Consider the following 57,671-nt stretch of genomic DNA (forward strand, 5'->3'; position numbering starts at 1 on the left):
CAATTAAGAGGAGTAAGAAATACCGAGTTCTTCCTATTTAGACTCGAAAAATTATTTGCTTAAAAAAGCAAAAACCCAGAAAATGGTCTTGATCCTTAAAGAAACTGTATGTGCAAATTATGTGCAAATGAAAAAAGGCTTCACAGGTAAAACCTCGTGAAGCCTTTGTTTAACAGTGGTCCCACCTGGGCTCGAACCAGGGACCCCTTGATTATGAGTCAAGTGCTCTAACCAGCTGAGCTATAGGACCAATTCAAGTATTTCAACAATACCCGAATTTTAGGAGTGCAATATTAGTATATATTTTCAATCCCTGCAAGACTAAATCCAATTTTCCTTCATCAGTTTTTATTCCGGAGTCCCACTTTTAGAAATTCGTTTACTTTTCCTGGCATAATTCTACCAAAACCCCGTGACTGCTTTTAGGATGCATAAAAGCCACCAACTTATTATCGGCGCCCGCTTTGGGTTCGGTATTTATCAGCTTAAAACCTTCTTTTTCCAATCGGGCGATTTCGGCTTTAATATCATCTACCGCAAAGGCCATATGGTGAATTCCTTCGCCACGCTTTTCAATAAACTTTGCAATAGGGCTTTCAGGATTTGTAGCCGCCAGTAATTCAATTTTACTCTCACCAATTTTAAAAAAAGAGGTACTCACTCCCTCACTTTCCACGGTTTCGGTTTTATAATGCTCACTCCCAAAAACCGCTTTATAAGTGGCATTTGCCGCTTCCAGATCTTTTACGGCAATCCCAATATGCTCAATTTTCTTCATTTTTCTATTTTTAAGTAGATGCAGCAAGTTAAACTTCTAATTTTATATATTCAAAAAGCATTAGAACACGCATCAACCTAAGATCTTATGCGCATACCAATTTATTGTAGTATTTTTGCCGTATGGAAGAGACAAACAGACAAAAGAAAATAGGAGGGGTTTTGCAGCGCGATCTAGCCGATATCCTGCAAAAAAACCTAAAAGATGCCGGGAGAACAGGAGTAATTATTTCGGTCTCTAAAGTAAAAGTGACCACAGACCTTTCTATAGCAAAGGCTTATGTTAGCATTTTTCCGCAGAAACATGCGCAGGAAGTTATTGAAGAAATCAATCTTGGAAAGTCTAAGATAAAGCACGAGTTGGCACAGCGCACCAAACATCAACTTAGAAAAATGCCTGAAATTAATTACTACCTGGACGATTCGCTGGAATATATAGAAAACATAGAAAAGTCTATTAAAGGCGAGGAAGACCCTATCTCTAATCCAGATTTATTGGAGCGTCGCAAAAAATCTTAATTTGAAGTTCCCCTTTTACATCGCCAGGCGCTATTTGTTTAGCAAAAGCAGCAATAATGCTATTAATATTATTACCATTATTGCCGCTGTGGGTGTATTTGCAGGGGCTTTTTCGCTATTTATTGTGCTCTCGGGCTTCGCCGGTCTCAAAGACTTTAGCCTTTCTTTTTCCAATAAATTTGATCCCGATTTAAAAATATTACCGTCAAGCGGAAAAACATTTCAGTTCCCTGAAAATAAAGCAGCAGAATTAATTGAAATTGAAGGAGTTTCAAGCTTTAGTAAAATTATTGAAGAACGCATTTTCCTTGACTATCGCAATAAAAACCATACAGCATTTATAAAAGGGGTAGATAAAAATTACCGGCAGGTAACCCAAATAGACAGTGCAGTTTCCGGTTCGTGGTTAACCAATAGCGAGGCACAGGTGGTAGTTGGCAATACTATTTCCCGAAAACTGGGGCTTAGCATTTTTAATTACCAGCACCTATTAAATATTATGGTGCCGCGCCCGGGAAAAGGGCAAATTACCGGCTTAAACCCAGGCCAGGCTTTTAACCAGGAAAAAGTTATAGTTAGCGGGATTTACAGCGTAAATGAAGAATTAGATGACAAATATGTGTTTTCTAACCTTAGTTTTGCCCGAAACCTTTTAGAATTAGACGAAAATACTTTTTCGGCTGTAGAAATTAAAATAGCTCCAAATGCAGACGCTGAACTGGTAACCCAGCAGATTAAAGCCCTGTTTGGCGATGAAATAATTATAAAAAACCGTGCGCAACTCAACGAGATGCTCTATAAAATGCTCAATACCGAAAATCTTGCGGTCTATCTTATTTTTACCCTGGTTTTAATTATTGCGCTTTTTAATGTTGTAGGCTCAATAATTATGGTAATTCTGGATAAACGGGAGAATATTAAAACCCTGTTTAACCTGGGAGCTTCTGAACGTCAAATAAAAAAGATTTTCTTTACCCAGGGAATACTCATGACGCTTATTGGCGGCGCCGTAGGCTTATCGGCTGCAATCCTCTTAGTATTTCTCCAATTGCAATTCAATTTGGTTATGATTACACCCAGCCTTCCTTATCCCGTAGCTATCACGCTTGAAAATATTTTAATCGTGATTTTTACCATAGGAATCCTGGGGCTGCTCGCGTCTTTTATTGCGGCTGGAAGTAGTAAAAAAGCTTTAAAGGCGGTGTAAAACCCCTCTGGTATATTAGCTGGCCATGAATACACGAATCTTATAACTTTAAACGCTCCCCTCCTTCCCAAGGAGGGGAATGAATTCAGCGTAGCTGAAGAAAGGGGTGGTTAAACACTCACAAAATAAAAACACAAAAATTCTGCAACATAAAACCCCTCAAACCTGGCGACCACCTCCCCTTGAAAATAAAGGGAGGAGCTTTATTGTTTCTAAAAATGTATAAATAAAATCAGAATTCATACTTGTAAATAATTAGACCCTGAAATAAATTCACGATGACGGAGATAACAGCTCCCCACCTTCCCAAGGAGGGGAATGAATTCAGCGTAGCTGAAGAAAGGGGTGGTTAAATACTCAACAAGTTAAGAACGCAAAAATTCTGCAACCTGAAATCCCTTAGACCTGGCGACCACCTCCCCTTGAAAATAAAGGGAGGAGCTTTATTGTTTCTAAAAACGTATAAATAAAAACAGAATTCCTACTTGTAAATAATTAGGTCCTGAAATAAATTCAGGATGACGGAGATAACAGCTCCCCTCCTTCTCAAGGAGGGGAATGAATTCAGCGTAGCTGAAGAAAGGGGGTGGTTAAACATCCACAAAATAAAAACACAAAAGCACTATAAAAAGAAACCACTCCAACTACCCTTAAAATAAAGAGAAGGGTTCTTTTTATTTTTTAAAAAATAAGTAAACTTCCGAAATACTATTTCTAAGGTATTAGATCCTGAAACAAGTTCAGGATGACTAAATTATGTTTAAGCAAACTGAAAATCAGAAAAGTCGCGTTCTACCTCATCAAAAGCCGCAAAAACATCTACAGCATCATCGCTGGTCACCATTTTCATTCGGTATTCTTTAAAATGTGGTATTCCTTTAAAGTAATTCGTATAATGTCTTCGGGTTTCAAAAACACCCAACTTTTCCCCTTTCCAGTCAATGGACATTTGTAAATGACGCCTTGCAGCATCTAAACGTTCTATCATTGTTGGTGGCGCTAAGTGCTCTCCGGTTTCAAAATAATGTTTTACCTCTCTAAAAAACCAGGGATAACCAATAGCCGCACGACCAATCATGGCTCCGTCCAGACCAAATTTATCCCTCATTTCCACTGCTCTTTCGGGCGTATCTACATCGCCATTTCCAAAAACCGGAATATGCATTCGCGGGTTATTCTTCACTTCGGAAATTGGTGCCCAATCAGCTTCGCCCTTATACATTTGTACACGGGTTCTTCCGTGAATAGAAATGGCTTTACAGCCTACATCCTGTAACCTTTCGGCAACCTCAACAATTTTTATAGAGTCATTATCCCAACCCAATCGGGTTTTTACGGTTATCGGCAGGTTAGTATGTTTCACCATGGCTTCTGTAAGGGAAACCATAAGATCTATATCTTTTAAAATACCGGCCCCGGCACCTTTGGAAACTACTTTTTTAACAGGGCAACCAAAATTGATATCAATAATATCGGGATTGGATTTCTCTACAATTTCTACCGATTGCAGCATAGATTCCAGGTTGGCTCCAAAAATTTGAATACCTACCGGGCGTTCTTTTTCATAAATATCAAGTTTCATGGTACTTTTCGCGGCGTCGCGAATAAGCCCTTCTGAAGAAATAAACTCGGTATAAACCACATCTGCTCCCTGCTCTTTGCAAAGCGCCCGAAATGGCGGGTCACTCACATCTTCCATCGGTGCCAACAGCAACGGGAAGTCTCCTACATCTATATTTCCTATTTTAGCCACTTTAATTTATTTTGGAGTGCAAAAGTACAAAAAAAGTAAGCCCACCCCAAGCCTCCCAAAAGCAGGGAGTTAAATCGGATTTTCCCTATAAACCCTCATCCTGAATTTATTTTAAAGCCTGCCTCGATTTTTTTTCGGGGATCTAACAAGATATAATTTCAGTATAGGTTTAGAAGCTGAAATAAGTTCAGCTTGACGGAATAAAGCATATTCGGTCCTTTACAACCTATCCCTTTCAGCCGCTTCTATGCTACGTTGATTATCTTTTAGCCTAAAGTTTCCGAAGTTATACTTAAACCCAAGCCTAACATAACGCATTTCCTCACGGGCAAAAAATGAATTATCCTGGTTTAGATACCGGGAAGTAAGCCTGGTATTAGTATCATTAAAAATATCGTGGATATTTAGGCTTAATTCTGCACGATTGTTCCAAAGTGTTTTTCTAAAACCAATATTTAAGGTTGAAAAAGGATCAAAATTATAAGATCCTGAAATAAAATCTGAAACATAGGTAAAGCTTAAGTTACCCGAAAAAGTACCATCTTTTGATAGTGTAAAAGAATTGTATAACTGGGTATAAACCGCATCAATCTCATTGGTTACTTTGGCATTATCACTCTCTACAGCAAGAAATTTATTCTCTTCGTGAAATAAAGAGGCATATAATTGTGTATACCACCAACCAAAAACAGAACGCCCGTGCAGCACATCCAGGCCGTAACTTTTACTCTCCAAAAGATTTGCCTGCATTCTTCTTATAGTTAAATTTTGATTGTCCTGAAAGGCCAAACTAGCCGGAGACCTGCCATTATCCCTATAATAAATATCAAAAAAATACTTCTGCATTAAGGTATAATTTAGGTTGAAATTATTACTAATTGCAGCACGTAAATTCGGGTTTCCCGCATTAAAATCGTTTTCATTTAGAAAATAGCGGAATGGATTTAAACTTTCATAACGCGGGCGTTCAATTCTTCTGCTGTAATCCAGGGTAAAGCTATGCTTATCTGAAGCCCGGTATTGTAGGTAAGCGGTAGGAAATAATTCAAAATATTCCTGACTGTTTAATTCATCGGTTGAAAAAGACATTCCTAAAAGATCGGTATATTCTCCTCTTAGCCCCAACTTTGCGCTCCACTGTTCCCAGTCGCGGGTGGCACTGGCATACAATGCATACACATTTTCATCGTAATGAAATTCGTCTGAAAGATTATCGTACAATTCTTCCAGGCTTTCGGCATTAAAGAAATCGATCCCACTTTCTGAATCTATACTCGATAATTTAAGTCCGCTTTTAAATGCGGTTGCCCCAAGACTCGTACTTAAATCTATTTGGGCGGTAAAAATGTTGATATCCTGAATTGCTTCGGTATTAAAGGTAATATTATTCACCATTTCACCATTTCCTGAAAAATAATTGGTTTCCACCATTTGATCTCTCTCCTGGTTAAATTTGGTATAGTGAGCCCCGGCCGAAATAGTTCCCCCATTTTCAAAACTGTGAATATAACTTAAATCTAATGCAACATTACTATCATCGGTAGTTACACCACTATTGGTTAGAAAAGAATAGGTGGGAATATAGTACATAGTCACATTATTGGTTTCCAGCGAATTATCAAAAGTTTTATCGGGTGAAAACAAGAGATTAGAAGAAAAGCTCAACTTATTATATGCATCTAAATCGTAGTCGAAGATAATATTGGCGTTATGCGCCTGCGAATTCGTTATGCGCTCAAAATCTGTATCCCAAATATTTACAGTGTTAAAGTTGATATAACTATCATCCCGTTTTATTTCCTTTCGGGGGCTAAAAGTATAATTAGCAAACACATTTAATTTTTCGCCTTTCCAATAATGACTGGTTCCCAAAAGGTACTTCGGAACGATGCCCTGTGTGTATGCTCCTTCTATACTTCCTTTATAACCGGGAGATATAGCTGAAGTGGTATTAATATTTAGAATAGCACCGCCTTCAGCTTCATAACGTGCCGGCGGATTGGTAATTACCTCAACCGAACTAATATTTTCGGCCGAATAACTTTGTAAAAGGTTTTGTAGTTCATTGGCAGTTAATTGTACTTTCCTATCGTTTATATAAACACTTACCCCGGCATTCCTAACCTGCAATTGCCCCTGGTTTATAATTACTCCCGGGGTTTGTCGCAAAATATCCCAGCTGTTTCCGCTGGAAAGTGTTGAGTTTTCAACATCAAAGGTAATACGGTCTATGCTTCGTCTAATATTTGGTTTACGGGTTTTAATAGTTACCTCATCTAAATTTGAGGCAGCTTCTTTTAAGATTATTTTCTTTAATTTTTTATCAGAATTTACTGAAATCTCACGTAGATATTCTTCGTAACCTACAAAACTCACTTTTAAGAGGTATTTATCAGATGGAACTTCCTTAAAAGAAAACTCCCCATTATCTTCTGAAATAACCCCTTTATAGACAGAAGTAGAATCTTGTGAATTTAATAAAATAACATTGGCAAATGCCACCGGTTCACTGGCTTCATTTACCAGTTTTCCTTTTAAGCTGTTTTGTGCAAAAAAAGGGTTAGAAGATAGAAGTAGTAGGGTAATTAGGATGGGGGGGCATTTACGGTTCATATACTTCGAATGGTTTGCGAAAAATTCAAACAAATATATACTTTATTAGATAATATGTAAAGTGTTTAAGGAATCTATTCTTTAATTCAGAATATTTATTAATAAATCAACTTGGAAAAAGTCCACGAGGCATTCGTTGAAAACAAATTATTAATTTCGAGGCAAGTCCAGGGGTATTACATCCTTTGGCGGTGCCAATAAACCAATCTTAAAACACTATTCCTCTATAGCATCATATAAAACCTGCTGTATATTAGTTCTGGTATTTAATTGGTATAGTCTTGTATTTTCCCTTGTAGGTAAAACCCGGTTAGAAAGAAACAGGTAAAGCAAATCTTCGGCAGGGTCTACCCAGGCATAAATTCCCGTAAAGCCTGTATGGCCAAAACTGGCTTTGCTGGCATCTTTTGCCGTATTGCTGCTTTCGCCTTTATATTCTAAATAAGGTTTATCAAAACCTATCCCCCGGTGATTGTTATTTTCGGGAAACTGGGCTGTACTCCATTCCTTTAAGGTTTCTTCTTCAATATAACGCTCCCCTCCATATTCGCCCATATTAAGGTACATCTGCATCAGTTTTGCAAGATCGTTGGCGTTAGAGAAAAGTCCGGCGTTGGCAGAAATACCACCCATCATTATTGCACCTTCATCGTGCACCATTCCATGAATTGGTTTTTTTCGGAATAAATAATCGTGTTCGGTAGGGACTATTCGGCTTTTTTCAAAGCGCTCCAGCGGGTTATAACCTAAGCTTGTAGCACCCAGTTTATTATAAAAATTTTCATTGATATATTTTCTGAAATCTTCCCCGGAAATCTCTTCAACTATTGAGGGCAATAAATAAAAAACCAGACCCGAATATTTATATTTCGCCTCGTCTTCCAAGTCTGACTTTTTAATAGCTTTAAATATCTTCTTCTGGTAATTGCGATGTAACCATAAATCTTCACTCACTTTTACAGGAAAGCGCCTGGAAGAATCTTTTTTAAAGGTAAACCATTTGTGACTTCCGTTTTCACGAAGCGTATTTCTCCAATAGGGAATCCAGGGCTTAAACCTGGCCTGGTGAGCAAGGATTTGCCTAAAAGGAACCTCTGCTTTATTTGAATTCTTAAAATACGGTAAATAATCTTCTATACCGGCATCAAGTTCAAATTTCCCTTCATCGTGCAACTTCATTAAAGCCGGTAAAGCCGAAGAAATTTTGGTTACCGAAGCCAGGTCGTAGATATCGTTTTTTTTTACTCTTACGGTATCACTATATTTATGGAAACCATAGGCTTTATGCAATACTACCTTTCCATCTTTAGCGACTAAAATTTGCCCTCCCGGCGTCGCTTTTTTTTTTATGGCTTCGTGCATTAAAGAATCTACACCTCCATACAGCACATTAGAATTCATCCCGGCATCTTCAGGTAGTGTATATTTTAACCTTATTTTCCCCTTAACATCCAATCCGTCTCCAGATTTAAACTTCTCACCAACGCTCACAGGAAGTCTTCCATTGGCTCCTACCCCACCAAAAATAAGCTGGGCGGCAAGGTCTTGTGTGGTTTTGGTATCCTGGTAGGTTAAAACCAAACCGGCAGCATTTTCAATCCCATCAAGCTTATTTAAGGAATACGGATTTTTAAAATAGCTAAAAACCGTATGCTCTTCCCCGGCAAGTTCTGCAATAAAATCTTTTACCGGTTTAGAGAATTTCATCGTATTGCGGGGAAAACGGCTATCGTCGTGAATTCCACCAATAACCAGGTTATATGCTGAAAGTTTTTCTTTGATTTTTGCTACTTCAGAAGCACTTGCACCGGCCTTTAACTGGAAGTTTTTTACTTCGGTATAAAGATTTAGGCTTTTCTGAAATTCAGTTTGCCCGGAAGCTCCAAAAGATATTGAAGCAATCTTTAAAGTATCCAGTTTTCTTAAAGGTAAAATGCTGTTTTTATTCCTTAATACGGTAAGTGAGGCTTCTACCAGTTTTCTGTTTAAAAATTTTGCTTTAGGAGTGTTTATCTCCTTCAAAATATTTTTAGGGCTTTGCGCTTTAAACTCATTTAAGCCAACCCATTGTTTAACCGCCAAAATTTTTCTCACTCTTTCATCTAATGCTGCCTGGGTAATTAGGCCTTGCTGCACAGCTTTAGTAACCTCCTCAATAGCTCTTGGAACATCTTCGGTAAACTCTAAAAGATCATTTCCGGCCAAAATAGCGTCTTTATCTACAACACCGGGTTCGTTTCCGGCGGTTACCCCTTTCATATTCATGGCATCGGTTACAATTAACCCTTTAAATCCTAAGCTATCTTTAAGAATACCGGTAATAATAGATTTTGACAAGGTTGAAGGCACCCCGGTAGAATCTAGCGCGGGAATATTTAGATGCGCTACCATCACACCTCCAATTCCGGCGTCTATTAATTCTTTAAAAGGATACATTTCTAAGGAATCTAATCTTTCAAAAGGGTGGTTTATTTGGGGCAGTGCATAATGGGAATCGGTATCGGTATCTCCGTGTCCGGGAAAATGCTTGGCCGATGTCAATAAATTAGCATCTTGCATACCCCTCATATAAGCAATTCCTTTGCGGGAAACGTTTTCTTTATTTTCACCAAAAGAGCGGTAATTAATTACCGGGTTGTTGGGATTGTTATTTACATCTACCACCGGTGCAAAATTAAGGTGAAGGCCGGTACGTTTTATTTGGCGTGCAACCTCACAACCCAACTCATACACCAAACTGTCGTCCTGGATAGCACCCAAAGCCATTTGGTAAGGATAGCTTATGGTATTGTCTAATCTCATTCCCAGACCCCATTCGGCATCTATGGCACCCAACAAAGGAACTTTTGAAGCCAATTGATAATCGTTCATCAAAGTTAACTGTGTTTCTGGATCGCCCTGGAAAAATATTACACCCCCAATTTTTTGATCATTAATCAATTTTAAAATTTCTTCTTTATGTGCATTGTCACGGTTAGAGTAAGCCGCGACCATAATAAGCTGGGCAATACGCTCTTTTGGAGTAAGCTCTTGCATAATGGAATCTACCCATTTACTATTGGTATATTGAAGAAATTCCGGTATTTTTTTAAGGTTTTCCTGCGCCTGAAGCGTTAGGCCTAAAAAAACCATTATAAAGGTAAACAAGCGAACTTTTATATTTTCCATTATTCAAAAATTGATTTTATACTTTAATATAGATACGTTTTTTATGCAAAAAATAACCAAGCAACCACATTAGTAACATATAAGAAACGGCAAATAGCAGCGAAGCATTATAATTGTTTAACCAGCTAAGATATAAGTTTTCGTAAAGCCAGGGTTTTAGAGCCTGACCGTTAACATAAATAACATTTAAAAGCATCACTACAAGGCCAGACATGACAAAAACAAACAAAGGGTTTTTGCCAAAAGCTTCAAAAAAGCCAGTCCATTTTTTTTGGCCAAGAATTTCAATAATCAATATAAAAACTGAAAGCACTAAAAGTGTCCAACCTGTGCTATATAACACATAAGAACTACTCCAGATAGGCTTGTTAATTGGAAACCAAATATCCCAAATTTGTGCTACCGCCAACAAGATAACACCATATATACCAAGCTTGATTACAGTAGCCATGTTATTTCCCGATTTTTGTATAAAAACGCCTGCCGCATACCCGGCAATTACATTTACAATAGCGGGAAGTGTACTCAATAAACCTTCAGGATCAAATGGCAAGCCATAGCCTTTATATAGATTTTCATCATTGAATATAAGCTGGTCGAACTTTAACGCTGCGTTCTGCTCTAGTGAAAGCGGATTGGGTTGATCGCCAAAAAACCACATAATTGCCCAATACCCAAGTAAAATAATACTTCCAAAGATTATCGATTTTTTCAACTTTAAATAATGAAGAATAAGAGATGCAAAAAAGTAGCAAAGGGCAATACGCTGTAAAACACCCATAATGCGAATATTTGCTAAATTTTTAAAAACCAGTTCTCCTTCCTGCCTAAAAACAAAGGGAAATGCATTTAAAAACAATCCTATGAGAAAAATGAGTATAGACCGCTTAAAAACTTTTTTTAAAAATACGCTTTCAGAAATACTTTCATATTTGCGAAGACTAAAACTCATCGCGTTTCCTATTACAAATAAAAACGAAGGGAACACCCAATCTGTAGGGGTAAATCCATCCCAGGGCGCATGCTTAAATGGTGCATAAATGTGCGACCAACTACCGGGTGTATTCACCAGTATCATTAGGGCCACGGTTAATCCGCGTAATACATCTAACGCAAGATATCGCTCGCTTTTAACTCTTGTTGTTTCCTTCGGTAATTTGTTTGTAAGCGCCATCCTTGCTTATTATAATACTAATTAAAGAAAAATAGATTTAAAAATTGTATATTAAACTAAATATATAAAAATACAAAATTTGCTTAAATAGCCGATCTTTTATAAAAAAATAGAAAAAGTATTTCTAAAAATGATTTTTTTATCTACTTTTAAATTCAAAATAAATTCATTTTTCCAAAAGCTTTTATTTTACAATCCAGACAACTCAAATTTATGCCGACAGACCTACATAACTTCTTTCTAGATGAAAAAAACCTCTCTACAATAAACAATGTAGAGCGAAAGAAATTTCTTCAGAAATTAAAGATCATCAAGCATCTTTTTCTAAATGGAGAGACTTCAAACGCAGAGGTTTGCCAACGTTTTAATGTAAGTTTGCCAACTTCTATGTCTCTTTTGAACCAACTTACTGAAGAAGGCATCGTGATAAAGAAAGGTCGTGGAAAATCTGAAGGAGGAAGGAAACCCGATCTTTACGGGCTTATTGAAGAATCGTTTTTTGTAATAAGTGTTCATATTGAGCGTTTTAGGATTAAATTAGCGATAATTGATAATAACCATTCAATAATTAAGGAGAAGTCCTGGCCAACAGAAATCTCTTCAGAAACCAATATTGTAGAGCTCTTATATAAATGGAGCCAGGAATTGCTTCAAGAAGCCGAAATAAAGCAAGACCAAATTATGGGTGTAGGTATAAGTATGCCCGGACTGGTTTCTGCCGATGCCGGTAAGAACTTTACCTATTATTTAAGCGAACAGGAGCCAGAATCACTTAAATTAAAAATTGAGAAAAAATTTAAAAAACCGGTAGCTATCTTAAATGATGCTAAAAGTGCCTGCCTGGCTGAATTTCGCTATGGAAAAGCCAAAAACAAAAACAATGTTTTAGTGATTTCTATGGATTGGGGTATTGGCCTGGGAATTATTATGGGTGGCAAAATGCACTCTGGAGAATCTGGTTTTGCCGGTGAATTTGGCCATATCCCCATGACAGAAGATGGCCTGTTATGTCACTGTGGCAAGCGTGGCTGCCTGGAAACAGAAGCCTCTGGCCTTGCTTTGGTTAGAAAAACAAAAGAAGGTTTAAAAGCCGGACAAACTTCGGTTTTAAATAGTCTTAAAAAAGAAGAGCTCGAAAAACTAGAACCAGAAACTATCATAGAGGCAGCAAATAGAGGAGATCAATTCGCGATCCAGGCCTTATCTGAAATAGGAATTAAATTAGGGAAAGGAATTGCGATTCTAATTCAAATATTTAATCCCGAATTGGTGATTTTAGAAGGGAAGATTGCCGAAGCAAAGAAGTTTATTACCACACCAATTCAACAATCTATAAATACCTATTGCATGATGCAACTTAAAGAACGTACCAAAATAGAACTTTCTACTCTTGGTGCACATTCCAGTTTGTACGGGGGCACCATAGCAGTAATGGAAGATATTTTTAAAGACCAGGTAAACCTGGTAAAATCGCATATCAGCTAAATAATAAATCAATAATCAGCTAAAATTATGGCAAGATTAAATCTTTTAGAAGAAACACGTTTTGAAAAACTACCGGTAAAAGTTTATGAAGATGAACATATTGCCTCTAGAAAGGTAGCGAAACGCATTGCAGATCTAATTCAGCGTAAACAGGGTAATAACGAACATGCCGTTCTAGGCCTTGCTACAGGGGCTACTCCGGTTAAAGTTTATGAAGAACTAATTAGACTGCACAAAGAAGAAGGCTTAAGTTTTAAAAACGTGATCACTTTTAACCTGGATGAGTATTACCCAATGCAACCAGATGCCAAGCAGAGCTACGTTAAGTTTATGGATGAAGTCCTTTTTAACCATATAGACATAGAAAGGCAAAACATTCATATTCCCGATGGAACCCTAAACAAAGATGAAATTACTGATTATTGTCTTGCCTATGAAGAAAAAATTGGGTTCTACGGCGGATTAGATTTACAGTTGCTGGGAATTGGTAGAACGGGACATATTGGTTTTAATGAGCCTGGGTCTGCCCCCAACTCTGGTACACGTTTAGTTACTTTAGACGATTTAACGCGTCGCGATGCATCACGTGATTTTGGAGGTAAAGAAAATGTACCTACCAAAGCCATAACCATGGGTATAGGTACTATTTTTAAAGCCCGGGAAATTATTTTAATGGCCTGGAGCAGAAAAAAAGCTCCAATTATTAAAAAGGCTGTAGAAGGTGAGATTTCAGGAAATGTTCCGGCAACCTATCTTCAACTTTCAGATAATGTTGAATTTATACTTGATAACGATGCGGCTTCAGAATTAACCAGATTTGACACGCCCTGGTTGGTAAAAGATTGCGCATGGGATAAAACCCTTATTAAAAAAGCCGTAATCTGGCTTTCTTCCGAAGTAGGAAAACCAATCTTAAAGCTTACTGACGAAGACTATAATAATAATGGCATGGCACAACTTGCTACCGAGCAAGGCCCGGCATACCAAATTAATATAGACGTTTTTAACCAATTACAACATAGCATTACCGGTTGGCCCGGTGGTAAACCCCAGGCAGACGACTCCCAACGTCCGGAACGTAAAAGCCCTGAGAAAAAACGCTCGCTAATTTTCTCTCCGCACCCCGACGATGATGTTATTTCTATGGGAGGTACTTTTATTAGGCTTGTAGACCAGGGGCACGATGTTCACGTGGCTTATCAAACTTCAGGAAATACAGCTGTTTGGGATACCGATGTATTGCGCTATGTAGAATTTGCCATAGATTTTAAGCGAAGTACCGGAGAAGACACCAGTAAATTGGAAGCAACTTATGAAAAGATGCGTGCATTTATTGACAAGAAACAACCCAACGATATAGATTTAGATGAAATTAGAGACGTAAAAGCCTTTATTAGAAAGTCTGAAGCTATTGCAGGAGCCCGTTACGCAGGCCTAAAGGATAAAAACATCCATTTTATGGCGCTGCCATTCTACGAAACAGGAAAGCGGGTAAAAAGCCCTGTAACCGAAAAAGACGTAGAACTTACTATGGAACTGTTGAACGAAATAAAACCTCATCAGGTTTTTGCAGCAGGAGATTTTGCCGACCCTCATGGCACCCATATTGTTTGTTTCCGTATAATTCTGGAAGCACTTAACAGGCTTCGTAAAACGGAATCCTGGACTAAAGACTGTTGGTTATGGATGTACCGTGGAGCCTGGCAAGAGTTTGCTGTTCACGAGATCGAAATGGCAGTTCCGCTATCTCCACAAGAAGTTGAACGCAAAAGAAAGGCTATCTTTCAACACCAATCCCAAAAAGACACCCCGGTTTTCCCAGGTGATGACGAAAGGGAGTTTTGGGTACGGGCAGAAGAAAGAAACCGCGAAACCGCTGAAAGCTACCATGCCCTTGGACTGGCAAACTACGAAGCCATGGAGGCTTTTGTAAGATGGAAATTTGATTAAAAAATGAAAAGTTCTTATCTGCTTTTTATTAGTCTATTAATGCTTGGCATACTTGGTTCATGCAGTTCTAACCCCTATGCTAAAACCAACAGAATCTATAAAAAGCAGGTAAAAAACTTTAGTAAAGAGTTACAGCAGTTCCCTACCCGGGAAAACCAAAACGAATCCGCACTCAATTATGGCGATTACTGGGTAGGAACTACTAACTTCAATATGCGCAAACCAAATTACGTGGTTTTACACCATACGGCGCAAGACTCTGTAAAACAAACTTTAAATACATTCACACTTCCCAGAACACAGGTAAGCTCACACTATGTTGTTGCAAAAAATGGTGAAATATACCATATGCTTAACGATTATCTTAGGGCCTGGCACGGTGGCATTGGCCAATGGGGCAACAACACCGATTTAAATTCTTCTTCACTGGGCATTGAAATTGATAACAATGGAAAAGAAAAATTTACCGACTTACAGATTACAAGTCTGCTAAAGTTATTAGACGAAATTAAAGAAAAATACAATATTCCCGCAGAAAATTTTATAGGTCATTCTGATATTGCACCTTCCAGAAAGGTAGACCCTAATGCTTATTTCCCATGGAAACGCTTAGCTGACGCAGGTTTTGGACTGTGGTATAATGAAGCTGAATTAGAAAACCTACAACTTGAAGCCGAGTTTTTTAAGCCGAATCCTTTGGTTATTAATCTCAATACCCGTCTTACTTCCCGCATCCCTTTTATAGATAAATTGGTTTTTCCTAAAATAATCCCTGCCGATTTTAATATTGAAAATGCCCTTAAAATTATAGGTTATAATACTTCAAACCTGGAGGCAGCAAAAAGTGCTTTTAAATTGCATTTTATTCAAGAAGACCTGGATCAGCCTTTTAATGCCTATGATATAAAAGTGCTGTATTTGCTTTATAAGAAGTATCTTTAAATAATTTTTGCTTCTAAAAAACGGAACAATTTAAAATTAAATGCGGTAATCCCATGAGCTATATTACCAAGTCTATTGCTCTTATTGTGTTTTTATGGAGTTTCTCAATTTCTGCCCAAAAGAGCAATAAAAAAGATTTTGTTATTCTTAAAAGGGAAGACTGGAATGCCAAAAAAGCGGTTATGGAAATGAAGTTGCATAAACCGCAATTTATTACCATTCACCACACAGGGATGCCACAAAAGCCGGAACTTTCTATAGAAAAGAAACTGCAGGCCTTGCAAAATTTCTCCCAAAAAAATTCTCCAATGGCCGATGGGAGCATTAAAAAAGCCTGGGCAGACGTTCCTTACCATTTTTATATCGCAACCAATGGTAAAATTGCTGAAGGAAGGAATATAAACTTCCAGGGCGATTCCAATACTAATTACAACCTTGAAGGCCATGTACTAATCGTGGTAGAAGGAGATTTTAATAAAGAAAAAGTTCTACCTCAACAGTGGGAAAGTTTAAAAGAACTTATCGCCTTTATTTCCAGCGAATATGACATTTCCCCTAAGACAATTAGCGGCCACAGAGACCAAGCCGAGACCAGTTGTCCCGGGAATAATATATATCAAAAGCTATCAGAATTAAAATAACCCCTAAAATAGATTGCTATGAAACTAACTAAAATATTCATCAATATTTTAGGCCTTTTACTCATTTTTCCGCTCCAAAGCCAGGAAATAAATCTTAATTGGCAACCAAGAGAAGACTTAAATATAAATCTACCCGCTTCTATAAAGATTTTTGATGCTTTTGGTAAATTACCAGATAATAAGCCGGTTAGGGCGATGTATGCCATTATAGATCTGCGTGACACCAACCTTAAATTGCGTTCTTTAGGCAGTAATACCATAAGGGAAACCACCAAAGAAACCTATAAAAGAGGAAATGGAATATTAGCCATAAATGGTGGTTATTTCGCCGCAAATTCTTCTGTAAGCACAATTATTCAGGATGGAGAAGTGATCGCACCGGGACCAAATACTGAAATTGCAAGGGGTGCTTTTGGAATAAAGAATAACAAACCGGAAGTTGCCTGGGTAAATTCCGGAAATAATAATATTCCTATGAAATTCGCCTCGCCAGATATCAATTCAAAATCGGAAATTTGGAATGTAAGTCAGGCAGTAGGTGGCGGACCGGTTTTACTGAAAAATGGGAAAATTAACGTAACCGATAAAGAAGAAGGATTTACGGGTAGCCACCTGATGCGGCATCCAAGAACTGCCATTGGTTACAAGAACAAACACAGCTTAATTATGATGGTCGTAGACGGACGGCAGGAGGCCAGTGTTGGCGTGAGTTTGGAAGAATTAGCACAGTTAATGTTAGAAGTTGGTGCAAAAGAAGCCGTAAACTTAGATGGCGGAGGGTCCTCGGCTATGATTGCCGCCAACGAGGTAGTAAATATTCCAACAGATATTACCGGAGGAAACCGAAATAGTTTAAGAAAAAATGCCGGGGCTTTAGTAATATCTGAAACTCAGGTTTCGACTCGTACCCAACCAATAATTTTTGATACTGAGGATAGCAATTTCTCTCAGGCAGGAATATGGAGTACCTCTAACCAGGTAAATTATTATGGAGAAAGTGCCTCCAGGCAAGCTACTTCAAACAAGATAAATAAAGCTTTTTATACTTTTAAAGGTATAGCGCGCAATAATTACCAACTAGCTTCGTGGTTTACTGTAAACTCGCAGAAAAATTCTGAACAAGTACTGTATATTTTACATCGTGAAGCCAAAACCGATACCCTTAGTATCAATCAAAAATCCCTGAAAAATGTAGGAAAGTGGAATGTGCTGGGCAATTTTGAAATAGGCCCCAAAGACAGCCTTGAAATAGTTGGAGCCTCTGAAGGAAAATTTACTGTAGATGCCATACGCCTGGTAGCCAAAAAAGATTCTCCTGTGTTACCAAAACGAGGAGATTTTCGTATTGCGGTAATCTCCGACTTAAATTCAGGGCTTGGAGCGGCCAATTACGAGTGGCAGGTAGATAGCATAATAAATAGAATTCCGAAAATTTGGCAACCAGATTTAGTGATTTGTGGCGGTGATATGGTTGCAGGTATGGGAATTTCTAAAACAACCCAATTGCAAAAAATGTGGGATGGTTTTGATGGGCATATCATGGCTCCTTTGCACAAAGCGAAAATTCCATTTGCCTTTACCCTGGGCAATCATGACGGACCAAGAAATTATACAATAGAACATAACTTTGCTAAAAAATTTTGGAATAAAAACATATATAAAACAGGGCTTCAATTTGTAGACGCTACTAATTTTCCTAACTACTACTCTTTTGTAGCAAAAAATAACTTTTTTGTTTCCTGGGAAGCCTCTTCTTCCAAAATCACCAAAGAAAACCTGGAATGGTTAAAAGAGCAGTTTAAAACCCCTGAAGCAAAAAAATCCACCTATAGATTTGTAATAGGCCATATGCCCCTTTACAGTGTAGCGCAGGAAAGGGATTCTAAAGGCAATGTTTTAGAAAATGCCAAAGAATTACAGAAACTGCTTGAGAAATATGAAGTACATACGTATATAAGTGGGCATCAACACGCTTATTATCCGGGTAAAAGAGGAAAATTACAATTATTAAATACCGGTGCTGCCGGATCTGGGCCCCGTTCATGGCTAACGCAAAGTAAAAAACCGGTAAATGCCATAACAATCATGGATATCTTTAATTCAAAAGATTCCATTATTTACAGTACCTACGATATAAAGAAAAAGCAAGCTGCAGCAATGCCTTTGTTTGACGAAAAAACTTTACCTGCAGCCATGATAGGCGTAAACGGTTATGTAATGCGCCGGGATATTGTTAAAAGCCAAAAATTTAAAGCTTATTTGTCTAGTTTAAATACTAAAACAGCTGACATTGACGGCTTAGCAGAGGTGAAGGCTAAAATTGAAAACAACAAACTTAAAATCATGGGTAATTACTTTAATGTAGCTTCAGAATTTTCTAATAGCAGCCCGATAAAAATCTATAAAGGAAGGCATACCGAAGACGGGGAATTACTAAAAGAAATAAAACTTAAGTCACCTTCCACGAAGAATGGAACATTTTCAACCCATTTAAAACTTACCGAAGAAATTAGAAGCTATTTAAGTTTTGGGGGAATTTATATTCAAATAAATACCAAAACAGGCAGTTTACGATCTCAATTATTACCGGTACAAAACAAAGCCCCACAAGCAGCACAAATTGTATCACATTACCCAAAAAATACTTATGGTATACGCAATATTGATGCACTTTATGAAATAAAATGGAGCCCGGCCATAGACCAGGATGGAGATTTTGTTAGTTATATTTATCAGGTCTCTCCAACCGAAGATTTTTCTAAAATAATTCTTCAGAAAAAAACAGGAAGGGAAACCAGTTTAAAAATGACAGAGAAACAATGGTTTAAATTGCTTGGAGATTCCAATATTGGCCAACAGCTAAGTTTTTACCATCGCATTCTAGCCACAGACGGAAGTAATTTCTCTTATGCTTCTCCTACCCCTTTAAATTTAATGAAATCTCAAGAAGCCCTGGATGATCTTGCCCAAATACCGGCTGCAAATTACGTTTTTAAAGGAAAGCTGGATGCTACCGGTGCAGGTTACGGTGCCGAATGGGATGGAGAAGGAAAACTCTGGCTAGCCGATTATAACAAAGGCTTAATTATTAAAAACACCAATAACAAAGAAACAGATTTTTCGCCTTTAACTTCCGTAAAAATTAATGGCGAAGAATTTAATTTAAGCCCAGTAAACGGTATTGGAATAGATTTGGACGGAAATATTCTAGCCGGAATTAATCGTAGGCTCATTAAAATTAACGCGACAACCGGAAAAGGCATTGCGGTTTGGGAAGCACCTAAAGGCGCACGGGCAATTACAGCACCACGTGCGTCCGAAAATGGAGAAATATATGCCATGTCTCTCTTTGGCGATGATCCTAACTATATATTAAAACAGCAGGGAAATACTTTTAAACTCATAAGAACTATTGAACTTAAAGGCAGGAACCTCGCACGAACTTTTGATATGACCAAAGATGGCAAAACCCTTTTTTTTCCAGACCCTGGTAGCCCTAAAATTCAGGTTTATAGCAGTGAAAATTCCAAAGATTATACTAAACAAGAAAATATTACCAGTATTTCTGCCGGCTCTAGTGCAATACAAGTAGTAAATGATGCTATTTATACCGCTGTACGATCCAGTGGAATTTCGCCTTCCAGTATTCATTATAGAAATGAAGAAAAGCAAGAAATGTGGACGTTGGAACTGCCGGAAGTAAATGGCGCCGAACCTCGTGGCATAGGGGTTTCTAAGGATGGTAATACTATAATTTTCTGCAGCTGGGATAAAGGAGGCGGTTATTATCTATATGAAAGAGAAAACCAATAACCTCCTGTTAATAAATAACGCTCTTCAAAAAAAATCCTCATAAGTTCTAAGAACTTATGAGGATTTTTTTTGAAGGCAACCAGTTTACATCTTCACTTCTTCTGGCTCAGAAGTCGTAAAGAGATCGGTGTTTTTAAGGTACATTAAGCCTTTATCTTCTTTGTTTAATATACGTTTACTGCGTAGGTAGCGATTGTAGTTATACTCATCAAAATCTTCGGCTTCGGTATCAAAATTACTAACGTGAACTTCACCCATAGAATGGATAAACTTGTTATCTCCAATCCACATTCCTACGTGAACCACACGTTCTGAAGTAGAATCGGTTGCCGGTTTTCCAAAGAAAAGCAAATCGCCTTTTTCAAGATTTTCAAAATTCTTATCAGAATCAACCACGTCCCCCGTATGAATTTGTTGCGAAGCATCCCGCGGAATCACCATTCCGTTTAAAAAATAAATGGTTTTGGTATATCCGCTACAATCAACCCCTTTAGGAGAGGTTCCTCCCCATAAATAAGGTAAACCCATCAATTTATGCGCAGTAGCTACCAGATCTTCTTTATTTTGCTCTAAAGAAGACAGCCACTCTTTATATGGCTGCGCATAAGCCTTCTCTACAAAGCCGTCTTTGCCATTTGGATATCTTACCCTATAGAAATTATTTTGCTCGCCTGTAAGCTCTAAAACATTCCCTGCCACAAGATCTGAAACAGTTTGGGAGTTGGTATTTGCTTCGGAATATGAATTGCCGGTTGGTTCGGTAAAAATAAGTTTATCTTCAGATTTCCAGGCAAGGAATTCTTCTTTGGTCATATTTTCAATACCACCATAGTCTACCCAGGCCAAATATCCCTCTGGGGTTTGCACATAATACCAGCCGTCTTGCTTCTTATATACTTTAAGGGGCATTCCCAGGGTTGCCTGGGTAACTAATTGTGCCGAATGCTTAGGCTCGTCGCGCAGGTTGGCCACCGAAATCTTTACTACTCCGTGAACTTTATCTTCTAAAGCCTCAGCATCTGGAAGAACCTTGATACTATCGGTGAACTTTATATTTTCAGCCTCCAATTTTTCTTTTAATGAATTTACTGCTTCGGGAGTATTTGTTTCTCCTTTTAAGATATAGGCTTCACCATTTTTAGCTGCTTCAACTTTAAAAAGCGCTACCCGGCCATCTGGCGCATAGGTCTCTTCCACTTCCGAAATGTGACTTTTAAGTGGAGTTTCTTCATTTTTTTCTTCTGTTTCCTCACAGGAGGCGAACAAAAAGACGCTTAAGAGAAAAGGTAGGTAAGATTTTGTGATTAATTTCATCGCTATTTATTTTTACTTTTTAAAAATTTAGATTCTGAAACAGGTTTAGAATGACATGATTTTTCTATTTCTCATATAATTCAACTCCGGTTCCATTTCTATTAGGAAAATGTACTTTTTCGTCATAAACTTTTACGCCGTCGGCAATATCATTTTTAATTAATAGGCCACCATCCATATCTACATAATCCAGCAATGGCAATAATTGAGCTATGGCCGAAATTCCCACGGTAGATTCAGTCATACAGCCCAGCATTACTTTTAAGCCAAGGGACTTGCCTTTTAAAATCATTCGTTTTCCCGGCGTTAGCCCACCACACTTTGTAAGTTTAATATTTATACCGTGAAAATAGCCCGCACATTTCTCTACATCGCTTTCTTCAATACAGCTTTCATCGGCAATTAGTGGTAAAACCGATTCTTTATAAAGTCTTTCCATTCCTTCCCAGTCGTTTGCTTTTAAGGGCTGCTCCAGGAACTCTACATTTAATTCTTTTAGGGCTTTGGCATTTTCTATCGCCTGGTCTACCTTCCATGCGGCATTGGCATCTACACGGAAAATTGAATTGGTATGTTTTCGCAACTCTCTAATAATGGCTACATCATCTTTGGTACCAAGTTTTATTTTGTAAAGTGGCCACGGAAATTCTTTAATTTTCTGAATCATTTTTTCTACAGAATCTATTCCGATAGTGTAATTGGTAAGCGGAATATTATCTAAGGTTAAACCCCACAATTTGTAAAGCGGCTGCCGGTTTCTTTTTCCGTGCAAATCGTGCATCGCTATATCCAAAGCGCATAATGCAAACGGATTTTCTTTTAAATGAGGATAGGTTAAATTCCATAATTCTTCGGGATCTAACAGGATATTTTTAGCAATAAGGTCTTCAATTTTAAGGATATCGGCCTGCATTTTTTCTATGCTTACACCGTAATAAGAGGTTGCCGTAGCCTCGCCATAACCGGTAAACCCACGATCGCTTAAAGAAACGATTAAGGTTGGCTGTACATCCCGTGAACCATGACTTATGGTAAAAGTGTTTTTTAGTTCCAGGTTGTATGGATGAAATTTTAACTCCATTTTTTTAGCATTTTATTGGCACCGCCAAAAGGTATAATACCCCGAGGCTTGCCTCGAAATTAAAAATTGTTTCCAACGAATGCCTCTTGGCCTTGCCCCAAGGTAGTTTACTCTATAGAAACCTCATCAGTATTTGGGCGGTAAAGTGCAAAAAGCCCCAACATGGTAATTGCCGCATTCACCAACAATATTTCAAAACCAAACTCATAGCCATTTAGCCATTCTTCAGAATTAAAATCTAAAATTACTGAAATTACCGGTGATAAAATACAAACAAGTGGCACCCATTTATCCCGCACCGGGTTTTTACATAGTAAGCCATAGGCAAATAATCCCAGCAGCGGACCGTAAGTAAAACCGGCTACTTTAAAAACCATACTTACCACACTACTATCGTTTAAAGCATTAAAAACAATAATTACCAAAAACATTAAGATTGTAAAGCCTATATGAACCAGCATCCTTGTTCTTTTCTGATTTTTCTCCTTTTTCTGAATATCCAGGATATCTACACAAAAAGACGTAGTAAGCGCGGTTAAAGCTGAATCTGCACTGGAAAAAGCGGCTGCCGTAATTCCTAATAAGAAAACAATACCTGCCAGAATTCCAAAGTGGTTTAATGCCAGTAATGGATAAAGATCGTCTGTTCTTTCCGGGATGGCAATACCCTGATCTGCGGCGTATTTGTAGAGCAAAACCCCAAGGGCCAGAAATAGTACCGTTGAAAAGAAAAATACAATAGAAAACCAAAAAATATTCTTTTGTGCCTCCCCTTTACTTTTACAGGTAAGGTTTTTTTGCATCACGTTTTGGTCGAGTCCATTCATCGCAATTGTTATAAATATTCCTGCCAGAAAACTCTTAAAAAATGCATTATTTGAACGCCAATCCCAATCGAAGATCGTAGACTTTTCGCTATTGGCCACAGTAGCAAATACATCGGTGAATTTAAGACCCATATGATCTACAATCATAAAAATACTTATTACCACCGCCAAGAGTAAAAAAGTGGTTTGCAGGGTATCTGTCCATACAATAGTTTTTATTCCACCTCTAAAAGTATATAACCAAATTAGACCAATAGTAATTAACACCGTAACCCAAAACGGGATTCCAAAAGCATCAAAAAAAGCAATTTGTAAAACCAGGGCTGCCAAAAACAATCTAAAGGAGGCGCCTACGGTTTGGGAGATCAAAAAAAATGAAGCGCCGGCATAATAAGAATTCTGCCCAAACCGATTTTTTAAATATTCATAAATGGAAATTAATTTCAGTTTATAAAACAATGGTATTAAAACAAAGGCAATAACAGCATAGCCCATCATATTGCCCATTACAAATTGCAGATAGGTCCAATTTGAATTTCCAACTTCACCGGGAACCGATATAAAAGTAACCCCAGACAAGGTAGCACCAACCATCCCGTAAGCTACCAGAAACCAGGGCGATTGTCTATTTGCTGTAAAATAGGTGTTATTATCGGCTTGCCTTGAAGTAAAATGACTAATGGCCATTAAAAGCAAAAAATAACCGGCAATAACCCCAAAAACGAGAAGTGGGCTCATAAATTAGTTTATTTTAATTTCTATAAATTCACTTTGATTTCCGTTTCGGTCTACCGAGGTTATCCCTATTTTTTCAAGTTGCACCTTCTTCTTCCCTACTTCCTTTTGTAAGCTCTGACTTCTTTTTTCGAAATTTAAAATTTTGTAATCCCAACTACCGGTTTCATATTTAAAATACAAAACCCACTTTTTAATATCTGCATCATCTTCAACGCCCCAGGTCATTTCAATTTTATCCAGGTTTTCATTTACGGTTACATTAGGAATTTCGGGCGGGGTATTGTCTAACCAGGGACTTGGCGGAACCAGGGTTTTCTTCCTGTAGGGCCCTTCTTTTATGGCCTTTGCAAGCTCTTTATTTTTTAATAGGGGACCTATACTCCAATGCACAGCACCTTTGCTTTGCGGAAGCATGCCACGGGTAATCATAATTTGGTTTATCACCTCTGTAATATGCATCTCGTCACCATCGCCCCCAACATTCATTCCCGGCCATAAATGGCGTTGTTTGGTATTTTCGCTTTTCCACCAACCCAATAATTCGGGAAAGCTTTGCCCTAATTGACTAATTTTCCAATATAGTTGTGGGGTATAATAATCTATCCAGCCTTCATTTAACCATAGTTTGGCATCGGCATATAACTTATCGTATTGGTCGTACCCCTGTACCGACTCCGGATAGCCCGGGCGCCAAATACCAAAAGGACTTAGACCGAATTTTACATGTGGTTTTTCAGCTTTAATTTCTTCATAAATTCTTTTGATAAAAACATTCACGCTTTCCCTACGCCAATCGCCACGTGAAAGTTCGCCACCGGCTGCCTGATAAGCTCTCCAGCTTTTATCGTCTGGGAAATCTTTGCCGTTGTTATAAGAGTCGTAAGGATAAAAATAATCGTCAAAATGAATACCATCTACATCATAACGTTTTACAATATCCATCACAACCGCGGCTGATCGGTCTTGCGTGCCTTTTTGGGCAGGATCCATCCACCACATCCCGTTTTCTAATGCTACCACAAGTTCGGGATTGGTTTTTATTACCGATTTTTCACTGATTTCCTTTCCGGTGGTATGATGTGCCCTATACGGGTTTAACCAAACATGCAGTTCTAAACCACGCTGATGAGCGGCATTGATCCAGAATTTAAGCGGATCGTAATAAGGTTCAGGAGCTTTTCCCTGTTCTCCGGTAAGAAAATACGACCAGGGCTCTATCTCACTTTTATAAAGGGCATCGGCCTGTGGACGTACCTGAAAAACAACCGCATTAAAGTTGTGCGACTCTAAAAAATCTAACAGCTCTAAAGCTTCTTTTTGCTGTGCCGAAGTAGATAAGCCAGGTTTACTGGGCCAATTAATATTGGCAACGGTAGCGATCCAGGCGGCACGAAATTCTTCAATATTCTTTGGTGTATTAGGGTTCCGGGCTTTCTCTTCTTCGTCTAGTGTTTCTGGAACCTCAATTTCTTCAGGGATTGGTTCAACTATTTCTTCTGTATCGGGTACAGCGGGCTCTTCTGGAGCTTTTGGGACTTCCCGGGTAGATTTACAGGAATAAAAAAACAAGCATAAAGTAAGTAGGGAAAGAAGTGTTTTTTTCATAGTTTGAAGATTTTGAGAGCAATTAAAGAAAAGTCCCTCAGATATTTTCTGAAGGACTTTTTTATTAATTCCACCTCGTAAATATAAGTATAATTACCAACCTGGATTTTGTTCTAATTCCACTCCCTGATCTCTATATAATGTAATTTGATCTAATGGAATGGGCTCAAGATAGACTTTTGGATCTTCAAAAGTTCGTAGTGCTTCTTCGGCAGATGCCGGAATTAAATATCCCTTATCTCCGCCTCCGGTTACTGCAAGGCTTTCTAAATTGGCATCGGGATAATTGGATTTATCTATCCATGCACCGCGATTAATATCTGGATACTGGACCATATCGGTATATTCCAGTTTTTTCCATCTTTTTAAATCGTCCAGTCTAAACCCTTCAAACATTAATTCTACTCTTCTTTCTCTTCGTATTTCCCATAAAATTGGCGCAACCCCCGAATCTCTTTGTGGATCATCATAAACTTGTCCATTTACGGCAGGCTGATCTCCAGAAACTTCTAAATACGGAAGATTAATACCCGGCCTGTCTCTAAGTACATTAATAGACTTATCTAGATCTTCTTGTGCAAAAGTAGCACCACCTACTGTAGACAATTCGTAAGCTGCTTCAGCATAATTAACTAAAATTTCACCATATCTAATTATAGGGGCATCGGTTGGGTTTAAATTTGAACTTCCTCTTGGTTCATCGGCAATATCCTCATTTAAGAATTTATGGGTAGCTATTCCTGTAGTTGAATAATTAGGATCTACTCCATTAATTCTTAATTCATCTGAAACAAAAGTCTCATAAATTCTAGGATCACGATTTGCCATAAGATTTTCAATGCCCTTATCTCCCTGATATAATGCTGAAATTCCAATAGGAAGACCATCTTCTGCAAGGTATGACTCAATACCATCTTTAGAAACACCTGTTTGCGGTTCCTTATTGTTATAGCTGTTAAGGGAGTGGGTAACCATTCCTTCCTCATATTCCCGATATAATAAAACTTCAGGATTTCCAGATAAATCCAAAGAGTTAAATACCTCTCTATAATTTCCTAAAGAAAAATTACCTGATTCTATTATCTCCTGTGCCGCCCATTTTGCCGCTTCTAGATATTCGGCTGCTTTTTCATTATTGTTTTCATGATATTTTTGCCAGGTACCCTCATAAAGAAACACTCGAGACATAAAACCAAGAACTACACTCCTGTCTACCTCCTGACCTTCGTTTTCCACATTGTCTCTTACATTTTCTGCGGCAAATCGAAAATCTTCTAAAACACGATCCATTACAAAAGTTCTTTCATCTCGCTCCCTGTATAACATTTCATTGTCATTTTCAGCAAGTTCCTTATCGTAGTAAGGAACATCACCAAAATCTTTTACTAAATCGTGATATTCTAAAGCTCTAAAGAACCTGCCAATTCCAGTCCAATGGTTAATGGCTTCTTCTTCCATATCTACCCCCTGTACACGATCTATAAAAATATTGGCTTTACGAACCCATGCAAAGCTCCATCCGCCACCTGAAGTGGGAACCTGTTGGGTAAACCTTGGAGGATTTGTAGGTGCAAAATCGTCGTTTAAACTTTGTCCTGAAAAATACTTTCCCCAGGTATAACCGGAACCATAGCCCGAAAAATATGATGTATAAAAACCGTAGGCAAATGTTTTTACGTTTACCTCACTAGTCCAATAGGTTTCGTCTACCAGAACATCCTGGGGTGGTGTGTCGAGAAAATCTTTTTCACAACCTGCAATACCTAGGGCAAGAAAAAAAAGTATAAATATTTTATTTGTTACTTTCATAATAACTATTTTTTTAAAATTATAGTGTTACCTGAACTCCTAAAGAAAATGATCTTCTAAAAGGATATACACGACCAAAGGTTGAGGTATCATTTAATCCGGCCGAAGTATAGTCTACTTCAGGATCTACCGGAACCTGAGCGCCGGTAAACTCGAAAAGATTTTCACCACTGGCATAAACTCTAAACCTTTCTACCTGAAATTTTTCGGTTAGTGAAGTTGGTATAGTATATCCTAAGGTGATATTTTTCATTCTTAAATAAGACATATCTAATAAGTATTTTGACTGTGGTAAAAAGTTCATAGCATTATTAGATTGCTGCTGATCGTTAGGTCGTGGATAATAAGCGTTAGGATTTTCTGGTGTCCAGTAATCTAACTGGTGAGCGTACCAAGCTTCACCATAACGATATCCGGGGATAAATACCGGTCCGTTTGCCCAGAAATCACGTTTTCCAACTCCCTGCATAAACATATTAAAGTCGAAACCTTTCCAGCTAGCCCCTATTTGGAGTCCATATTGATAACGAGGAGTAGAATTACCTATTCTTTTCATATCTCCAGAATCACCTACAGTTCTAGAGCCATAGTCAATTACCCCGTCTCCGTTAAGATCTTTATATTTTATATCTCCGGGACCATACTGGAACCATCCATTGGTTTCAAAAATTTCCTGGGAAGGAATTCCTTGTGCCAAATTACCTTCAGAATCGAAATCGGCTTCTGTAAAAAACCTATCGGTTTCATACCCCCAAATTTCGCCTAGTTCTTTTCCTTCATAATAAGAATTAATTCCCTCGGTAGTATTAGCAAACTTAGTTACCCTTTCTTTAAAGTCACTTAGATTAGCTTTAGTGTTAATACTAAGACCATTATCAAAAGTATGACTAAAATCTAATTCTAGTTCCCAACCTTTGGTTTGAACTTCTCCAAAATTTCTAATTGGAGCGGATGTACCAAATGAATTAGGTAAGGTAACCCCAGCACTATGCATATCACTAATTGTTCTTTCGTACCAGCTAAAGCTAGCCCCTAATTTATCTTTAAAGAATCTCGCATCGAAACCTAAATCTAAAGTAGTTACCGTTTCCCAGGTAAGATCTGCCGGTAAAGCTCCTGGCGTACTAACGCTCAGCTTATTTTGACCATCAATTAACCAACCCGTATCAAAGGAAGACATAGTTCGATAAATATTTCTGATTAATGCATTTTGGTTCCCCACAGATCCGTATGATCCTCTAAGTTTTAAGAAAGATAGCGCTGGTACAGCGTCCATAAAATCTTCTTTGGTAACAATCCAACCAGCCGACATAGATGGAAAAAACGCCCATTTTTCATTTGAGGAAAGCCTGGAAGAACCATCATATCTACCATTTATGTTAAGTAGATATTTTTCTTTATAAGAATAGTTAATTCGAGCAAAAGCACCTAAAGTGGTCCAATTATTTCTACTTCCATCAGCGAATTCATCTCCAGTTGCAATACCTAACTCACCTTGATCTGGATTTAATAAATTATTCCGTTGAGAATATTGTGACCATAATTCAAACTCTTCGGCATCACCACCTGCAGTAATTTCAAATTGGTGATCTTCTGCAATATTCACATCGTAAGTAGCAAAAGCTTTTGCAGTGTTTCTCCTACTCCAGGAAGAGTTATAAACAACCCTATCATATCTAGGACTCGTATATGGTTCATAAACTAGGTCTGGCCCTGTGGCCCAGAAATTATAAGCCGAAACTGATCCTCCAACCTGGTGTTCATGTCTATCCACACCATCAAACGTATAATCAAAATTAATATCCAGGTTTTCAACTGGATTTATAGTAGTACCAAGATTTATCCTAGTTAAAGCTCTATCATTTTCGTTCATTTTTGCCTGAGCAACTTCATTTACATGACTTCTAAAAGGGTTTCCCTCATAAGTCCCGTAAGGATAGTAAGCCGGCCATCTAGTGGTATAATACCAGGCATCGTAAGTAGCAGATCCAAATGCAAACGGTTCAGTTGTTTTTGTATTTGTATATAATACTTTCGCCCTAACGTCCATCCAGTCAGTAATAGAAGTATTTACGCTAAGGTTAAGGTTATATCTTTCAAACTCATCTGGGTTAGCTTTATAAACTCCCCCTTGCTCCAGGTAACCAAGGCCAACATAATAATTAGTTTTTTCACTTCCTCCAGACACAGAAAGATCGTGCTTTTGTTGTGGAGCCCATTCTTTAACAAATTTCTTTTCGGGGTTCCAGGGGCGGTAAAAAAACAATCTCCCATCTCTTATTTCAAAATCACGTCCAAGAACCATTTCATCACTTAAATCTTGATTTCCATATAATTCTTCCCATTCACGCATTTTTTCGATAGCAGTATCATCTAAATACATATTAACCAAACCAAAGGCTTCTAAAGAAGGTATTCTTCTTCTTACAGCGGCAAAAGCCATTTCTGCTCCATCTGCAGCTGGTGCTACCGTTGGAGTATTTGTTGGTGTAGACCAGGAAATGTTATTAGAGTAATTTACCGTGGGGGCCTGACTTCTTCTACCATTTTTAGTAGTGATTAAAATAACACCCCAGGCGGCTCTGGCCCCATAAATAGAGGTAGATGCTGCATCCTTTAATACAGAAATGTTTTCTATATCCTGTGGGTTTATAGACTGCAAACTGGATACCTCTACATTATCCACTAAAATTAATGGTTGAGCTCCCCCACCACCAGGACTTAAAGTTCCAATATTACCACGAAGCCTAATTGTAGGATCCTGGCCTATCTGGCCGGTTGGAGTTGTTATGGTAATCCCGGGACTTGCTCCCTGTAACCCCCTGGCTGCATCAGTAATTGGTCTGGAATCCAAAACTTCGGCATCTATCGTAGAGATTGAACTAGTTACGTTACTACGCTTTTGACTACCATAACCAACCACAACTACCTCATCTAAACCTTCGGTATCTATATGCATAGTAATTGAAAAGTAATCTTTACTCCCCACGCTAAGTTTTTGTTCTTTAAAACCCAATGAAGAAAAAACCAACACGGTACTATTTTCATCCGGGATACGTAAAGAAAACTCTCCATCAAAATTACTTACGGTTCCGGTAGACGTATTTTCTATAAATACGTTCACTCCAGGAAGTGGCATCCCGTCTGTATCAAAAATTTCCCCGGAAATCTCTCTCTCCTGTGCCCAGGCCTGAATTGAAAACAAACAGACCAACACCAAAATAAATTTACGAAATCGTTTTTCCATATTATTACATTAACAATTGATTAGGAAACAAACATATTATATAAATACATTAATAGCAATTAAATATTGCATTAATTAGCATTATATGCTGTTTTTTACAATACATCGTATTATTTTTGCTGTTTTTAATCGCATATTTGTGATTTACAACAAAAGAAGCAATATTAGTAATTCAAGTTTTATTTTAGAAAAATTAACATTTTAACAGGCTTACAATAGGTTGTTTAAGTAAAAGCCATTACAAAAGATTTTATATGAAGAAAGCAGAACGCCATCAAATTATTCTAGATGAAGTGCATTTACACAACAGGGTCTTATTAAGTGACTTAACACGGACCCTTAATGTATCTATGGACACCGTACGAAGGGATCTTATGGAACTGGACAAGTTAAAACAACTTAAAAAAGTTCACGGAGGAGCCGTTTCAAATGGGTTTAATATACATTCAGATAATACACGGGAGATTTATGAGCATGAAAATAAATCTATTATTGCCAAAAAAGGAATTAAGCTTTTAAATCACGGTGATGTAGTTCTTATTAGCGGTGGATCTACCAATTTGGAACTGGCTAAATTAATCCCCAGAAAAATGAATTTAACCTTCTTCACCCCCAGCCTTCCTATGGCTGTAGAATTGTTAAACAATATTTCTAAAAATGATGAGGTACACCTCATTGGAGGAAAACTCTCAAGAGGATCGCAACTTGCCGCAGGTGGCAGTGCAATTAATCTGTTATCTGAAATTACCGCCGATATCTGTTTTTTGGGTACCGGCTATATGGATATTGAAAAAGGAATAACAGAGTTGGATTGGGAGGTGGCCCAAATGAAAAAAGCTATGGTAAAATCTTCAAAAAAATTAGTGTCGCTTACCATCTCTAAAAAACTAAATACTTCAAATAGGTTTAAGGTATGTGACGCCCTTCAGGTAGATTCCTTAATTACAGAATTATCTCCGAATACACCTGAATTACTAAAATATAAAAATAGTGGACTGGAATTACTTTAAAAAATTCTTACCAGGAATATTAAAGTAGAATAAAATATTAAAACCTTAGAAAACTAAAGCTTTCTTAAGCCTTATATTGAGCCAATACATTTCTCACGCTCTTGTGGGTTTGTAGCAGTTTTGAAGCTTCTGCTTCATCTACATTTAATTCTTCCATAATCATACGGACGCCGCGACTAACCAGTTTCTTATTTGAAAGTTGCATATCTACCATTTTATTACCCTTTACACGCCCCAGCTTAATCATAACCGAAGTAGATATCATATTCAGTACAAGTTTTTGGGCTGTACCGGCTTTCATTCTTGTACTTCCGGTTACAAACTCGGGCCCGGTAACTACCTCTACCGGAAATTCACAAGCTGCCGCCAATGGGCTACCTGAACTACAGGTAACACAACCGGTAATAATACCTTTGGCACGAGCCTCTTTTATTCCACCAATTACATAAGGGGTGGTTCCCGAGGCAGCAAGGCCTACCAATACATCTTTTTCTGAGATATTATACTCCTGAAGATCTTTCCAGGCTTGTTGTGTGTCATCTTCTGCGTTTTCTACAGCATTTCTTAAGGCCGTATCTCCCCCGGCAATTAAGCCGATTACTAACTGATTTGAAACACCAAATGTTGGGGGACATTCTGAAGCATCTAAAACACCCAGTCTCCCACTTGTTCCTGCACCAATATAAAACAACCTACCCCCAGCTTGCATTTTTGGGGTAATAGCATCCACCAACTTTTCAATGGCAGGAAGCTCTTTCTCCACACTTTCTGAAACACTTTTATCTTCCTTATTAATATTGCTGAGCAAAGCCGAAGTACTCATCTTTTCTAAATTATTGTACTTAGAGGTCTTTTCGGTATCGGGATTTGTATGTTCCATGGTTAAGTTTAATTAAAAGAATTTGTCTGAAAAGATTTTAAATCGTTTTCTATAATTCATTTCAAGATTTCCTTCTTACAAGAAATAAATCAGGAGCAGAAACAAGTTCAGCTTATCGAAAAAATCTTTTCAGACAGTTCTATGTTTTCAGTAAAATTATCTAAAATAATTAATATTTAGATTCTGGCATAAAATCTGAAAAAACACCCTTCTTAGGATCGCTGTTCCATTCTACTTCCGGACTTCTAAAATAATTTACATCCATAAAGTCAAGTCGTAGCCCTTGTGCGCCCAGGCGTTTTAAAAAGCCATTATAATCTTTGTTTTCATCCTTAGTCCATCCCACTTCTGCCATGGCAATACTTCTAGGCCAAAATCTATCGTCTGCAGCCTCGTCCGATAGTACCATCTCGGTCCAAACCGGAGCCTCTACCCCAATTGTATTTGGGTTAGTAACTTTAAAAGTATAAGTATCTTTTAATGAAACACCTCTTTCCTGGCACCAGTTATTGGTCATTTCCTGACCTGGAACATTGGCGTGATCAAAATAAAAACTTGAACAAATAGATTCTATAATTGGGGTTTTTACAACGCTCTTTGTCTTTCCATTCCACCGCTGACTAATAAACGTAGTATCTACAGCAGCCTGCGTTACTTCTTCCCAACCTATAGTTGTTTTTCCAAGCCCCTGTACAATAGAATCTGCTTTTATTACAAATTCTTTATAGCGTTCATCTTCTATTTCGTCTCCTCCAATATGTAGGTAATCTCCTGTAGTAATTTCGGCCACTTCGCCTAATACTGTGCTTACAAAATCGTAAATTTCAGGTTTATCGAGACAGAATTTACTCCACCCCACTTCATAACCATGGAAAAGTTGCGGAGGGGTTGCTCTTTTAGGTTCAATATTGCTTAAATCATCACAATTTAGCTCAGGATAAGCCATTAAGGCCGCATAAATATGTCCCGGAATATCAATTTCAGGCACAATTACAATATTTCTTGCTGCCGCATATTCCTGAATTTCTTTATATTCTTCCTGGGTTAAGAATCCAGATCTTCCTCCTTTTACCGCACCCTTACTTCCTAATTCTGTTAATTTAGGCTTTTGTTTTATTTCAATACGCCATCCCTGGTCATCGGTTAAGTGTAAATGAAGCTTATTTAACTTGTAAAAAGCCATTCGGTCTATATGCTTTTTAATATAATCTGGACCAAAAAAACTACGAGCCACATCTAGCATAGTACCACGCCACGCAAACCTTGGGCTATCTGTAATTGAAACTTGAGGAAGTTGAATCTCTTCCAAAACTTTTTCATTTTCAATCCCGGCAGGCAAGATTTGGCGCAGGGTCTGTATAGCATAAAAAAGTCCGGCTTCTGTGGCCGCTTCTAAGTTAACGGTACTTGAAGAAATATCTAAATTGTAACCTTCTTTTCCCAGGGTTTCTTCTAGTTCTGGGTTAAGATTTAAATTAAAACCGTTACAATTATCTCCTTTCATGGTATAGCTTTGCGTATACGTATTTTGTAGCAATCTATGCAGCCAGGCAGCCGATGCTTCTGCACCGGTATTAAAACAAACCACTGTTCTTTCCTGAAGTGTAAAAAAATCGTCTTTCCACTCAACTTCTGCTGGCTGCGGGATGATTGCCGGTTTTTCAATATTGGATTCTTGTGCGGATAAACCCAATTGAAAAAACATTAAAAACACTAAACTAAACCTGATATTAAAAGTTTTCATAATAAAAAAGTTTTTATCTTATCTTATGTCCTTTGGCAGCAAAGTACCAGATATATAAATAGCAAGGAATCACAATCCAATAAGCAGCTTGAGGATCAAAAGTATCAGCTAAATATCCGTAAACTAAAGGTAAGATAGCCCCTCCTGCAAGTGCCATAATTAGAAAAGAAGATCCTATTTTTGTAAATCTACCTAAACCGTTAAGCGCTAAAGGCCAAATTGCCGGGAATACAAGGGCATTGGCTAGACCTAAAAGGGAAATACAAAGTACCGAAATATAACCATCGGTATAGATGGCGCATAGACCAAGGATTATCCCTAAAATACCTGAAATTTGCAATGCCTTTTGCTGGCTAATGTATTTTGGAATAGTTACCGTACCAATTAAATAACCCACAATCATGGCTATTAAGGTATAGGTAGTAAAGAATTTAGCTACTCCTGTAGCTATACCCTGCCCGTCTTTTGCATAACTAATTACGGTATCTCCTGCAATTACTTCAACCCCAACATACAAAAACATAGCAAGGGTACCCAACAATAAGTTGGGGAACTGGAGTACACTTGTTTTATTTTTATTGGCAGCCGCAACAGTATCATCCTCCCCATCGGTTTCAATTTCCGGTAAAGCCGAATAATAAATAAGTACGGCAAGTCCTACCAATATTACGGCCATTATAATGTAGGGCGTAATTACAAGAGAAGCAAGTTTATCTAACTCGGCTGTTTTTGCTACAGCGCTCATTCCCTCTAACCTGGCTTCTACGGCATCCATATTTTTGAGCAAAATGGCTCCAAAAATAATAGGTGCCAAAGCTCCGGCTACCTTGTTACAAATTCCCATAATACTAATTCGCTTAGCAGCACTCTCAATAGGACCAAGAATAGTGATATATGGGTTGGCGGCAGATTGTAAAAGGGCCAAACCGGTTCCCTGAACAAACAAACCAAAAAGAAACATGGCATAAGTTCTTGACATTGCAGCGGGTATAAAAACCAGGGCTCCTACCGCCATTACAACTAATCCTAAAGACATACCATTTTTAAAACCTATCTTTTTTAAAACCCAGGCGGCAGGTATAGCCATTACAAAATATGAAATATATGAAGCAAAAGCCACGAGGTAAGATTCAAAGTTATTTAACTGGCTGGCAGTTTTTAAAAATGGGATAAGTACCGAGTTTAACCAGGTTACAAATCCGAAGATGAAAAATAAAACCCCAATAATGATAATAGATCTACTGGTGTTGTTTTTGGGTTGACTAGTTGCGGTATTAGCAGCCATAAGTGTGTTTCTTAATTAATATTAGTATTTATTTTAGGCTAAACTTAACGCCTTTTTTGAAAATTATAACAAAAATGTTTCCTACAAAAAAAAGAAACTTTTTTACAACTGCTGTATACTTAAGTAAGTTTTTTTATAATTAACTAAAAGTTACAATATTTTTTTATCTAAATAAATTTCAAAATCTGTAGTATGGGATTCAAATTTCTTAGAATTCTTATATTCTATCTTTCTTTTTTGGACTATGAAATAAACTATATTTGTAAACTTAAATTTATTGATTAGCCATTTAGGAATTCAATTATTAAAAATACCCGATGAAGCATATAAGAAACTTCTGTATAATCGCCCATATTGACCACGGAAAAAGTACCCTGGCAGATCGACTTTTAGATTTTACAGGTTCAGTGACCGATCGTGAAAAGCAGGAACAGCTACTGGATAGTATGGATTTAGAACGCGAACGTGGCATTACCATTAAAAGTCACGCCATACAGATGGATTATGAATATGAAGGCGAAAAATATGTTTTAAACCTTATAGATACTCCGGGACACGTAGATTTTTCTTATGAAGTTTCCCGTTCTATCGCTGCCTGTGAAGGGGCATTATTAATAGTAGATGCCGCACAAAGCATACAGGCGCAAACAATTTCTAACCTATATTTAGCCCTGGAACACGATCTTGAAATTATTCCGGTGCTTAATAAAGTAGACCTTCCAAGTGCCAATCCTGAAGTGGTAAGCGATGATATTGTAGATCTTTTAGGGTGTGATCATGATGACATTATTCCCGCCAGTGCTAAGACAGGTTTGGGGATTGAAGAAATTTTAAAAGCAATTATTACAAGAGTTCCACCTCCAAGCGGAAAAATAGATGCACCTTTAAGAGCTCTTATTTTCGACTCGGTATACAATCCTTTCCGTGGAGTTGAGACTTATTTTAGAGTTATTAACGGTTCTATTAAAAAAGGCCAGAACATAAAGTTTGTAGCGACCAATAAGAACTATTTTGCCGATGAAGTAGGAACTTTACGTTTAAAGCAATTTCCGCGTAAAGAAATAAAAACAGGAGATGTAGGGTATCTAATTACCGGAATTAAAGACGCCCGGGAAGTAAAAGTTGGTGACACCATTACCGATGCCAAAAACCCTACCACCGAAGCCGTAGCAGGATTTGAGGATGTAAAACCTATGGTATTTGCCGGTATTTACCCTGTAGACACCGAAGATTATGAAGAGCTAAGAAGTTCTATGGAGAAACTCCAGCTTAACGATGCTTCTTTAGTATTTGTACCAGAAAGTTCGGCCGCATTAGGTTTTGGTTTCCGTTGTGGCTTTTTAGGAATGCTTCACCTGGAAATTATTCAGGAAAGATTAGAGCGTGAATTTGATATGACGGTAATTACTACCGTACCTAACGTGTCTTACCACGCCTACACCAATAAAAATCCAGACGATCTAATTCTGGTTAATAACCCGTCTGATTTACCCGAACCTTCTTCCCTAAACCGGGTAGAAGAGCCATTTATTAAAGCCACCATCATTACAAAAGCCGATTATGTTGGGAATGTAATGTCGCTTTGTATAGAAAAAAGAGGAGAAATCACCAACCAGGTTTACCTAACTCCTGAAAGGGTTGAGCTGAGTTTTGACATGCCTTTGGCCGAAATTGTTTTTGACTTTTACGACAGGTTAAAAACGGTTTCCAGAGGTTATGCTTCCTTTGATTATTCTCCAATAGGAATGCGACAGTCTAAACTTGTAAAAGTAGATGTTTTACTTAATGGAAATATTGTTGATGCACTTTCTGCCTTACTACACGTAGATAACGCCTACGATATTGGAAAGAAAATGTGTGAAAAGTTAAAAGAATTAATTCCAAGACAACAGTTTGATATTCCAATACAGGCGGCTATAGGTTCTAAAATTATTGCCCGTGAAACGGTAAAGGCACTTAGAAAAGATGTGACCGCAAAATGTTATGGAGGTGATATTTCCCGTAAAAGAAAGCTTCTGGAAAAGCAGAAAAAAGGTAAAAAACGAATGAGACAGGTAGGAAATGTTGAAATTCCACAGGAAGCATTTATGGCAGTTTTAAAGCTGAATGATTAAACTTAAAAACTTATAAAAATTGATAAAAACCTCACACTTGCTGCGAGGTTTTTTATTTTCCACATTTTCTTAATTTTGTAAGTCTACCAATTTAAAACTCAAATACCATGGCCGGACATAGTAAATGGGCAAATATAAAGCACCGTAAAGGGGCGCAGGATAAAAAACGAGCAAAGCAATTTACCAGGGCAATCAAGGAAATTAGTGTAGCGGTAAAAGAAGGTGGCGGGCCAGACCCTGAAGCTAATCCCGGCTTGCGTAATGCTATTGCCAATGCCAAGGGTGTAAATATGCCCAAAGATACGATAGAACGCGCTATAAAGAAGGCTAGCGGAGCTGATGCCGATAATTATGAACTGGTAACTTTTGAAGGATATGGCCCTAACGGAATAGCGTTCTTTATTGAATGTACTACAGATAATACCAACCGTACGGTAGCTTCGGTACGCTCTATATTTTCAAAAAATGGCGGAAACCTTGGTACCAACGGTTCATTAGAGTTTCTTTTTGACAAAAAAGGAGTTTTTGCCATTGAGAGAGAAAAAATAGCAATGGATTTGGAAGAATTTGAACTGGAACTTATTGAAGGTGGTGCTTCAAAAATTGAAAAAGAAGATGATTTTATTACAATCTATACCGATTTTACCGATTTTGGATTAATGGCGGCTAAATTAGAAGAATTGGATATAGAGGTTAAATCTTCTGAAGTTCAACGTATTCCTATGAATACTTTAGAATTACCAATAGATGATGCCAAAAAAATACTAAGCCTCGCCGAAAAATTTGAAGACGACGACGATGTCCAGAATGTTTATCACAATATGGAAATCACCGATGCGTTAGTAGCAGAATTAGAGCAGGAAGATTAGTTACTTTCCTGCTCATTCTTTGTTTTTATTTCTTCTTCTGTCTCTGAATCGTCTATCGTTTCATCATAAGCCTCTTCAACTTCCTCTTCTCTTTGAATTTTCTTACCAAGATAAACCAATTGATATCCCTCTTCTATTTCAACTTCAGAGCTGTGGGATGGAATAATAGTTAAATTTCCATTCTTACTTTTCACAAAAAGAGGAATAATATCTGTATCGGTTTTAGAAATCTCTATAAGTCCTTCGTAATGCTCTTTACTATTAAGCGCTACTTCATGAATTTTTGGATAATTTCTAGAAACATCCGTAAGTTTTATATAATCATCGGTATGTGAAAACAGGCCTTCGGTTGGGTTCTTTTCCGGATTATTCATTTCATCTGCAGTAATAAGCCTAAAAGAACCATTCTCACCAAATTGTTTTTTAAACTTTGCGATGGCGGTTTTATTAATATCGCTGTTTCCGGTCATTGCCATAAGGTAACCAATGTCATTCAACTCGATATTATTCATCAAATCATCTGAAAAGACACTCCCCTCAATAGCTTCAATTCCCAGTTTCCGTGCTTTTTTAACATTATCTGAATTGTTATCCAACAGCACTACATGGCGTTTATTATCCTGTAAATATTTCCCTATTAATCTTGAAATTGAAGAAGCACCAATTATTAAAACTCCCTGAGAATCTTTAATAAAAACCCCTACTAAACGTGCAAAAAGCCTTGCTGTAGCCGCATTTAATAAAACCGAGCAAAGTACAATCATAAACACCAGTGGCGTAATATATTCGGCGCCTTCAATACCTTCACGAGCCAGGCGCAGTCCAAATAACGATGCTATACCTGCGGCCACAATACCCCTGGGGCCTACCCAGCTTATAAAAGCCACTTCATTAACTTTTAAACCAGAACCAAGGGAACTTAAAATTACACCTATTGGTCTCACCAATAGTGCTACTATTCCAAATAAAATAAGCGAGTTCCAGTTAAATATAAGCAAGAGCTCCTCTACTTCAATGTTTGCAGCTAGTAGTATAAATAAAATTGAAATAAGTAAAACACTAAGGGATTCCTTAAAATACAATAACTCTTTAATGTTTGGCAGGTCCTTATTTCCCATTACCATTCCCATAATTACCACCGCTAAAAGGCCACTTTCGTGTGCAAACATATCGGCCATAACAAAAACGCCAAGTACGGTTGCCAGGGTAAAAACATTTAGTAAATAATGTGGAATAATTTGCTTTTTAATCAAGAACGCCAATAAATGGGCGAAAGTAAAGCCAAAAGTAAAGCCAAACAGTAAGATTTTACCAAATTCAATTAAGGCCGTTTGTGTAAAGTCCTGTCCACCTTCAACCCTAATAAATTCAAACATAAGTACAGAAATAAGCGCACCAATGGGATCTATAAGTATTCCTTCCCATTTTAAAATAGATGAAACATGGGTTTTTAAAGGAATATTTCGTAGGATAGGAGCGATTACCGTAGGGCCGGTTACTATAATTAATGCCGAGAATAAGAAGGATATTTGCCAGGTGAGATTAAAAATAAAATGCGCTGCAAGACCTGCACCTAAAAAAGTTACTATGGTACCCACGCTAATTAACTTTAAAATTACAGGGCCAATATTGCCAACTTCACTCTTTCTAAGAGTTAATCCCCCTTCAAAAAGAATTACTGAAATAGCAAGGGATACAAAGTAAAAAAGGCTTTCTCCCGGGAATAAACCTTCGGTACCGTTCCAAATAGGTTCAACCCACTTGGTTCCATCTTCACTAATTAATGTTGAAATAGGCCCTACCAAAAGCCCAATTAATATCAGTGGTAAAATTGCCGGGGTTTTAATTTTCCAGGCTAACCACTGCGCCAGGATCCCCAATATTACCAAACTTGCCAGTTCTAACATGCGTACACTGTTTTAGCTATAAATTGCTATTTACAAAAATAGCTCGATTTAACCGCAAGTATATAAGGAATTCAGGTTTTTTAAAATAAAAAAACTTTTTTTTATTTTCACTTCCATTTATTTCAGGTATTTACCTATATATTGTGAAAATAGTAATATTTTGTAGCCTTAATTGTCTAAATTTTGTTCTATGGAAGAATTAAATATTCTCAATTTACTGATCATTTTAGCAAGTGCCTGGTTAGGCGGATCGGCAGCCAAAAAACTGGGCTATCCTGCTATTTTAGGCGAGTTAATCATAGGAATCGTGTTAGGCCCTGCCATGTTGGGACTACTCGAAACTTCAGAAATGATTAATGTGCTGGCCGAAGTAGGAATTATTCTACTTATGGTTTATATAGGCATGGAAATTAATTTTAGGGATCTTGGAAAAGCCTCTTGGCCAGGACTTTTAGCTGCTATTGGCGGGTTTATAGTTCCTTTTGTATTAGGTTATTACACTATTATATATTTTGGCGGAACCCAAATGGCTGCCATTTTTGTAGCCATAGCCGTAGCAGTCACTTCTTTAGCTACCAAAAGTCGAATTTTAGTAGATTTAAAATTACTCAATACCCGTATAGCATACGTACTTATGGCCGGGGCACTTATTTCTGACACCCTTGCACTGGTGATTTTTGCCGGAATTATAAGTTATGTAGATGCAGGAAGTATAGACACGCTTGGACTGGCCTGGGTTGCAGGAAAAGCTATCTTATTTTTTGTTTTTACAGCACTGGCAGGGATATATCTTTTACCATTATTGGGTAGGTTTTTAATGGAATCCAAAATTAATAGCCGTACACTTCATTTTACCCTAATTCTCATTATTGTTTTAGGTTTTTCAGAACTAGCTGAAGTAGCCGGTTTACACAGTATTTTAGGAGCCTTTATGGCTGGTTTGTTTATTAGGGATGGTGTGTTTAATCGCCAAATTTCTAAAGACATTAATAACATATTTCACGATATTTCCATAGGTTTTTTGGCTCCTATATTCTTTGTTTCCGCAGGATTTAATGTAACCCTGGAGGTCTTTCAAACAGACCTTGCAATGCTTATTGTTGTTACCTTAATGGCCATGGTAGGAAAAATATTCGGTACAGCCTTGTTTTACCTTCCCAGTGGTTATGGCTGGCGCGAAGGTATTGCGGTAGGAACCGGAATGAATGGGCGTGGTGCTGTAGAAATTATTATTGCAGGTATTGGCTTACAAATGGGTATTATAAACAGTGAGATCTTTTCTATACTGGTTTTTATGGCCATTTTCACCACATTAACAGTTCCGTTATTATTAACCTGGACTACAAAATGGCTAAAGAGTAGAAACGAATTGGTACACCAGGAATCCAGAAATGGTTATATTATTTTAGGTGCCAACCCGCTTGGATTATACATGGCAAAAAAACTTCAGGATAAAAATGAAGTGATACTTATAGATGCTAACCGGGAAATGGTGGCTGAAGCTAAAAAACAAGGCTTCAACAGTATGTATGGTAATATTCTAAAAGAAGAAACCTTTGAAGATGCAAACGCCATAGAAAAAGGCACCTTTATTGGCCTTACCGGGAATAGTGAAATAAATTACCTTGCCGCACAACTTGCCGATGATGCATTTTATATTCCCAATAAAATTGTTTTGGTATCTCCCAGTGAAACCGGTACAGATGTAAATATGCTAGACAAAATTAAGGCAACTTCACTTTTTGCAAATAAAACCGAACTGGAACCCTGGGCATTAAAAATTAGCAATGGAGACTTTAAAGAACACACCTTAACCATTAAAGAAGAAATCTCTACCCGCCAATGGGTTAAAGAACATAAAGGGGATAAAGATTCTATTTTGCCGTTTTTTATAGTTAATACCGAAGGTGTTATAAGGCCTTTCCATTACAACGATACAATTACCGAAGGTGAAAAAGTGATCTATTTAGAATAGTTTTTTAACTGTAAGCCAATAAACTGAAATTTTACAATGGGGTATTGTAGCCTTTGGCGGTACCAATAAAACTTTCGTTTTAGACTCGTTATCTTGTCGCGATGCGTTTTACTCTTAACTTTAAGCTTTAAAACATGCCTGCTAACAGAATTTTAGCAGTGCATGTGTATTGCTTTTAGTAATTTGCAAAACCTAAATTAAAGCTTATGAAATTATATCCTATAGAATCAGGAAATTTTAAACTGGATGGTGGTGCTATGTTTGGGGTTGTACCTAAAAGCCTTTGGAACCGAACAAATCCGGCCGATTCTAATAATATGATAGATATGGCAGCGCGCTGCCTCTTAATTGAAGATGGCGATAAACTTACGCTTATAGATACTGGGATGGGCGATAAACAAAGTGAAAAATTCTTTGATTATTATTATCCCTGGGGCGAACATTCTATAGATAAATCTCTTAAAAAATACGGGTTTCATCGCGACGATATTACCGATGTGTTTTTAACCCACCTTCATTTTGACCATGTGGGGGGTGCCATACAATGGAACAAAGATAAAACCGGTTATGAACCAGCTTTTAAAAACGCGAAATTTTGGAGCAATAAAGAACACTGGAAATGGGCTACAGAACCCAATGCCCGTGAAAAAGCTTCGTTTCTGCCCGAAAATATATTGCCCATGGAAGAAAGTGGCCAACTTCATTTTTTAAATCGTAAGGAAAATGAAAATTTTACAGCAGCGCAGGAATTTAATTTTGGCGTATTGTTTGTAGATGGACATACCGATAAACAAATGATACCTCACATTAAATACAAAGATAAAAACCTTGTTTTTATGGCTGATTTATTGCCTACCGCAGGTCATATTCCATTACCTTATGTAATGGGTTATGATACCCGGCCATTACTTACATTGTCTGAAAAAGAAAAATTCTTGAAAAAAGCGGCCGATGAAAAGTATTATTTGTTCCTGGAACACGATGCGCATAATGAGATTATCACTTTAAAAAACACCGAAAAAGGAGTTAGGCTGGACAAAAGCTTTACTTTTAACCAACTTTTCAATTAAATAATTCCATTAGTAAATATTAAACAATTTATATAAATAATGAAGATACCTTTTTTAAAACCTGCATTAGCTATGGGAAGCGCGCTTATTTTGGCTTCCTGTGGAAGTGGCTCACCCAAAATAGTTTCTACCCCAATAGCCAATATAGATTCAATTCCACTTAAAATAGATGATCTTACTGAAACCCAACTAAAAGGCTGGGGGGGTGCCGATCTTGTAACCGACACTATTCCCGGAATGAGTGTTGAAAAGGCTTATTCAGAAATAATTAAAAATAATAAAGGACAAAAAACCATTGTGGCTGTAATAGACAGTGGGGTTGATATTGAGCACGAAGATCTTGAAGGTGTTCTTTGGACCAATACCGATGAAATTCCCGGAAATGGAAAAGACGACGATAACAACGGTTATATAGACGATGTACACGGTTGGAACTTCCTGGGGGATGCTGTAAAGGAAAATATGGAATATACCCGAATTTATAAGCGCTTAAAACCAAAATATGAAGGGAAAACAGCAAGTTCTATAAGCACAGCAGATCGCGCCGAATTTATCTACTACCAGGAAGTTAAACAGGAGTACGAAAAAGAGTACCAGGAAACGGTTCAAAATAGAAATCAATATGAGCAAATAAAAAAACAATTGGTAGCTGCACACCAGGCTGTTTCTTCGCAACTTGGTAAAGAGAATTACACTATAGAAGAGCTTAATGACATGCAAGCTACAGGGCAAATGGCGCAATATAAAGCTATGTTACAGCAAATTCAGAATAACGTAAATGAAAATATTCCCGAAGCGCTGGAAGAATTAGATGAAGGTATTGCCTATTATGACGGTAGATTGGACACCCATTTTAATTTAGAACTGGATGGCCGTGCTCCCGTAGGAGACGATCCTTACGATATTACCGATACCAAATACGGTAACGGTAATGTTATGGGACCTGATCCAGAGAAAGAAGACCTTAAACACGGTACCCACGTAGCCGGAATTATCGCTGCAGAAAGAAACAATAATATTGGTATAAATGGGGTAGCCAATAATGTGGAAATTATGGCTATACGTGCAGTGCCAGATGGAGATGAATACGATAAAGATATTGCCCTGGCTATTCGTTATGCAGTAGACAATGGTGCAAAAGTGATTAATACCAGCTTCGGAAAATACTTTTCGCCAAATCCTGAATGGGTAATAGAAGCCATTAAATATGCTGAAAAAAATGATGTATTAATTGTAAATGCCGGAGGAAATGAAAGCCTTAATTTAGATGAAAATACCGTTTACCCCAACGATCAAAACCCTGAAGCCCCTCAGGAAATCGCAAATAACTTTTTAACGGTAGGTGCTCTTAATTTTGATTATGGCGCACAATTATTGGCTAATTTCTCTAACTACGGGAAAACAAACGTAGATGTTTTTGCCCCGGGAACTAAAATTTGGTCTACAACCCCAAATAATGAATACGAATACCTACAGGGTACTTCTATGGCTGCACCTGCTGTAGCCGGGGTAGCAGCAATTATTCGCTCTTTTTATCCAAAATTAAGCGCTGCACAGGTAAAGCAAATAATTATGGATAGTGGCTTAACTACTAATGCCGATGTAATTGTAGGAGGGGACAGAAACAACGTGCAGGACTTTAAAGAATTATCTAAGTCAGGTAAAATGGTAAACCTTTACAATGCCCTTATTTTAGCCTCTCAAACCAAGTAAACTACCTCGGGGCAAGCCCACGAGGCATTCGTTGGAAACAATTTTTTAATTTAAAGGCAAGACTGGGGGTATTATAACCTTTGGCGGTGCCAATAAAATTTAAGTAGATTATAAAAACCACAATAACATGAAGAAATTATTAGTATGTCTGGCCCTTGTTGCAACCTCTCTGGTCAGCGCTCAAAACAACTCCGGCTACTGGCAGCAACACGTAGATTATAAGATGGAGGTAGATATGAATGTTGAAAATTTTCAATATACCGGATCTCAGGAATTGGTATATACCAACAATTCTCCCGATACCTTAGACCGCGTTTTTTATCATTTGTATTTTAATGCTTTTCAGCCGGGAAGCGAAATGGACGTTAGGTCCAGGACTATTAATGATCCCGATAGGAGAGTAGGAGATCGCATCTCTAAATTAAGTGAAGAAGAACAGGGCTATTTAAGAGTATCCAGCCTGGATCAAAACGGGAACAATCTTTCTTTTGAAGAAGTTGGTACTGTATTGGAAGTAACCCTGGATGAACCTATTTTACCGGGAGAAAAAGCTACTTTCAATATGAAATTTGAAGGCCAGGTGCCAAAACAAATTCGCCGTTCTGGAAGAAATAGTGCAGAAGGGGTAGCCCTTTCTATGACCCAATGGTTTCCTAAAATGGCCGAATATGATTTTGAAGGATGGCATGCAGCACCCTATATTGGGCGTGAGTTTCACGGCGTTTGGGGCGATTTTGATGTAAAATTAACCCTGGATAAAGATTATACCGTTGCTGCTTCAGGATACCTGCAAAACCCCGATGAAATTGGTCATGGATATTCCGATAAAGAAGTGAAAGCAAAAGGAGATACCCATACCTGGCATTTTGTAGCGCCAAAAGTACACGATTTTACCTGGGCGGCAGATCCGGAGTATATTCACGATAAAAGAACCGCTGCAGACGGAACTGTGCTTCACTTTTTCTATAAAGACAATGATGAAATAAAAGAAAACTGGAAAAATCTTCAGGATAAAACCGAAGGTCTATTAGCATTTTTCAATGAAAATATCGGTCCATATCCCTGGGATCAATATACTGTGGCCCAGGGGGGAGATGGCGGAATGGAATATGCCATGATAACCTTAATAACGGGAGAACGCAGCTTTGGAAGCCTTGTTGGGGTAACTTCTCACGAATTGGCCCATGCCTGGTTTCAACATTTAATGGCTACCAACGAAAGTAAACACGAATGGATGGACGAAGGTTTTACAAGTTATATTTCCAGCGCTGCTATGAATCAGGTTATGGAAACTTATGCCGAAAACCCATTTACAGGTTCTTACCGTTCGTATATACAATTGGCGAACTCTGGAGTTGAACAACCACAAACCACGCAGGCCGATAGGTATAATTTAAACGCTGCTTATGGAGCATCAGCCTACTCAAAAGGAGCTGTTTTCCTTGCCCAATTAGGGTATGTAATAGGGAAAGATAATTTAGATAACACCATAAAACGCTATTATGACGAGTGGAAATTTAAACACCCAACCCCAAATGATTTTATTAGGATTGCCGAAAAAGTTTCAGGGGCAGAATTAGATTGGTATTTAAACGATTGGACGCGCACTACCAATACTATAGACTATGGAATTAAAGAAGTTACGGAAGGCGGTGATAATTCAACTACAGTTACTTTAGAGCGTAAAGGACTTATGCCAATGCCCTTAGATGTTACCGTGCGTTATAACAATGGGGAAGAAGAAATGATCTATATTCCTTTGCAATTAATGCGTTGGGAAAAACCTGCCGATCATGAGAACTGGACCGTAGCCGATGATTGGGCCTGGGCTTATCCTACTTACAAGCTTAACATAGAAAAACCACTTAGCGAGATAGAAAGTATAGAAATAGACGAATCTCAATTAATGGCCGATGTTAATAGAGACGACAACCTTTATACTGCCGAAGAAGCTTCTACAGCGGAAGAAGAAGAGTAGTAATAATTTTTAAATTAGAATTTAGACCTCACAGGTTTCAATAACCTGTGAGGTCTTTTTTTATATCAGACTTCCTATCGTCATTCTGAATTTATTTCAGAATCTAAATTTGTTAGAACTCCGAAAAATTTCGGAGCAGGTTCTGGAACAAGTTCAGGTTAATGTATATAATTCAATCCTTATAGCTTGTTATTCCATTTATTTCCACTTAAAATTTTAATAGAGAACTTAAAACTATGCTTACTTTTGACGTATGGATGAAAGTTTCGGAAAAGAAGAAAAGCTAAAGAGCAAAAAACTTATAGATATTTTATTTCAGGAGGGAAAATCGGTTAAAAAATATCCGTTAAAACTTATTTATCTCCCAATCACCAATCCTGAAATTACCCATTGCAAAACCGGGGTTTCAGTTCCTAAAAAACTGGTAAAAACCGCCGTGGGTCGTAACCGAATTAAACGATTGATGCGGGAAGCTTTCAGAAAAAATAAGTATCTTGTAATCAATAATCTACCTCAATCTTATGCTTTGATGTTTATTTATATTTCCAGGGATAAAATTAGTTTCCAGGAAATGAATAAAACCATGGTTAAGCTTATTGAAAGGCTTATAGAACAGGAGAAAAAAGCTCGCTAATCACCCTAATTTTACTTGAAAATATTTAAAAATGAAAAAGAAACTCACAAAAAAAATTGCGGTAATTTGTTTGGGTGCCACGCTCATATTCAGCGGTTTTGGATTTAAATCTGATTTCTTTGAGATTGCCAAACAAATTGAAATCTTCACCACGCTTTTTAAGGAAATCAATATGAATTATGTTGATGAAACCAATCCTGCAGCTTTAATGGATACCGCAATAAAAGCTATGCTGGCAGATTTGGACCCTTATACCAATTACTGGAATGAACAGGATGTAGAAGCCGCCAGAATAAGTAATTCGGGCGAATACACGGGTATAGGTGCTACAGTTCAGGTTATGGACACTACTTTGTTAATTATGGAACCCTATAAAAATTATCCCGCCGATAAAGCCGGTTTAAAAGCAGGGGATAAAATTATTGAGGTAGAAGGCATAAAAGTAGCCGATTATGGGAATGATATTAGTGAGTTATTAAATGGCTATGCAAATTCAAAAATCAATTTAAAATATAAACGCCAGGGAGAAATTAAAACCACTCAACTAACCCGAAGTCCTATTCAATTAAAAGCGGTTCCTTTTTATCAACTTATAGACGAAAAAATAGGATATATTGTACTTTCCCGCTTTAATGCCAAAGCCTCTTCAGAAACCATTAGGGCATTAAAAGATTTAAAAAACCAGGGAGCAGAAGAAATTATTTTAGATCTCCGTGGAAATCCAGGTGGTTTATTAACAGAAGCCATTAATGTGAGCAATATTTTTCTACCTAAAGGCGAATTAATTACCTCTACAAAATCTGTTATTGAAAAGTATAATAAAGCCTATCAAACCCAAAAAGAACCTATAGATACTCAAATTCCTTTAGTGGTTCTGGTAAATGGGCGTAGCGCTTCTGCAAGTGAGATTGTGGCAGGGGCTATTCAGGATTTAGACAGGGGAGTGGTAGTTGGTGCCAGAAGTTTTGGAAAAGGCCTTGTACAACGCCCAAAAGAGCTTGCCTATGGTACGCAACTTAAAATTACCATTTCACGTTATTATACCCCCAGCGGCCGCTGTATACAAGCTTTAAACTATGCTGAAAGGGATGAAGAGGGCAAAGCTATAAAACGTACAGCAAAAGATTTTAATGAGTTTAAAACCCGAAACGGACGTAGTGTTTTTGATGGAGGTGGCATTTCTCCCGATGTAAAACTGGAAACTTCAGAATACAGTGCTATTACCAATGCTTTACTGGCAGAGAACGCAATTTTTAATTTCGCGACAGATTATTACTATAATAATGAGCTTGAGTCTCCTGAATCTTTTAAGTTTACAGATGCAGATTTCAACAATTTTAAAAGCTTCTTAAAAACTACAAATTTTCAGTATAAAACCGCTACAGAACAGGAACTTGAAGAACTACTTGCCACTGCTTCCAAAGAAGGTTATGAACAGGATATCCTTAATCATTATAAGAGTATTTCAACTGAAATTGCCGCTGAAAAAATGAAAGAATTAGATGAAAAGAAACACGAAATAGTAAGTATTTTAACCGATGAAATTATAAAACGCTATTTCTATAAAGAAGGTTTGTATAAATATTATGTTGAAAACAATCCTGAAATTCTTGAGGCAAAATCTATTTTAAACAACCCCCAACGCTATTCACAAGTTTTAAAATAACAAAATTAAAATATTGATTATAAGTATATTATTTTTATTTTATCATTGCAATATGTGGAATTCCATCTTCAAGGTAAGCCTCACCGGTTTGAACAAAGCCATGGCTTTCATAAAAATGGGTTAAGTATTTTTGGGCAGAAAGCTTGATATTTTCGGTATTAAAACGGTCTTTAATAGCTTCTACCGAAGCTTTTAGTATAAGATGGCCGTAAGCATTAGCACGTTCAGCTTTATGTACCACCACCCGGCCAATAGCGGCTTCTTCAAAATAAAATCCTTTATCAAAACAGCGCGTATAGGCAACTACTTTTCCATTCTTAATGCCTAAAATATGTAGTGCATTTTGATCTTTCCCATCTATATCCTGGTAAACACAATCCTGTTCTACCACAAAAACTTCAGACCTAAGTTGCAATATTTGGTAAAGCTCTTCAAGACTAAGTTCATTGAAATCTTTAATAAGAATCTCCATATTTTTCCTATAATATGTGTTCCAAAACAATAAAAGAAAGAGACTGTTTGAAAAGTTTTTTAATCGTCATTCTTAATTCATTTCAGAACCTAAATTGTTGATATTCAAAATAGGTTAGAAGCTGAAACAAGTTAAGCTTGACGCAATTATACTTTTCAGACAGTCTCAATTATAACAACAAATTCTAGTTTTCAACCGGAATTTTATCTACTCGTTTTTGGTGTCTTCCACCTTCAAAAGCTGTTTCAAGGAAAACTTTTACCATATCTACTGCCTGGGGTTCTGATACAAACCTGGCGGGAATACTCAAAACATTGGCATTATTGTGTTCTCTTGCCAGTTTAGTAATTTCGGCCGTCCAACATAAAGCAGAACGTACACCCTGGTGTTTATTGGCCGTCATATTAGCACCATTTCCGCTACCGCAAATAATAATTCCAAAATCTACTTTTTGGTTTTCAACATCGTGGGCTACCGGATGTACAAAATCTGGGTAATCTACACTATCGTCGTTATTTGTACCATAGTTAATAACCTCTATCCCCTTATTTTTAAGGTAATCAACAACTTTTTTCTTGTATCCGGTACCGGCGTGATCGTTTCCTATTGCAATTTTCATAATTAATGTTTTAGCTGCGCAAAGGTAAAAAAACCACTTAGTAACACCGCTATTTTCAATTGTTAATTACTTTTTAAATACTCTTATAAATCAAGGCTTTAGTATTGACATTATATTGTGGATAAGCATTGATGAGAAACTTAGAAATTAATTTGTGCCATTGAATTTAATTTTCAATAGGAAAATTTTAACCGGTAAATCAAATAATAAGTCGGTTATTTTTGGAGAAGTTATCAGCATATAAAAACAGGTTATAAACAGTATTTTTATTTCTAATTATCCCAATAAGATATTAAGAGTCGATTATTAACTTTTGTTAAGTAAATATTAAAATAGCTAGATTTTCAGTTCTTTACAGTTTTAGAAGTATGTTAATAAGTTGTTATCAAACTTAACTAACTTAAAAACCAAGAAAAACTCAAAAAAATTATGCCACAAATTAACAGCCTATAATAATCATTAGTTTTAATTTTTAAAAAAAGAAGAAAAAAAGATAATTATATATATTGTTAATAACATTGACTGCTATGCTAAAAAATAAAATTTGGTTGATTTTTAAAATTGATGAGAGAGTTATAAGGCTTAAAGAACTACGAATAAATAAACTATACTGAAAGTAGGTAGAAATATAGTTTATAGAGGTCTTAAGTGTCTGTTTTTAAGTGTTTTGAATTAATTTAAATAGTAAACCGGTTTTTTAGAATAACTAACTGTTTGATCCATATACAGTTGGGCAGATTTGATATTAACTTTGTTTTTTCGGTTTAAGGAAATATTTATAGATAAAGCAAATCCTATCAATCCAAAGAGAAAAATAAGAACAAAAAGGAGTGATATTCTTTTAGCTTTATTCATACAAACAAGATTAAAAAGTATTTCAAAGATGGGGCTAAAGCAAGTAATTAAGCTTAAATTAAAATTAAGAAAAAATTAAGTATTTGCACTTCTCTTAATTCCTGATTTACAAAAATTAAGGGTTTTCACTTAGTTATTATTTTATGTTAATGAAATGTGAATTTTTTTAAGTAAAGATGAATTTTAGCCTGCTTAACAAAACTTTAATCTCAAATACCTGTAATGTAATGCAGAAGCCTTAATTTTATACTTTAAATATTGAAATGAGTAAAAAGAAAAAAAACAAATCCCAATACCAGGGTAATCTTTCCAAAAGTATTTTAGATATCCTAAGAAAGGATGCTGGAAAAACCTTTAATTACAAGCAAATTGCTGCTAAACTGGGTGTTAACGACGCCAGGAGTAGAAATAATATAATAAAGAAATTAGCCCAATTGGCTGCAAAGAAGCAAATAGAAGAAGATGGGCGCGGAAAATTTAAAATTGCAAAAAGTAACGATTATTACCGTGCAGTGATAGATATGACTACAAAAGGTTATGCCTATGCGATGGTAGACGAATTAGAAGATGATGTTTTTATCTCTGCCAGGGACCTAAACACTGCTTTTAATGGTGATGAAGTAGAAATTTACATTTATAACCGAAGGCGAAGTAAAAAGTCTGAAGGGGAGGTAACAAAAATTGTAAAAAGAAAAAGAACCGAATTTGTAGGGGTTCTCGAAATGCAAAAAGACTTTGGATTTGTAGTAATGTCAGATCCAAAAATGTATACCGATATTTTTGTTCAAAAGAACAAAATGGGTGAGGCAAAAGATGGCGATAAAGTAGTTGTAGAACTGGAAGAATGGCCCGAAAAGGCCGATTCTCCTTTTGGTAACATTGTTCAGGTACTGGGTAAACCGGGAGAACACCATACCGAAATTCACTCTATTCTTGCCCAATATGGTTTACCCCACGAATTTCCGGAGGAAATAGAAGAATTTGCAAATAAAATAGATACTTCTATCAAGCCAGACGAAATCAAAAAGCGTAGGGATATGCGAGATGTATTGACTTTAACCATAGATCCTGCCGATGCCAAAGATTTTGACGATGCTTTAAGTTTTCAAAAATTAGAAAATGGCAATGTAGAAGTTGGAGTTCATATTGCCGATGTTTCATATTATGTGCAACCCGGTACCATACTGGACGACGAAGCTTACGAACGTGCCACTTCGGTTTACCTGGTAGATCGAGTAGTACCCATGTTACCCGAAGTGCTTTCTAATAATGCCTGTTCTTTAAGGCCAAATGAAGAGAAATATACTTTTTCGGCGGTTTTTGAAATAGATAAAAATAACAAAGTAGTAAACGAGTGGTACGGTAGAACGGTCACTTATTCGGATGCCCGATTTGCTTACGAAGAAGCACAGCAAATTATTGAAACCGGCAAAGGGGATATTCCTGAGGAAATTTCTATTCAGGACAAGGCCTATACCGTTAAAGATGAAATTGTTGAAGCAATTTTAACAATGGATAAAATGGCTAAAAAAATGCGTTCGGTTAGAATGCGTCAGGGTGCTATTTCTTTTGATAAAGTAGAAGTGAAATTTCAACTGGATGAAGAAAACGATCCTGTGGGGGTTTACTTCAAAACGGCCAAAGATGCCAATAAGCTTATTGAAGAATTTATGCTTTTGGCAAACCGAAAAGTGGCTGAATTTATTGGCAAACAGGAACAAAAGAAAACCTTTATTTATCGTTGCCACGACGAACCCGATGAAGAAAAATTGGTTTCTTTAAACAATTTGGTATCAAGATTTGGCCACGGTTTAAACCTTAAAAACCGAAAAACCGTTTCATCTTCTTTAAACCAGTTATTAAAAGATGTTCAGGGAAAGAAAGAACAGAATTTAGTAGATACCCTGGCCATTAGAACTATGAGCAAAGCTTATTATGGGACCGAAAATATTGGACACTATGGCTTAGCTTTCGACTATTATTCGCATTTTACTTCGCCCATTAGAAGATATCCAGATGTGATGGTACATAGGTTACTACAGCGATATCTAGACGGCAAGGATTCGGCAAAAGAAGAGGAATACGACGAAAAATGCCATCATAGCAGCGAAATGGAAAATCTTTCTTCTAATGCCGAAAGGGATTCTTTAAAATATATGCAGGTGAAATTTATGCAAGATCACCAGGATAAGGAATTTCTGGGGGTTATTTCGGGAGTAACAGATTTTGGTATTTTTGTAGAAGTTATCGAGAATAAGTGTGAGGGGATGATTCGCCTGCGGGACATTGAAGGAGACCATTACGATTTTGATGCAGATAATTATGCTATTGTTGGTAGAAAAACAAAAAAAGTATATCAACTTGGTGATGAGGTGATTGTAAAAGTTAAAAATGCCGATTTAGTAAAAAAACACCTGGATTTTACCTTAATTGGTAAGAAAGAAGAATAAACCTAAAAGCCCGGCAGATTGTGATAGGTGAATACTAAAAAAATTATGGAATCACCTTAAACTTATTTTAGAAATTAATTCGTTGATATTAAAATAGGAATAGTTGAACTCGTTTCAGTTTCACATAAAACATATAAAGATGAAAAATTATTTTTTAGTACTGTTTTTGTTAAGTGCTGGTATGCTAAGCGCACAGGAGCTAACGCAGGATTTGGAAGACTTTAATGAAATTAAAGTTTATAACGGATTGGATGTTATTTTAAAAGAAGCTTCGCAAAATAAAGCAACTGTTACCGGTGAAAATAGAACCGATGTAAAATTTAAAATTGATAATGGAATTTTAAAAGTAAGGATGAGTATTGATGAAATTCTAGATAACGATGATACTCAAATCACCATTCAATTTAAAAAACTAGAGAAAATAGATGCCCGCCAAAACGCCTCTATTCAAATAACCTCTAAACTAAAGCAGGAGTTACTTCATCTTAATGCCTCAGAAGGCGCCGATATTTTTGCCGATGTAAATCTTAAAAATTTGTATGTAGATGCTAACACGGGTGCGCAAATAGAGGTGCAGGGCAAAACCAAAGATCAGGAAGTAGATATCAACACAGGTGGAAAGTTTTACGCCAAAAATCTACTTTCTGAAAATACCGAAATTAGTATAAATGCAGGCGGAGTTGCCGATATTACTGCTAGTGAAAAAGTAGAAGCAAAAGTGAGGGCAGGGGGCACGGTAAACGTATATGGTAATCCTAAAACCATAGACCAAAATACCTTGTTTGGCGGTAAAGTAGTTAGAAAAAACTAAAAGTTTACATTTGTAAAATAATACAATTGTATGTTTCAGGATGTATTAGCAGCCTTACCTTTAGGTCTTTTTTTAGCTTTTTTATTAGGTCCGGTTTTCTTTGTATTACTGGAAACCGCCGCCATTAAAGGATTTAGAGCTGCTTTTGCGTTTGATGTTGGAGTAATTCTTGCCGATATTGTTTTCCTTTTAATCGCTTATTTAAGTACTACAAAATTACTTTCCCGTATTAAAGACGATCCTGCTTTATTTCTATTTGGCGGTATGATTCTCGCTACATACGGTGTTATGAGCTTTGTACAGACTAAAAAAGTACTTAAGCAGGAAGATGATACACCCGAGATAAGAAAGCTCAGTAAAAGCGATTATTTTGGCTTAGCCGTAAAAGGATTTCTACTTAATTTTATCAATATAGGTGTGTTGGGTTTCTGGTTGGGTTTAATTATTGTCTTTGGCCCAAAACTCAATATGGAGCAGGATAGAATAATGGTTTTCTTCGGAAGTGTTTTAGGTACTTACCTTGTACTGGATATTTTTAAAATTCTACTAGCCAAAAAATTAAACCGAAAACTCACACCCACCAGGATTTATCTTATGAAAAAAGGAATTAGTATTTTATTAATTGTTTTTGGCGGTGTTCTTATATTTCAGGGGGTATTTCCAAACCAGGTTGATGGTATTAAAGATCAAATTGAATCTATTACCCCAAACGATAGCATTCCTGATTAAACCTAATTTCCGGATATATAAAATTTTTCTGATTCAATTTTTTTGGCAGCGCCAAAGGGTACAATGCTCAGAGGTAAAATTAAAACATAAAAAAAGCCCCTTTAAATAAGGAGCTTTTTTGAGGCATCGAGCGGATTCGAACCGCTGTACAAGGTTTTGCAGACCTCTGCCTAGCCACTCGGCCACGATGCCCTGTTTAAGGGTTGGCAAATGTAATAAAAATTTTAAGTTTAAAAAATAAAACTATCTCCCAGCTTCAAGATGATTATGCGATTTTAAAATGACTCTTAATTTAAGTCAAAATTTTATGATTCCTACACCGCTTTTAACCTAAAACTAACGGGATTTACTTCTAATAACACTTACCATAGCCACATTTCCACCAATGGGAGGATTAATTTTAGAAACTTCTACCTTTACCTTTTGTACCAGTATTATTTCATCTAAAACGCGATTTAAAATTCGTTCGGCCACGGTTTCCAAAAGTTTAGATCTAATGGCCATTTCTTCTTTTACAATCTTATTTAAATGTACATAGTCTATGGTATCTGCCAGGTTATCGGTCTTGGCAGAGTGAGATAAATCGCCTTTTACTTTAAGGTTTACGCGATAATCACTTCCTATTTTCCCTTCTTCATCAAGGCAGCCGTGGTAGGCAAAAACCCGAATATTTCTTAATTTTATACTTCCCAAAAGATTATTTTTTATTGAATACTGGCGTTTTTTATGCCGTATTATTTCTTAAAAATACACAAGAATAGCTTGCAAAGATAAGTTGGCAGGTGCATACTATCAATTTTATTAATGAATAAGTTTTTCGCCAATTATTCCTATTAAAAAACCAAGGTTTGCGCCAAGTGCCGGTAACCAGGTTTTTTTCAATGTAACATTTGGGGCAATATCCTGAAAAATTAAATATAATATTCCTCCACTGGCAAAAGTCATAATACCTGCAGTTACTTTTGGCAAATCCTGAAGTAAATAAAATCCGGTAACAGCGCCGATTATTCCCATAAAACTTAATAAAAACAGGATGCTAAGTGCTTTTTTAGGTTCAAATTTATTGGCTATAAGATCCTGGTAGGAATTAAATGATTCGGGTAAATTTTGAAGTCCGATAAAAATCGCCAATAACATGCCTGTTTTTCTATCGTTAGCAAAAATAGCTCCCAGGGCAAGGGCTTCAGGAATAAAATCTAATAACATGGCTATAAGTTGGGAATACCTGCTTCCAGATTGTTCTATTTTTTTATCCAGATAAAAGAAAATCAAAGTGCCTGCTGTAAAGCACAGAATGAGTGGCCCTAATTCTAATTCTTCTATTCCCTTAGGAATTAGCACCAATGCAAGAGCAGCTAATATAATACCCCCACCAAAGGCAATAACAAAATGATTAACTTCTTCAGTTCGTCTATTGTTAGAAAATTTCTTCCAAAAGAAATAGGATAATACCCCTCCAAAAAATACAGTAATTCCGGAAAAAGCCGCGTAAAAAATGATACGTAAAATTTCTGGCATACTAAGTTTTTGATTTTTCTTATAGATTATAAATATATTATTTCTTGTTTTGGAAAGCTTGGGCCGGGCGATCTATTTTTTGGTAACTTTGCGCTTTATAACCTCAAATAAGGGATATAGAAAATTATAAATAATTGTGTGATTTAACTTCCCAAACCCGGAAGTTCCTGATATTATAAATTATGGCCGAAGAAAAAAAAGGACTCAATTTTATTGAGCAAATTATAGAAGAAGATCTTCAAAATACCCACAAAAGAGAAGAATTAAAATTCAGGTTTCCACCAGAGCCCAATGGTTACCTGCATATTGGGCACGCTTCTTCTATTTGTCTCAATTTTGGTTTGGGAGAAAAATATAATGCTCCCGTAAATCTTAGATTTGACGATACCAATCCTATCAAAGAAGAGCAGGAGTATGTAGATGCCATTAAAGAAGATGTGTTGTGGCTGGGATTTAAATGGGAGAAGGAATGTTATGCATCAGATTATTTTCAGCAGTTATACGACTGGGCTGTTGAAATGATTAAGAATGGCGATGCGTACGTAGATAGCCAAACTTCTGAAGAAATTGCCTTGCAAAAAGGAACTCCCACCGAACCCGGGAAGGAAAGTCCGTATAGAAAACGTTCTGTAGAAGAAAATCTTGAGCTTTTTGAGCAGATGAAAAATGGCGAAACTCCCGAACGTGGTCACGTTCTAAGAGCCAAAAT

At 37.1% G+C, this 57,671-nt stretch carries 39 protein-coding genes and 2 tRNA genes (1 of these 41 running past the window's edge); 20 read left to right on the forward strand and 21 right to left on the reverse strand.

The window, feature by feature from the left end:
• Positions 1-176 precede the first annotated feature (176 nt).
• Positions 177-250 (reverse strand) — tRNA-Ile (locus tag I6U50_RS09675).
• A gap of 129 nt (positions 251-379) precedes the next feature.
• On the reverse strand, positions 380-778 hold the full coding sequence (gene mce / locus I6U50_RS09680; protein WP_198638698.1) for a methylmalonyl-CoA epimerase: 399 nt from the start codon (positions 776-778) through the stop codon (positions 380-382).
• A gap of 122 nt (positions 779-900) precedes the next feature.
• Here mce and rbfA point away from each other — a divergent pair, with 122 nt between their 5' ends.
• Positions 901-1,296 (forward strand): 30S ribosome-binding factor RbfA, encoded by a 396-nt coding sequence (gene rbfA / locus I6U50_RS09685; protein ID WP_193712167.1) that lies wholly within the window; start codon positions 901-903, stop codon positions 1,294-1,296.
• Position 1,297: 1 nt separating this feature from the next.
• The gene (locus I6U50_RS09690; protein WP_198638699.1) at positions 1,298-2,503 is read left to right on the forward strand and encodes an ABC transporter permease; all 1,206 of its coding nucleotides are present in this window, start codon (positions 1,298-1,300) and stop codon (positions 2,501-2,503) included.
• A 760-nt stretch (positions 2,504-3,263) separates the two neighbouring features.
• Here I6U50_RS09690 and dusB read toward each other — a convergent pair.
• From dusB to I6U50_RS09710, 4 genes are all read right to left on the reverse strand, one after another.
• Positions 3,264-4,256, reverse strand: a complete 993-nt coding sequence (gene dusB / locus I6U50_RS09695) for a tRNA dihydrouridine synthase DusB (RefSeq protein ID WP_193712258.1) — start codon at positions 4,254-4,256, stop codon at positions 3,264-3,266.
• A gap of 219 nt (positions 4,257-4,475) precedes the next feature.
• Positions 4,476-6,869, reverse strand: coding sequence for an outer membrane beta-barrel family protein (locus tag I6U50_RS09700; RefSeq protein ID WP_198638700.1), 2,394 nt, complete (start codon positions 6,867-6,869; stop codon positions 4,476-4,478).
• A gap of 216 nt (positions 6,870-7,085) precedes the next feature.
• Positions 7,086-10,037 (reverse strand): glycoside hydrolase family 3 N-terminal domain-containing protein, encoded by a 2,952-nt coding sequence (locus I6U50_RS09705; RefSeq protein ID WP_198638701.1) that lies wholly within the window; start codon positions 10,035-10,037, stop codon positions 7,086-7,088.
• A 16-nt stretch (positions 10,038-10,053) separates the two neighbouring features.
• Positions 10,054-11,211, reverse strand: a complete 1,158-nt coding sequence (locus tag I6U50_RS09710) for an acyltransferase family protein (RefSeq protein ID WP_193712261.1) — start codon at positions 11,209-11,211, stop codon at positions 10,054-10,056.
• A gap of 213 nt (positions 11,212-11,424) precedes the next feature.
• Between I6U50_RS09710 and I6U50_RS09715 the strand changes: the two genes are divergently transcribed.
• From I6U50_RS09715 to I6U50_RS09735, 5 genes are read left to right on the forward strand one after another with little or no spacing between them, the layout of a single operon-like run.
• Positions 11,425-12,696 (forward strand): ROK family transcriptional regulator, encoded by a 1,272-nt coding sequence (locus I6U50_RS09715; protein ID WP_193712262.1) that lies wholly within the window; start codon positions 11,425-11,427, stop codon positions 12,694-12,696.
• A gap of 27 nt (positions 12,697-12,723) precedes the next feature.
• The gene (nagB, locus tag I6U50_RS09720) at positions 12,724-14,646 is read left to right on the forward strand and encodes a glucosamine-6-phosphate deaminase (protein WP_198627850.1); all 1,923 of its coding nucleotides are present in this window, start codon (positions 12,724-12,726) and stop codon (positions 14,644-14,646) included.
• Between the two features lie 3 nt (positions 14,647-14,649).
• A complete protein-coding gene (locus tag I6U50_RS09725; RefSeq protein ID WP_232805919.1) occupies positions 14,650-15,588 on the forward strand; it encodes an N-acetylmuramoyl-L-alanine amidase in 939 nt (312 codons plus the stop codon).
• A gap of 53 nt (positions 15,589-15,641) precedes the next feature.
• A complete protein-coding gene (locus I6U50_RS09730; protein WP_198638702.1) occupies positions 15,642-16,229 on the forward strand; it encodes a peptidoglycan recognition protein family protein in 588 nt (195 codons plus the stop codon).
• Between the two features lie 18 nt (positions 16,230-16,247).
• A complete protein-coding gene (locus I6U50_RS09735) occupies positions 16,248-20,042 on the forward strand; it encodes a phosphodiester glycosidase family protein (protein WP_198638703.1) in 3,795 nt (1,264 codons plus the stop codon).
• Between the two features lie 84 nt (positions 20,043-20,126).
• Here I6U50_RS09735 and I6U50_RS09740 read toward each other — a convergent pair whose 3' ends face one another.
• From I6U50_RS09740 to I6U50_RS09765, 6 genes are all read right to left on the reverse strand, one after another.
• A complete protein-coding gene (locus I6U50_RS09740) occupies positions 20,127-21,356 on the reverse strand; it encodes a C40 family peptidase (RefSeq protein ID WP_198638704.1) in 1,230 nt (409 codons plus the stop codon).
• 64 nt (positions 21,357-21,420) lie between these two features.
• Entirely contained in the window at positions 21,421-22,437 is a 1,017-nt protein-coding gene (locus I6U50_RS09745) for a dipeptide epimerase (protein ID WP_198638705.1), read from the reverse strand.
• A 107-nt stretch (positions 22,438-22,544) separates the two neighbouring features.
• Positions 22,545-24,002 carry a sodium:solute symporter gene (locus tag I6U50_RS09750; RefSeq protein WP_198638706.1) on the reverse strand — a complete coding sequence of 486 codons (1,458 nt, stop codon included), beginning with the start codon at positions 24,000-24,002 and terminating at the stop codon, positions 22,545-22,547.
• A 3-nt stretch (positions 24,003-24,005) separates the two neighbouring features.
• Positions 24,006-25,607, reverse strand: a complete 1,602-nt coding sequence (locus tag I6U50_RS09755; protein ID WP_198638707.1) for a glycoside hydrolase family 10 protein — start codon at positions 25,605-25,607, stop codon at positions 24,006-24,008.
• Positions 25,608-25,700: 93 nt separating this feature from the next.
• Entirely contained in the window at positions 25,701-27,416 is a 1,716-nt protein-coding gene (locus tag I6U50_RS09760) for a RagB/SusD family nutrient uptake outer membrane protein (protein WP_198638708.1), read from the reverse strand.
• A gap of 19 nt (positions 27,417-27,435) precedes the next feature.
• Positions 27,436-30,663: a SusC/RagA family TonB-linked outer membrane protein gene (locus I6U50_RS09765; RefSeq protein WP_198638709.1), complete on the reverse strand. Its 3,228-nt coding sequence runs from the start codon at positions 30,661-30,663 to the stop codon at positions 27,436-27,438.
• Positions 30,664-30,917: 254 nt separating this feature from the next.
• Between I6U50_RS09765 and I6U50_RS09770 the strand changes: the two genes are divergently transcribed.
• Positions 30,918-31,673 (forward strand): DeoR/GlpR family DNA-binding transcription regulator, encoded by a 756-nt coding sequence (locus tag I6U50_RS09770; protein WP_198638710.1) that lies wholly within the window; start codon positions 30,918-30,920, stop codon positions 31,671-31,673.
• Positions 31,674-31,737: 64 nt separating this feature from the next.
• On the opposite strand, the gene murQ is transcribed toward I6U50_RS09770, so the two are convergent.
• The 3 genes from murQ to I6U50_RS09785 form a co-directional block, all read right to left on the reverse strand.
• Positions 31,738-32,553 carry an N-acetylmuramic acid 6-phosphate etherase gene (gene murQ, locus I6U50_RS09775; protein WP_198638711.1) on the reverse strand — a complete coding sequence of 272 codons (816 nt, stop codon included), beginning with the start codon at positions 32,551-32,553 and terminating at the stop codon, positions 31,738-31,740.
• Positions 32,554-32,722: 169 nt separating this feature from the next.
• Positions 32,723-34,297 (reverse strand): beta-N-acetylhexosaminidase, encoded by a 1,575-nt coding sequence (locus I6U50_RS09780; RefSeq protein ID WP_198627841.1) that lies wholly within the window; start codon positions 34,295-34,297, stop codon positions 32,723-32,725.
• A gap of 13 nt (positions 34,298-34,310) precedes the next feature.
• Positions 34,311-35,582 carry a sugar MFS transporter gene (locus I6U50_RS09785; protein ID WP_193712275.1) on the reverse strand — a complete coding sequence of 424 codons (1,272 nt, stop codon included), beginning with the start codon at positions 35,580-35,582 and terminating at the stop codon, positions 34,311-34,313.
• Between the two features lie 317 nt (positions 35,583-35,899).
• On the opposite strand from I6U50_RS09785, the gene lepA reads away from it, so the two are divergent.
• Together lepA and I6U50_RS09795 are read left to right on the forward strand one after the other, a co-directional pair.
• Positions 35,900-37,696 (forward strand): translation elongation factor 4, encoded by a 1,797-nt coding sequence (gene lepA / locus I6U50_RS09790; protein WP_193712276.1) that lies wholly within the window; start codon positions 35,900-35,902, stop codon positions 37,694-37,696.
• Positions 37,697-37,803: 107 nt separating this feature from the next.
• Positions 37,804-38,565 (forward strand): YebC/PmpR family DNA-binding transcriptional regulator, encoded by a 762-nt coding sequence (locus I6U50_RS09795; protein WP_193712277.1) that lies wholly within the window; start codon positions 37,804-37,806, stop codon positions 38,563-38,565.
• Here I6U50_RS09795 and I6U50_RS09800 read toward each other — a convergent pair.
• A complete protein-coding gene (locus I6U50_RS09800) occupies positions 38,562-40,472 on the reverse strand; it encodes a cation:proton antiporter (protein WP_198638712.1) in 1,911 nt (636 codons plus the stop codon). The genes I6U50_RS09795 and I6U50_RS09800 overlap by 4 nt on opposite strands.
• A gap of 190 nt (positions 40,473-40,662) precedes the next feature.
• Between I6U50_RS09800 and I6U50_RS09805 the strand changes: the two genes are divergently transcribed.
• The 6 genes from I6U50_RS09805 to I6U50_RS09830 all read left to right on the forward strand — a co-directional run bounded on the left by I6U50_RS09805 (position 40,663) and on the right by I6U50_RS09830 (position 49,508).
• A complete protein-coding gene (locus I6U50_RS09805; RefSeq protein ID WP_198638713.1) occupies positions 40,663-42,447 on the forward strand; it encodes a cation:proton antiporter in 1,785 nt (594 codons plus the stop codon).
• Between the two features lie 206 nt (positions 42,448-42,653).
• A complete protein-coding gene (locus I6U50_RS09810; protein WP_198638714.1) occupies positions 42,654-43,517 on the forward strand; it encodes an MBL fold metallo-hydrolase in 864 nt (287 codons plus the stop codon).
• 39 nt (positions 43,518-43,556) lie between these two features.
• Positions 43,557-45,230: a S8 family peptidase gene (locus I6U50_RS09815; protein ID WP_198638715.1), complete on the forward strand. Its 1,674-nt coding sequence runs from the start codon at positions 43,557-43,559 to the stop codon at positions 45,228-45,230.
• 127 nt (positions 45,231-45,357) lie between these two features.
• Positions 45,358-47,208, forward strand: coding sequence for a M1 family metallopeptidase (locus I6U50_RS09820; RefSeq protein ID WP_198638716.1), 1,851 nt, complete (start codon positions 45,358-45,360; stop codon positions 47,206-47,208).
• Between the two features lie 253 nt (positions 47,209-47,461).
• Positions 47,462-47,842 carry a ribonuclease P protein component gene (gene rnpA / locus I6U50_RS09825; RefSeq protein ID WP_198638717.1) on the forward strand — a complete coding sequence of 127 codons (381 nt, stop codon included), beginning with the start codon at positions 47,462-47,464 and terminating at the stop codon, positions 47,840-47,842.
• Positions 47,843-47,873: 31 nt separating this feature from the next.
• Entirely contained in the window at positions 47,874-49,508 is a 1,635-nt protein-coding gene (locus I6U50_RS09830) for a S41 family peptidase (protein ID WP_198638718.1), read from the forward strand.
• 34 nt (positions 49,509-49,542) lie between these two features.
• Here I6U50_RS09830 and I6U50_RS09835 read toward each other — a convergent pair whose 3' ends face one another.
• On the reverse strand, positions 49,543-49,980 hold the full coding sequence (locus I6U50_RS09835; protein ID WP_198638719.1) for a GNAT family N-acetyltransferase: 438 nt from the start codon (positions 49,978-49,980) through the stop codon (positions 49,543-49,545).
• A gap of 184 nt (positions 49,981-50,164) precedes the next feature.
• Positions 50,165-50,599 (reverse strand): ribose 5-phosphate isomerase B, encoded by a 435-nt coding sequence (gene rpiB, locus I6U50_RS09840; protein WP_193712286.1) that lies wholly within the window; start codon positions 50,597-50,599, stop codon positions 50,165-50,167.
• Positions 50,600-51,717: 1,118 nt separating this feature from the next.
• Here rpiB and rnr point away from each other — a divergent pair.
• The 3 genes from rnr (at position 51,718) to I6U50_RS09855 (ending at position 55,444) form a co-directional block, all read left to right on the forward strand.
• Positions 51,718-53,904, forward strand: coding sequence for a ribonuclease R (rnr, locus tag I6U50_RS09845; protein WP_198638720.1), 2,187 nt, complete (start codon positions 51,718-51,720; stop codon positions 53,902-53,904).
• Between the two features lie 139 nt (positions 53,905-54,043).
• A complete protein-coding gene (locus tag I6U50_RS09850; protein WP_198638721.1) occupies positions 54,044-54,715 on the forward strand; it encodes a head GIN domain-containing protein in 672 nt (223 codons plus the stop codon).
• A 30-nt stretch (positions 54,716-54,745) separates the two neighbouring features.
• Positions 54,746-55,444 (forward strand): LysE family translocator, encoded by a 699-nt coding sequence (locus tag I6U50_RS09855; protein WP_198638722.1) that lies wholly within the window; start codon positions 54,746-54,748, stop codon positions 55,442-55,444.
• A gap of 121 nt (positions 55,445-55,565) precedes the next feature.
• Here I6U50_RS09855 and I6U50_RS09860 read toward each other — a convergent pair.
• From I6U50_RS09860 to I6U50_RS09870, 3 genes are all read right to left on the reverse strand, one after another.
• Positions 55,566-55,636 (reverse strand) — tRNA-Cys (locus I6U50_RS09860).
• 144 nt (positions 55,637-55,780) lie between these two features.
• Positions 55,781-56,137, reverse strand: a complete 357-nt coding sequence (gene folB / locus I6U50_RS09865) for a dihydroneopterin aldolase (RefSeq protein WP_193712290.1) — start codon at positions 56,135-56,137, stop codon at positions 55,781-55,783.
• A gap of 108 nt (positions 56,138-56,245) precedes the next feature.
• On the reverse strand, positions 56,246-56,962 hold the full coding sequence (locus I6U50_RS09870; protein ID WP_198638723.1) for a ZIP family metal transporter: 717 nt from the start codon (positions 56,960-56,962) through the stop codon (positions 56,246-56,248).
• A gap of 182 nt (positions 56,963-57,144) precedes the next feature.
• On the opposite strand from I6U50_RS09870, the gene I6U50_RS09875 reads away from it, so the two are divergent.
• A protein-coding gene (locus I6U50_RS09875; RefSeq protein ID WP_198638724.1) for a glutamine--tRNA ligase/YqeY domain fusion protein crosses the window boundary here: on the forward strand, positions 57,145-57,671 show its start. The gene runs 1,150 nt beyond the window's last position; the window shows 527 of its 1,677 coding nt (coding positions 1-527); its start codon is at positions 57,145-57,147; the stop codon falls past the right edge of the window.

The sequence above is a fragment of the Salegentibacter maritimus genome (assembly GCF_016236975.1).
GTDB lineage: Bacteria > Bacteroidota > Bacteroidia > Flavobacteriales > Flavobacteriaceae > Salegentibacter > Salegentibacter maritimus.

Excerpts from the sequence above, each read along its gene's own strand:
- mce (WP_198638698.1), bottom strand. The coding sequence starts at position 778 with ATGAAGAAAATTGAGCATATTGGGATTGCCGTAAAAGATCTGGAAGCG.
- rbfA (WP_193712167.1), top strand. The coding sequence starts at position 901 with ATGGAAGAGACAAACAGACAAAAGAAAATAGGAGGGGTTTTGCAGCGC.
- I6U50_RS09700 (WP_198638700.1), bottom strand. The coding sequence starts at position 6,869 with ATGAACCGTAAATGCCCCCCCATCCTAATTACCCTACTACTTCTATCT.
- I6U50_RS09705 (WP_198638701.1), bottom strand. The coding sequence starts at position 10,037 with ATGGAAAATATAAAAGTTCGCTTGTTTACCTTTATAATGGTTTTTTTA.
- I6U50_RS09710 (WP_193712261.1), bottom strand. The coding sequence starts at position 11,211 with ATGGCGCTTACAAACAAATTACCGAAGGAAACAACAAGAGTTAAAAGC.
- I6U50_RS09715 (WP_193712262.1), top strand. The coding sequence starts at position 11,425 with ATGCCGACAGACCTACATAACTTCTTTCTAGATGAAAAAAACCTCTCT.
- nagB (WP_198627850.1), top strand. The coding sequence starts at position 12,724 with ATGGCAAGATTAAATCTTTTAGAAGAAACACGTTTTGAAAAACTACCG.
- I6U50_RS09725 (WP_232805919.1), top strand. The coding sequence starts at position 14,650 with ATGAAAAGTTCTTATCTGCTTTTTATTAGTCTATTAATGCTTGGCATA.
- I6U50_RS09730 (WP_198638702.1), top strand. The coding sequence starts at position 15,642 with ATGAGCTATATTACCAAGTCTATTGCTCTTATTGTGTTTTTATGGAGT.
- I6U50_RS09735 (WP_198638703.1), top strand. The coding sequence starts at position 16,248 with ATGAAACTAACTAAAATATTCATCAATATTTTAGGCCTTTTACTCATT.
- I6U50_RS09740 (WP_198638704.1), bottom strand. The coding sequence starts at position 21,356 with ATGAAATTAATCACAAAATCTTACCTACCTTTTCTCTTAAGCGTCTTT.
- I6U50_RS09745 (WP_198638705.1), bottom strand. The coding sequence starts at position 22,437 with ATGGAGTTAAAATTTCATCCATACAACCTGGAACTAAAAAACACTTTT.
- I6U50_RS09750 (WP_198638706.1), bottom strand. The coding sequence starts at position 24,002 with ATGAGCCCACTTCTCGTTTTTGGGGTTATTGCCGGTTATTTTTTGCTT.
- I6U50_RS09755 (WP_198638707.1), bottom strand. The coding sequence starts at position 25,607 with ATGAAAAAAACACTTCTTTCCCTACTTACTTTATGCTTGTTTTTTTAT.
- I6U50_RS09760 (WP_198638708.1), bottom strand. The coding sequence starts at position 27,416 with ATGAAAGTAACAAATAAAATATTTATACTTTTTTTTCTTGCCCTAGGT.
- I6U50_RS09765 (WP_198638709.1), bottom strand. The coding sequence starts at position 30,663 with ATGGAAAAACGATTTCGTAAATTTATTTTGGTGTTGGTCTGTTTGTTT.
- I6U50_RS09770 (WP_198638710.1), top strand. The coding sequence starts at position 30,918 with ATGAAGAAAGCAGAACGCCATCAAATTATTCTAGATGAAGTGCATTTA.
- murQ (WP_198638711.1), bottom strand. The coding sequence starts at position 32,553 with ATGGAACATACAAATCCCGATACCGAAAAGACCTCTAAGTACAATAAT.
- I6U50_RS09780 (WP_198627841.1), bottom strand. The coding sequence starts at position 34,297 with ATGAAAACTTTTAATATCAGGTTTAGTTTAGTGTTTTTAATGTTTTTT.
- I6U50_RS09785 (WP_193712275.1), bottom strand. The coding sequence starts at position 35,582 with ATGGCTGCTAATACCGCAACTAGTCAACCCAAAAACAACACCAGTAGA.
- lepA (WP_193712276.1), top strand. The coding sequence starts at position 35,900 with ATGAAGCATATAAGAAACTTCTGTATAATCGCCCATATTGACCACGGA.
- I6U50_RS09795 (WP_193712277.1), top strand. The coding sequence starts at position 37,804 with ATGGCCGGACATAGTAAATGGGCAAATATAAAGCACCGTAAAGGGGCG.
- I6U50_RS09800 (WP_198638712.1), bottom strand. The coding sequence starts at position 40,472 with ATGTTAGAACTGGCAAGTTTGGTAATATTGGGGATCCTGGCGCAGTGG.
- I6U50_RS09805 (WP_198638713.1), top strand. The coding sequence starts at position 40,663 with ATGGAAGAATTAAATATTCTCAATTTACTGATCATTTTAGCAAGTGCC.
- I6U50_RS09810 (WP_198638714.1), top strand. The coding sequence starts at position 42,654 with ATGAAATTATATCCTATAGAATCAGGAAATTTTAAACTGGATGGTGGT.
- I6U50_RS09815 (WP_198638715.1), top strand. The coding sequence starts at position 43,557 with ATGAAGATACCTTTTTTAAAACCTGCATTAGCTATGGGAAGCGCGCTT.
- I6U50_RS09820 (WP_198638716.1), top strand. The coding sequence starts at position 45,358 with ATGAAGAAATTATTAGTATGTCTGGCCCTTGTTGCAACCTCTCTGGTC.
- rnpA (WP_198638717.1), top strand. The coding sequence starts at position 47,462 with ATGGATGAAAGTTTCGGAAAAGAAGAAAAGCTAAAGAGCAAAAAACTT.
- I6U50_RS09830 (WP_198638718.1), top strand. The coding sequence starts at position 47,874 with ATGAAAAAGAAACTCACAAAAAAAATTGCGGTAATTTGTTTGGGTGCC.
- I6U50_RS09835 (WP_198638719.1), bottom strand. The coding sequence starts at position 49,980 with ATGGAGATTCTTATTAAAGATTTCAATGAACTTAGTCTTGAAGAGCTT.
- rpiB (WP_193712286.1), bottom strand. The coding sequence starts at position 50,599 with ATGAAAATTGCAATAGGAAACGATCACGCCGGTACCGGATACAAGAAA.
- rnr (WP_198638720.1), top strand. The coding sequence starts at position 51,718 with ATGAGTAAAAAGAAAAAAAACAAATCCCAATACCAGGGTAATCTTTCC.
- I6U50_RS09850 (WP_198638721.1), top strand. The coding sequence starts at position 54,044 with ATGAAAAATTATTTTTTAGTACTGTTTTTGTTAAGTGCTGGTATGCTA.
- I6U50_RS09855 (WP_198638722.1), top strand. The coding sequence starts at position 54,746 with ATGTTTCAGGATGTATTAGCAGCCTTACCTTTAGGTCTTTTTTTAGCT.
- I6U50_RS09870 (WP_198638723.1), bottom strand. The coding sequence starts at position 56,962 with ATGCCAGAAATTTTACGTATCATTTTTTACGCGGCTTTTTCCGGAATT.